The organism is Leisingera coralii, assembly GCF_049056525.1.
GTDB classification, from domain to species: domain Bacteria; phylum Pseudomonadota; class Alphaproteobacteria; order Rhodobacterales; family Rhodobacteraceae; genus Leisingera; species Leisingera coralii.
This window is the reverse complement of record NZ_JBHUPT010000001.1, coordinates 55,581-98,360: the sequence shown is the minus strand read 5'-3', so window position 1 is coordinate 98,360 and position 42,780 is coordinate 55,581. Positions and strand designations below refer to the sequence as shown.

The 42,780-nt window shown below is 64.1% G+C and carries 42 protein-coding genes and 2 tRNA genes (1 of these 44 cut by a window edge); 21 read left to right on the top strand and 23 right to left on the bottom strand.

The genetic code is table 11. The annotated features are described in order from the left end of the window. Positions 1 to 222: 222 nt before the first annotated feature. Both ACFMBG_RS00470 and ACFMBG_RS00465 read left to right on the top strand, forming a co-directional pair. A complete protein-coding gene (locus tag ACFMBG_RS00470) occupies positions 223 to 1,128 on the top strand; it encodes a hypothetical protein (protein ID WP_421052772.1) in 906 nt (301 codons plus the stop codon). Between the two features lie 24 nt (positions 1,129 to 1,152). Further along, positions 1,153 to 2,706, top strand: coding sequence for a phosphate ABC transporter substrate-binding/OmpA family protein (locus tag ACFMBG_RS00465; protein ID WP_421052771.1), 1,554 nt, complete (start codon positions 1,153 to 1,155; stop codon positions 2,704 to 2,706). A gap of 101 nt (positions 2,707 to 2,807) precedes the next feature. On the opposite strand, the gene radC is transcribed toward ACFMBG_RS00465, so the two are convergent. The 3 genes from radC to dnaK form a co-directional block, all read right to left on the bottom strand. Then, positions 2,808 to 3,572: a RadC family protein gene (radC, locus tag ACFMBG_RS00460; RefSeq protein WP_421052770.1), complete on the bottom strand. Its 765-nt coding sequence runs from the start codon at positions 3,570 to 3,572 to the stop codon at positions 2,808 to 2,810. A gap of 243 nt (positions 3,573 to 3,815) precedes the next feature. Further along, positions 3,816 to 4,970 carry a molecular chaperone DnaJ gene (gene dnaJ, locus ACFMBG_RS00455; protein WP_421052769.1) on the bottom strand — a complete coding sequence of 385 codons (1,155 nt, stop codon included), beginning with the start codon at positions 4,968 to 4,970 and terminating at the stop codon, positions 3,816 to 3,818. A gap of 76 nt (positions 4,971 to 5,046) precedes the next feature. After that, positions 5,047 to 6,969, bottom strand: coding sequence for a molecular chaperone DnaK (dnaK, locus tag ACFMBG_RS00450; RefSeq protein ID WP_421052768.1), 1,923 nt, complete (start codon positions 6,967 to 6,969; stop codon positions 5,047 to 5,049). A 214-nt stretch (positions 6,970 to 7,183) separates the two neighbouring features. On the opposite strand from dnaK, the gene ACFMBG_RS00445 reads away from it, so the two are divergent. Next, positions 7,184 to 7,786 carry an alpha-ketoglutarate-dependent dioxygenase AlkB family protein gene (locus tag ACFMBG_RS00445; RefSeq protein WP_421052767.1) on the top strand — a complete coding sequence of 201 codons (603 nt, stop codon included), beginning with the start codon at positions 7,184 to 7,186 and terminating at the stop codon, positions 7,784 to 7,786. A gap of 84 nt (positions 7,787 to 7,870) precedes the next feature. Here ACFMBG_RS00445 and ACFMBG_RS00440 read toward each other — a convergent pair whose 3' ends face one another. Both ACFMBG_RS00440 and ACFMBG_RS00435 read right to left on the bottom strand, forming a co-directional pair. Continuing rightward, complete coding sequence (locus tag ACFMBG_RS00440) at positions 7,871 to 8,512, bottom strand: SH3 domain-containing protein (RefSeq protein WP_421052766.1); 642 nt, start codon at positions 8,510 to 8,512, stop codon at positions 7,871 to 7,873. Further along, positions 8,509 to 9,330: an ABC transporter permease gene (locus ACFMBG_RS00435; protein ID WP_421052765.1), complete on the bottom strand. Its 822-nt coding sequence runs from the start codon at positions 9,328 to 9,330 to the stop codon at positions 8,509 to 8,511. Before ACFMBG_RS00435 ends, ACFMBG_RS00440 begins: the two co-directional genes overlap by 4 nt. A gap of 110 nt (positions 9,331 to 9,440) precedes the next feature. On the opposite strand from ACFMBG_RS00435, the gene cysQ reads away from it, so the two are divergent. The 8 genes from cysQ (at position 9,441) to ACFMBG_RS00395 (ending at position 18,504) form a co-directional block, all read left to right on the top strand. Beyond that, positions 9,441 to 10,238, top strand: coding sequence for a 3'(2'),5'-bisphosphate nucleotidase CysQ (gene cysQ, locus ACFMBG_RS00430; protein WP_421052764.1), 798 nt, complete (start codon positions 9,441 to 9,443; stop codon positions 10,236 to 10,238). Next, on the top strand, positions 10,238 to 11,038 hold the full coding sequence (locus tag ACFMBG_RS00425) for a 3-deoxy-manno-octulosonate cytidylyltransferase (protein WP_421052763.1): 801 nt from the start codon (positions 10,238 to 10,240) through the stop codon (positions 11,036 to 11,038). Before cysQ ends, ACFMBG_RS00425 begins: the two co-directional genes overlap by 1 nt. 179 nt (positions 11,039 to 11,217) lie before the next feature. Next, the gene (gene galU / locus ACFMBG_RS00420) at positions 11,218 to 12,111 is read left to right on the top strand and encodes a UTP--glucose-1-phosphate uridylyltransferase GalU (protein WP_421052762.1); all 894 of its coding nucleotides are present in this window, start codon (positions 11,218 to 11,220) and stop codon (positions 12,109 to 12,111) included. Between the two features lie 47 nt (positions 12,112 to 12,158). Further along, positions 12,159 to 13,142, top strand: a complete 984-nt coding sequence (gene galE, locus ACFMBG_RS00415) for a UDP-glucose 4-epimerase GalE (RefSeq protein ID WP_421052761.1) — start codon at positions 12,159 to 12,161, stop codon at positions 13,140 to 13,142. 2 nt (positions 13,143 to 13,144) lie between these two features. Beyond that, positions 13,145 to 14,185 (top strand): glycosyltransferase family 2 protein, encoded by a 1,041-nt coding sequence (locus ACFMBG_RS00410; RefSeq protein WP_421052760.1) that lies wholly within the window; start codon positions 13,145 to 13,147, stop codon positions 14,183 to 14,185. 192 nt (positions 14,186 to 14,377) lie between these two features. Then, positions 14,378 to 15,364, top strand: coding sequence for a glycosyltransferase family 2 protein (locus ACFMBG_RS00405; protein ID WP_421052774.1), 987 nt, complete (start codon positions 14,378 to 14,380; stop codon positions 15,362 to 15,364). Then, positions 15,361 to 17,061: a DUF5927 domain-containing protein gene (locus ACFMBG_RS00400; protein WP_421052759.1), complete on the top strand. Its 1,701-nt coding sequence runs from the start codon at positions 15,361 to 15,363 to the stop codon at positions 17,059 to 17,061. The genes ACFMBG_RS00405 and ACFMBG_RS00400 overlap by 4 nt, the downstream gene beginning before the upstream one ends. A 6-nt stretch (positions 17,062 to 17,067) precedes the next feature. After that, positions 17,068 to 18,504: a nodulation protein NodH gene (locus tag ACFMBG_RS00395; RefSeq protein WP_421052758.1), complete on the top strand. Its 1,437-nt coding sequence runs from the start codon at positions 17,068 to 17,070 to the stop codon at positions 18,502 to 18,504. 356 nt (positions 18,505 to 18,860) lie between these two features. Here ACFMBG_RS00395 and ACFMBG_RS00390 read toward each other — a convergent pair whose 3' ends face one another. The 8 genes from ACFMBG_RS00390 to ACFMBG_RS00355 all read right to left on the bottom strand — a co-directional run bounded on the left by ACFMBG_RS00390 (position 18,861) and on the right by ACFMBG_RS00355 (position 23,927). Continuing rightward, positions 18,861 to 19,325 (bottom strand): PTS sugar transporter subunit IIA, encoded by a 465-nt coding sequence (locus ACFMBG_RS00390; protein ID WP_421052757.1) that lies wholly within the window; start codon positions 19,323 to 19,325, stop codon positions 18,861 to 18,863. 51 nt (positions 19,326 to 19,376) lie between these two features. Beyond that, positions 19,377 to 19,934, bottom strand: coding sequence for a ribosome hibernation-promoting factor, HPF/YfiA family (gene hpf, locus ACFMBG_RS00385; protein ID WP_421052756.1), 558 nt, complete (start codon positions 19,932 to 19,934; stop codon positions 19,377 to 19,379). 271 nt (positions 19,935 to 20,205) lie between these two features. Then, a complete protein-coding gene (gene lptB, locus ACFMBG_RS00380; protein ID WP_421052755.1) occupies positions 20,206 to 20,964 on the bottom strand; it encodes an LPS export ABC transporter ATP-binding protein in 759 nt (252 codons plus the stop codon). Further along, positions 20,964 to 21,476 (bottom strand): lipopolysaccharide transport periplasmic protein LptA, encoded by a 513-nt coding sequence (gene lptA, locus ACFMBG_RS00375; RefSeq protein ID WP_421052754.1) that lies wholly within the window; start codon positions 21,474 to 21,476, stop codon positions 20,964 to 20,966. The genes lptB and lptA overlap by 1 nt, the downstream gene beginning before the upstream one ends. A gap of 3 nt (positions 21,477 to 21,479) precedes the next feature. Further along, positions 21,480 to 22,079, bottom strand: a complete 600-nt coding sequence (gene lptC, locus ACFMBG_RS00370; RefSeq protein ID WP_421052753.1) for an LPS export ABC transporter periplasmic protein LptC — start codon at positions 22,077 to 22,079, stop codon at positions 21,480 to 21,482. 22 nt (positions 22,080 to 22,101) lie between these two features. After that, the gene (locus ACFMBG_RS00365; protein WP_421052752.1) at positions 22,102 to 23,070 is read right to left on the bottom strand and encodes a KpsF/GutQ family sugar-phosphate isomerase; all 969 of its coding nucleotides are present in this window, start codon (positions 23,068 to 23,070) and stop codon (positions 22,102 to 22,104) included. Then, positions 23,067 to 23,681 (bottom strand): ribonuclease D, encoded by a 615-nt coding sequence (locus ACFMBG_RS00360; protein ID WP_421052751.1) that lies wholly within the window; start codon positions 23,679 to 23,681, stop codon positions 23,067 to 23,069. Before ACFMBG_RS00360 ends, ACFMBG_RS00365 begins: the two co-directional genes overlap by 4 nt. 159 nt (positions 23,682 to 23,840) lie before the next feature. Continuing rightward, positions 23,841 to 23,927 (bottom strand) — tRNA-Leu (locus tag ACFMBG_RS00355). An 83-nt stretch (positions 23,928 to 24,010) separates the two neighbouring features. On the opposite strand from ACFMBG_RS00355, the gene ACFMBG_RS00350 reads away from it, so the two are divergent. Further along, entirely contained in the window at positions 24,011 to 24,193 is a 183-nt protein-coding gene (locus ACFMBG_RS00350) for a hypothetical protein (RefSeq protein WP_421052750.1), read from the top strand. Positions 24,194 to 24,207: 14 nt separating this feature from the next. Beyond that, positions 24,208 to 24,283: transfer RNA gene (locus ACFMBG_RS00345), tRNA-Thr, on the top strand. A 211-nt stretch (positions 24,284 to 24,494) separates the two neighbouring features. On the opposite strand, the gene ACFMBG_RS00340 is transcribed toward ACFMBG_RS00345, so the two are convergent. Further along, the gene (locus tag ACFMBG_RS00340) at positions 24,495 to 25,061 is read right to left on the bottom strand and encodes a PIN domain-containing protein (protein ID WP_421052749.1); all 567 of its coding nucleotides are present in this window, start codon (positions 25,059 to 25,061) and stop codon (positions 24,495 to 24,497) included. A 2-nt stretch (positions 25,062 to 25,063) separates the two neighbouring features. Continuing rightward, positions 25,064 to 25,525, bottom strand: a complete 462-nt coding sequence (locus ACFMBG_RS00335) for a helix-turn-helix domain-containing protein (RefSeq protein WP_421052748.1) — start codon at positions 25,523 to 25,525, stop codon at positions 25,064 to 25,066. Positions 25,526 to 26,148: 623 nt separating this feature from the next. On the opposite strand from ACFMBG_RS00335, the gene ACFMBG_RS00330 reads away from it, so the two are divergent. Together ACFMBG_RS00330 and ACFMBG_RS00325 are read left to right on the top strand one after the other, a co-directional pair. Next, positions 26,149 to 28,338: a dehydrogenase E1 component subunit alpha/beta gene (locus ACFMBG_RS00330; protein WP_421052747.1), complete on the top strand. Its 2,190-nt coding sequence runs from the start codon at positions 26,149 to 26,151 to the stop codon at positions 28,336 to 28,338. Continuing rightward, complete coding sequence (locus ACFMBG_RS00325; protein ID WP_421052746.1) at positions 28,335 to 29,369, top strand: ACP S-malonyltransferase; 1,035 nt, start codon at positions 28,335 to 28,337, stop codon at positions 29,367 to 29,369. The genes ACFMBG_RS00330 and ACFMBG_RS00325 overlap by 4 nt, the downstream gene beginning before the upstream one ends. Positions 29,370 to 29,615: 246 nt before the next feature. Here the strand turns inward: ACFMBG_RS00325 and ACFMBG_RS00320 are convergent, their stop codons facing one another. The 3 genes from ACFMBG_RS00320 to ACFMBG_RS00310 form a co-directional block, all read right to left on the bottom strand. After that, positions 29,616 to 31,190 (bottom strand): DUF427 domain-containing protein, encoded by a 1,575-nt coding sequence (locus tag ACFMBG_RS00320; RefSeq protein WP_421052745.1) that lies wholly within the window; start codon positions 31,188 to 31,190, stop codon positions 29,616 to 29,618. A gap of 129 nt (positions 31,191 to 31,319) precedes the next feature. After that, positions 31,320 to 32,021, bottom strand: a complete 702-nt coding sequence (locus ACFMBG_RS00315; protein WP_421052744.1) for a winged helix-turn-helix domain-containing protein — start codon at positions 32,019 to 32,021, stop codon at positions 31,320 to 31,322. Continuing rightward, positions 31,993 to 32,286 carry a hypothetical protein gene (locus tag ACFMBG_RS00310; protein WP_421052743.1) on the bottom strand — a complete coding sequence of 98 codons (294 nt, stop codon included), beginning with the start codon at positions 32,284 to 32,286 and terminating at the stop codon, positions 31,993 to 31,995. Before ACFMBG_RS00310 ends, ACFMBG_RS00315 begins: the two co-directional genes overlap by 29 nt. A gap of 169 nt (positions 32,287 to 32,455) precedes the next feature. On the opposite strand from ACFMBG_RS00310, the gene ACFMBG_RS00305 reads away from it, so the two are divergent. The 4 genes from ACFMBG_RS00305 (at position 32,456) to ACFMBG_RS00290 (ending at position 36,486) form a co-directional block, all read left to right on the top strand. Further along, complete coding sequence (locus tag ACFMBG_RS00305) at positions 32,456 to 32,974, top strand: hypothetical protein (RefSeq protein ID WP_421052742.1); 519 nt, start codon at positions 32,456 to 32,458, stop codon at positions 32,972 to 32,974. 101 nt (positions 32,975 to 33,075) lie between these two features. Continuing rightward, a complete protein-coding gene (locus ACFMBG_RS00300; RefSeq protein ID WP_421052741.1) occupies positions 33,076 to 33,693 on the top strand; it encodes a ribonuclease HII in 618 nt (205 codons plus the stop codon). 107 nt (positions 33,694 to 33,800) lie between these two features. Continuing rightward, entirely contained in the window at positions 33,801 to 34,904 is a 1,104-nt protein-coding gene (locus ACFMBG_RS00295) for a site-specific DNA-methyltransferase (RefSeq protein WP_027236023.1), read from the top strand. A 190-nt stretch (positions 34,905 to 35,094) separates the two neighbouring features. Then, on the top strand, positions 35,095 to 36,486 hold the full coding sequence (locus ACFMBG_RS00290) for an adenylate/guanylate cyclase domain-containing protein (protein WP_421052740.1): 1,392 nt from the start codon (positions 35,095 to 35,097) through the stop codon (positions 36,484 to 36,486). Positions 36,487 to 36,489: 3 nt separating this feature from the next. Here the strand turns inward: ACFMBG_RS00290 and ACFMBG_RS00285 are convergent, their stop codons facing one another. After that, a complete protein-coding gene (locus ACFMBG_RS00285; RefSeq protein WP_421052739.1) occupies positions 36,490 to 37,623 on the bottom strand; it encodes an alkane 1-monooxygenase in 1,134 nt (377 codons plus the stop codon). An 84-nt stretch (positions 37,624 to 37,707) separates the two neighbouring features. Next, positions 37,708 to 38,772: an A/G-specific adenine glycosylase gene (mutY, locus tag ACFMBG_RS00280; RefSeq protein ID WP_421052738.1), complete on the bottom strand. Its 1,065-nt coding sequence runs from the start codon at positions 38,770 to 38,772 to the stop codon at positions 37,708 to 37,710. An 84-nt stretch (positions 38,773 to 38,856) separates the two neighbouring features. Here mutY and ACFMBG_RS00275 point away from each other — a divergent pair, with 84 nt between their 5' ends. Together ACFMBG_RS00275 and ACFMBG_RS00270 are read left to right on the top strand one after the other, a co-directional pair. After that, positions 38,857 to 39,384, top strand: a complete 528-nt coding sequence (locus tag ACFMBG_RS00275) for a DUF721 domain-containing protein (protein ID WP_421052737.1) — start codon at positions 38,857 to 38,859, stop codon at positions 39,382 to 39,384. Beyond that, on the top strand, positions 39,381 to 40,052 hold the full coding sequence (locus ACFMBG_RS00270) for a DsbA family protein (RefSeq protein ID WP_421052736.1): 672 nt from the start codon (positions 39,381 to 39,383) through the stop codon (positions 40,050 to 40,052). Before ACFMBG_RS00275 ends, ACFMBG_RS00270 begins: the two co-directional genes overlap by 4 nt. Before the next feature lie 91 nt (positions 40,053 to 40,143). On the opposite strand, the gene lpxK is transcribed toward ACFMBG_RS00270, so the two are convergent. The 3 genes from lpxK to ACFMBG_RS00255 all read right to left on the bottom strand — a co-directional run. Further along, a complete protein-coding gene (gene lpxK, locus ACFMBG_RS00265; RefSeq protein WP_421052735.1) occupies positions 40,144 to 41,145 on the bottom strand; it encodes a tetraacyldisaccharide 4'-kinase in 1,002 nt (333 codons plus the stop codon). Next, a complete protein-coding gene (locus ACFMBG_RS00260) occupies positions 41,132 to 42,325 on the bottom strand; it encodes a 3-deoxy-D-manno-octulosonic acid transferase (RefSeq protein ID WP_421052734.1) in 1,194 nt (397 codons plus the stop codon). Before ACFMBG_RS00260 ends, lpxK begins: the two co-directional genes overlap by 14 nt. 113 nt (positions 42,326 to 42,438) lie before the next feature. Continuing rightward, positions 42,439 to 42,780, bottom strand: the end of a protein-coding gene (locus ACFMBG_RS00255; protein WP_421052733.1) for an inositol monophosphatase family protein. Its footprint extends 462 nt past the window's final position; the window shows 342 of its 804 coding nt (coding positions 463-804); its start codon lies off the right edge, out of view; the stop codon is at positions 42,439 to 42,441.

Genomic DNA, 42,780 nt, shown 5'->3' with positions numbered 1-42,780 from the left:
TGTGGCGCTGCGCACCGCGCAGCGCCACACCCAAGGCTGCCAGGGAGTTCCTGGCGCAGCCAGGGCGCCCGCAGGCGCGGGAGCTCCCCCGTCCGCTGTTTCCCCCTGCGCAACAAAGAAGACGGAATTGCCGCATTTGCCGGATTCTCTCCCGTTTGAGGCCACAAACCGGCCGGCATTTTCAGCCAGGTTTTGCTGACCAGGCAGGTTCAGGAGGATCTCATGCTGAGCAAACAGGTGATGCTGACAAGTGCTATGACGCTGGCGTGCGCATTGGGCATCGGGTTCTACATGCAGGCATCGAGCCCCCGCTGGGCGGGTGACGCCACCGCCGCTGCCGACCCTCAGCTGCCGGAGGAACCCGGGCCGGCGGAGCTGAAAATCGAGAACATCACCCTGACCTCCTTCCCGGCTGAAACGGCATCCGTTGCCGCGGAGCCGCAACCGGCAGTTCCGGCGCAACCGGGAGCCTGCCGTATGACAGCCTCGGCCGAGGCTGCCCCCATGGCGATGGTCTCGCTCACTGTGTCCGCGCCGTGCCGTGGCGGCGAACGCCTGACCGTGCATCACAGCGGCATGACCTTCACGGCTTCGCTGGACCCGGCCGGGCGCTACGCGGCGCAGGTTCCGGCCCTGACACGGACCGCGGTTTTTATTGCGGAGACCGCAAGCGGCGGCGGGGCGGTTGCCGTTGCCGAAGTGGCGGGCGCGGAGACCATGGAACGTGTGGTTCTGCAGTGGAGCGGCCACAGCGGCCTTGAAATTCATGCCCGGGAGTTTGGCGCGGAGTATGGCAGCGCCGGGCACGTCTGGCACGGGGCTGCGCCCGGCGAGGCTGCCGGCCAGGTAATCCGTCTCGGCGACGCCAGCCTGGTGGCGCCGCGGATTGTCGAAATCTACAGTGTGCCCGCCAGCCATCCGGACCGCGCCGGCACCGTCGCCCTGACCGCCGAAGCGGAGGTGACGGGCCTCAACTGCGGCCGCGATATCTCTGCCCAGGCGCTGCAGCTGAGCGGCGGACGGCTCAGCAGCCGCGACCTGGTGATGGCGATGCCGGATTGCGATGCCCAAGGCAGCTTTCTGGTGTTGAATAATCTGGTAGAAGACCTGAAAGTCGCCTCCAACTGATTTGCGGTAACTTCAGGTATCCACATGACCTTCTTGCGTGCGGCCGTTTGCGCCGCACTTTTTCTGGCAGCACTTGCGCGCGGGCTGGCGGCAGAGGACGTCACCCTCTCTTCGCCGGATGGCGCGGTTGAGATCACCGGCACGCTGCTGGGCTTCGATGGCGAGTTCTACCGGGTCCAGACCCAGTTCGGCGAGCTGACCGTGGATGGCTCCGGCGTGACCTGCGAGGGGCCGGGCTGCCCCAGCCTGTCGGGCTTTGTGGCGGAGATTACCCTGGCGGGCTCCTCCACCATGTCCGAAGTGCTGCTGCCCGCGCTGATCGAAGGCTTTGCGCTGCGCAACGGCTACCAGACCCGGCGCGAACCGCTGCCGGAGGGGAATTTCAGCCACGTCCTGCTGCGCGGGCAGCAGCCGGCCGCGCGGTTCACATTCACCGCCAGCAATACCGATGCCGGTTTTGCTGCGCTGATTGCGGATGAGGCCGATGTGGCGATGGCGCTGCGGGAGATCCGCCCGCTGGAACGCAAGGCGGCCCACGCGGCGGGGCTGGGGGATCTGACCGGACCGGGCCGCAGCCGGGTTCTGGCGCTGGATGCCTTTGTGCCGGTGGTGGCGCCTAGCAACCCGGTGCAGGAGATTTCCTTGCCGCAATTGGCGGGGGTGTTGTCCGGCCGGATCGCCAACTGGCAGGAGCTTGGCGGCCCTGATGCGCCGATTTCGCTGCATATGCCGGTGTCCGGCTCCGGTTTGGCGCAGGCCGTGGAGGACAAGCTGATGGCGCCGTTCGGCGCCGGGTTTTCGCCGCAGATTAACCGTCACGACCGCAGCAGCACCTTGGTGCGCCGGGTGCTGGTGGATCCTTTTGCAATCGGCATTGCCAGCTATGCGGAGAAGGGCGCGGCGCGGATGCTGACGCTGACGGGGCCGTGCGGGTTCTCGCTGCAGGCGAGCCGCCGGGCGGTGAAGACCGAGGATTATCCGCTGACGGTGCCCTTGTTTCTTTACCTGCCTGCCCGGCGTCTGCCCAAGGTGGCGCGGGATTTCCTGACTTACGTGCGCGGGCCTGCGGCACAGGCGGTGATCCGGCGGGCGGGGTTCGTGGATCAGGCGCCGGAGCTGATCCCGGTCAGCCGCCAGGGCAGCCGCTTTGCCAATGCCATCCTGGCTGCGGAAGGAGAGCCCGGGCTGGAGGAGCTGCAGCGGCTGGTCTCCGCGCTGGGCGGGATGCGGCGGCTGACGGCCTCGTTCCGGTTCGAGCCCGGCTCGGCCCGTCCGGATGCGCAGTCCCGCAGCAATATCGAGCAGTTGGCCAGGGCGCTGGAAGCTGGGGAATTTGATGCCAAGGAGCTTGTTTTTGCGGGGTTTTCCGACGGCGTCGGTCCTGCGGAGGGCAACCGGCAGATCGCGCTGAAACGGGCGGGCGCGGTGCGCGATGCGGTGGTCAAGGCGGCGGAGACCGCGGATATAAGCCGGGTGGAAATCCGCACCGAGGGGTTCGGCGAAGCGCTGCCGATGGCCTGTGACGACAGCGCCTGGGGCCGTCAGATCAACCGCCGGGTCGAGGTCTGGGTGCGGTAGGGACGGCAGCGCCGGGAGCGCTCCCGCGCGGTCGGCACGGCATCGGAGATGCCCCGCAAACCCTTGGGCCGGGCACCGCGCTGGCGCGCGCTGCGGCAGCGCTAGAGGTAACCGTGGGCGCGGAAGCTGAGTTCGGTGGATTTGCCGATGATCAGGTGGTCGTGCAGGGTGATGCCAAGCGCGGTGAGGGCGGCCTGGATCTGGTCGGTCATGCTGATGTCACTGTCCGAGGGCGTGGGGTCGCCGGACGGGTGATTATGCACTAGAATCAAGGCGCTGGCGTTCAACTCGAGGGCACGTTTGGCGACCTCGCGCGGGTAGACGGGGACGTGGTCGACGGTGCCGCGAGCCTGTTCCTCGTCGGCGATCAGCACGTTCTTGCGGTCCAGGAACAGGATGCGGAACTGCTCCGTCTCGCGGTGGGCCATGGTGGTGTGGCAATAATCCAGCAAAGCGTCCCAGCTGGAGATCACCTGCCGCTGCATGACGCGTGCGCGGGCCATGCGGTGTGCTGCGGCCTCCAGCACCTTGAAGTCGGTGATGACGGCATCGCCGATGCCTTTGACGGTGGCCAGGCGTTCCGGAGGAGCCGTCAACACGCGGTTGAAATCCCCAAAGGTTTCAAGCAGTTGCCGCGCCAGCGGTTTCACGTCCCGGCGCGGGATGGAGCGGAACAGGACCAGCTCCAGCAGCTCGTAATCGGGCATCGCCGCGGCGCCGCCCTGCATGAAACGTTCGCGCAGGCGGGCGCGGTGGTCCTTGATGTAGGAGGGCAGGCGGCCGGATCCTGCGGGCACAACCGGGGCCTCCTCGCTGCCGGGAAACAGCGGCAGGGAGACGTCCTCGAATGCGGGATCCTGTGCCATGATGCCATGGTGCCGCCATCATGGTTGAGGAAGTGTTAATGGGTGCCGTCTGACAGCGGCGGAGGGGCTGCAGCAGGGGGGTGACAGGCGTGCACCCTCTGTGCACCCCCTGTGCACCGCTGCGGTGCGGCGTGACGGGCTTCTGACTTGGCAGGCTGGAAACCGGTCCGAGTGGAACGCAGAAAGAAAAAGCGCCCCAGGGGGGCGCTTTTCAATGCGGTTCATTCAGGAAAAGCCCGGGGCTCAGCCTTTCATCCCGTCCCAGAAGCTCTTCACCGAAGAGAAGAAGCTGCGGGATTCGGGGTTGGTGTTTTCCTCGGAGATCTCCTCGAATTCGCGCAGCAGTTCCCGCTGGCGCGAGGTGAGGTTGACCGGGGTTTCCACCGCCAGCTCGATGAACATGTCGCCCGTGGCACCGCCGCGCAGGGCCGGCATGCCCTTGCCGCGCAACCGCATCTGGCGGCCGGACTGGCTGCCCTCGGGGATCTGCACCCGGCCGCGGCCGCCGTCGATGGTCGGCACCTCGATGGAGCCGCCAAGGGCTGCCTTGGCCATGCTGACCGGAACCCGGCAATAGAGGTTGTTGCCGTCGCGTTCGAACAGGGCGTGGGGTCCAACCTCGACAAAGATGTAGAGATCGCCCGGGGGGCCGCCGCGCAGGCCGGCTTCGCCTTCGCCTGCCAGGCGGATGCGGGTGCCGGTCTCGACGCCAGCCGGGATGTTCACCGACAGCGAGCGGTCCTTTTCCACCCGGCCGTGGCCGTGGCAGGATTTGCACGGGTTCTTGATGATCTGGCCGAGGCCCGAACAGGTCGGGCAGGTTCGTTCAACGGTGAAGAAGCCCTGCTGCGCGCGGACCTTGCCCATGCCGGAGCAGGTCGGGCAGTTGGTCGGCTCGACCCCGCCTTCGGCGCCGGTGCCCTCGCAGGAGGAGCAGGACACAGAGGTCGGCACCTTGATGGTCTTGTGCAGGCCGGAAAAGGCCTCTTCCAGCGAGACCCGCAGGTTGTAGCGCAGATCGGCGCCGCGGGTGGCCCGATGCCGTCCGCCGCCGCCGCGCTGGCCGCCCATGAAGTCGCCGAACAGATCGTCGAAGACATCCGAGAAGGCGGAGGAGAAATCGCCGCCGCCAAAGCCCTGGCCGCCGCCGCGCTGGCCGCCGCCCATGCCGTTTTCAAAGGCGGCATGGCCAAAGCGGTCGTAGGCCGCCTTTTTGTCGGCGTCCTTCAGAACGTCATAAGCCTCATTGGCTTCCTTGAACTGCGCCTCGGCGTCCGGATTGTCCTTGTTCCGGTCGGGGTGCAGTTCCTTGGCCTTCTTGCGAAAGCCCTTTTTGATTTCGTCTGCGGAGGCGCCTTTGGCCACTCCGAGAATGTCGTAATAGTCACGTTTTGACATCGGTTACCCCATCTGCCTCAACGAAAATGGGCCGGTCCGGGGTACGGACCGGCCCGCCTTGGCCTGCGTTCAGGCGTTAGCGCTTGTCGTCGTCCAGGTCTTCGAATTCGGCGTCAACGATGTCGTCATCGGCCGGGCCTGCTGCGGCGTCATCCGCTGCTGCGGGCTCTTCCTCGGCTTCTTCGGCCTGCGCCTTGTAGATCGCCTCACCCAGCTTCATGGCGGCTTCGGTCACGTTCTGGATGCCGGACTTGATCTTCTCGGCGGTCGATTTCTCGTTCTCCAGATCGTCCTTGAGCGCGGCCACGGCCAGCTCGATCACCTCGATGGTGGACGGGTCGACCTTGTCGCCATGCTCCTCGACCGACTTCTCGGTGGAGTGGATCAGCGATTCTGCCTGGTTCTTGGCTTCCACCAGCTCGCGGCGTTCCTTGTCCGCCTCGGCGTTGGCTTCGGCGTCCTTGACCATCTTTTCGATGTCGTCGTCCGAGAGGCCGCCGGAGGCCTGGATGGTGATCTGCTGTTCCTTGCCGGTCGCCTTGTCCTTGGCGCCGACCGACACGATGCCGTTGGCGTCGATGTCGAAGGTCACTTCGATCTGCGGCATGCCGCGCGGTGCCGGCGGGATTTCCTCGAGGTTGAACTGGCCGAGCATCTTGTTGTCGGCAGCCATTTCACGCTCACCCTGGAACACGCGGATGGTCACGGCGTTCTGGTTGTCTTCCGCGGTCGAGAACACCTGCGACTTCTTGGTCGGGATGGTGGTGTTGCGGTCGATCAGGCGGGTGAAGACACCGCCCAGGGTTTCGATACCCAGGGACAGCGGAGTCACGTCGAGCAGCACCACGTCCTTGACGTCGCCCTGCAGAACGCCGGCCTGGATGGCAGCGCCCATGGCAACCACTTCATCCGGGTTCACGCCCTTGTGCGGCTCCTTGCCGAAGAACTTGGTCACCTCTTCGATGACTTTCGGCATCCGGGTCATACCGCCGACCAGAACCACCTCGTCCACGTCGGAGGCGGAGAGGCCTGCGTCCTTGAGGGCCGCCTTGCAGGGGTCCATCGAGCGCTTGATCAGGTCGGAGACCAGGCTTTCCAGCTTGGCGCGGGTCAGCTTCATCACCAGGTGCAGCGGCTGGCCCGAGGACGGGTCCATCGAGATGAACGGCTGGTTGATCTCGGTCTGCGAGGTGGAGGACAGTTCGATCTTGGCCTTTTCAGCGGCTTCCTTCAGGCGCTGCAGGGCCATCTTGTCCTTGGACAGATCGACGCCGTTTTCCTTTTTGAACTCATCCGCCAGGTAGTTGACGATGCGCATGTCGAAGTCTTCGCCGCCCAGGAAGGTGTCGCCGTTGGTCGACTTCACTTCGAACAGGCCGTCGTCGATTTCCAGGATGGTCACGTCGAAGGTGCCGCCGCCGAGGTCATAGACGGCGATGGTCTGGGTGTCTTCCTTATCGAGGCCATAGGCCAGCGCGGCCGCGGTCGGCTCGTTGATGATGCGCAGCACTTCGAGGCCCGCGATCTTGCCGGCGTCCTTGGTCGCCTGACGCTGGGCGTCGTTGAAGTAGGCGGGCACGGTGATCACCGCCTGGGTGACTTCCTCGCCCAGGTAGGATTCCGCGGTTTCCTTCATCTTGCCCAGGGTGAAGGCGGAGATTTGCGACGGGGAGTACTTCTCACCCTTTGCTTCGACCCATGCGTCGCCGTTGCCGCCGTCGACAATGGAGAACGGCACCATTTTCTTGTCCTTGGCGACGGCCGCATCGTCGAACCGGCGGCCGATCAGGCGCTTGACGCCGAAGATGGTGTTGTCGGGGTTGGTCACCGCTTGGCGCTTGGCGGGCTGGCCGACCAGGCGCTCATCATCGGTGAAGGCGACAATCGACGGGGTGGTGCGCGCGCCCTCGGCGTTTTCGATCACGCGGGGCTGGGAGCCATCCATGATGGCCACGCAGGAGTTGGTGGTACCCAGGTCAATGCCGATAACTTTGCTCATGTTCGATCCCTTACATTTACTCAAGGCGATTACCCGAGGCCTGAACCCGTTGCGGCATCCCGGCCCCGATTGAAGTTGCGGTTTGGTCTGCACCTTGCCGCGTCCCGGCGTATATAGGGAGCAGAAAACGCCCCTGCAAGCGCTCAGGCACGCGGCCAAGCGTGAATCAATGCGCTTTTTTGCAGCGGTCTTGGTTAAGGATGGATGAACGGCAATGACCCTGCTGCGCGTGCGCGGATTCGATATCCACAAGGGCTGTCTGGAGCCCGCCCGCCAGGCGGCGCTGATCGAGGCTTTGCGGCCGGTGCTGAAGGCGGCGCCGCTGTTTTCGCCCAAGGTGCCGGGCGGCGGGCAGATGTCGGTGCGGATGACCTCGGCCGGGCAGTTCGGCTGGTATTCGGATGCCTCCGGCTACCGTTATGCAGAGGAGCATCCGTCGGGGCGGCCCTGGCCCGCGATCCCGGAGCCGGTGCTGGAGATCTGGCGGCAGCTGACCGGGCTGGAGCGCGAACCGGAATGCTGCCTGTTGAACTATTACGGCGAGGGGGCCCGGATGGGGCTGCATCAGGACAAGGATGAGGCGGATTTCTCCTACCCCGTGGTGTCCATTTCGCTGGGCGATGACGGGCTGTTCCGGATCGGCAACCGGACCCGTGGAGGCAAGACGGAGTCGGTCTGGCTGAGCTCGGGCGATGTGGTGGTGATGGGCGGCGAGGCGCGGCTGATGTATCATGGGGTGGACCGGATCCGGTTCAAATCCTCCCGCCTCTTGCCCAAGGGCGGGCGGATCAATCTGACATTGCGGGTGGTGACGTGAGGCCGGCGGGGCGCAAAAGTTTTACGGAAAACTTTTGCCAAGACTTTTGAGTAAAAGTCTTGGGCCGGACGCCCAGGGAAATCGCTAGGGAAGAAGTGAGCAGCAGCCGCTCAGAACGCTCAATTGGCCGGTGCCGTGCAGCCGCAGCAGGTCGATCGAGATGCCGTAGGTTCTGTCCGACATGCCGTCCGAGCATTGCTGTGCGGTGAGGGTTCCGAAGAGGCTCACCGGCTCGGGGCTGGACAATGTGCTTTCAGCCCAGCTGACAGCGTGAAAGCCGGATTTGCCGCTGTGGTTCGAGCCAGGTTCGTGCGCCAGCAGCGTGAAGGGGATGTCCGGCCCGTCCGGCGTCTTCAGGTTTGGCGCCTGATCCAGGGTGAGGGACCAGAAGGGTTCGGTGCCGAAGCACTCCAAGGCCTGACCCTGACTGCGCCAGTCATCCCGGGGTTCACGGGCGAGATACCGCAGAGCGGCCCATCCTGAACGCTCGCCGCTGTTCACCAGGCCCCATTTGCCGCTGTCATCCGCCTGCACGACCTCAACCCCGGATTGGCCTGGCGCCAGGCTGCCCACGATACTGGCACTGGCCGAGGGGGCGCTGCGGATATTGAGCACGTCATCCGCCGCAACACCGGTGACGCTGTGGAGCGCTGGGAACTCCTGCGCCGCGCCCGGCAGTGCCGCGCAGGCCAGCCAGAAAAGGGCGGCCGCGAGGTGCAGCCTCACCGCCGCGCGCTCCAGCTGATGGAGACATGGCGGCGGGTGTAGAATTCGCCCATCAGACCGATCACGGTCAGCACCAGCGCCACCCAGGCCGCATATTGCCAGCTGCTGAAATGCGGGTTGTAGTTGATGAAGACAAACCCGCGCGACTGGTCGATGCAGTGAAACAGCGGGTTCCAGTCGAACATGGCCAGCATGAAGCTGGGCAGGGTATTGGCCAGGAACATCTTGCCCGACGCAATCATATTGGCGCGCGAATAGACCATCGTCAGGATGCTGACCAGATTGGGCGCCCAAGGTTTCAGCACCAGAAACACCAGCCCCACCGCCGCCCCGGTGACCCAGGCCAGCAGCACCATGCCGAAAGCGGCAATCGGCTCCTCGATATGCAGGGGCGTGAAGGCGACATGGTAGACGAACAGGATGATGAACAGCGACAGGACCTGGATATAAAGCGCGCCGATGGCTGCGGACAGAATAGCCACCATCGTGTTCATCGGCGCGTGCTGCATCATCGGGCTGCTTGGCCCCTCGGCGCCGGCGACGGCGCTGACGGTCTTGGTGTGCACCAGGAACAGGAAGATGCCGGACATCACATAGAGCAGGAAATCACCGCGGATGGCAGAGCCGCGCAGCCCCAGCAGAGCAAACATCACGTAAAACGCGGCCACAAAGAGAACCGCCTGCAGAATGTTCAGGCCAAGGGCGGCAAAAGCGTTGTTATGCTTGGACCGGACGCTGCGCACGACCGAGTGGAACACCACCTCTGTGAGGGCGACAAATCCGGAGATCCAGGATTGCTGCGTGCGCTGCTGAAACATGAGACCTGCATTCTCTGCTCGAATCCGATGCGGCTGCTTGCCGTTCTGCTGTCTGCGCATCATAAGAGGCGAGAGGCAAATTTTCAATTAAACCCGACAGGGAGGTCCGCGTGACTTATGAAGACCTGGTGCCCGTGATCCGCCGCCTGGCCATCGAGGCCGGCGCAAAGATCATGGAGATCTACAATTCCGACGATTTCGGCGTGAAGGTGAAATCCGACGAGAGCCCGGTAACCGAAGCGGATGAAGCGGCGGATGCGCTGATTTCGGCAGGCCTGCGGGCGGCGTTCCCGGACATGATGCTGGTCACCGAGGAGCAGGCGGCCTCGCACAGCGCGCGCGGCGACACCTTCCTGATCGTCGATCCGCTGGACGGCACCAAGGAATTCATCCACCGCCGCGGCGATTTCACCGTCAATATCGCGCTGGTGGAGAAGGGCGTGCCGACCCGCGGCGTGGTTTATGCGCCGGCCAGGGAGCGGATGTTCTTTACCCTGGCGGATGGCAGCGCGGTTGAGGAAACCGGCGCGTTCGATCCCGGAACCATCGGGGAAACCCGCCCGATCCGGGTGGCCGACAGCGACAATTCCGCGCTGATGGTGGTGGCCTCGAAATCGCACCGGGATCAGGCAACCGACGATTACATCGGCAAGTACAGCGTGAAGGACAGCAAGAGCGCAGGCTCCTCGCTGAAATTCTGCCTGGTGGCCACCGGCGAGGCGGATATCTACCCGCGCGTCGGCCGCACCATGGAGTGGGACACCGCCGCCGGTCACGCGGTGCTCGCGGGCGCTGGCGGCAAAGTGGTGCGTTTTGACGATCATTCCCCGCTGATTTATGGCAAAGAGGGCTATGCGAACCCGTTCTTCATCGCCTATGCACCAGCCGTGGAACTGAAGAAAGCCTGATGTCTGTCCTGATTGTCATCCCCGCCCGCTATGCCTCGACCCGTTACCCCGGCAAGCCGCTGGTGCCGCTGACCGGGGCCACCGGCGAAAAGCGCACTCTGGTGGAGCGCTCCTGGCGGGCGGCCTGCTCGGTGCAGGGCGTGGACCGGGTGGTGGTGGCGACGGATGACGATCGCATCAAGGACGCGGCGGAGGCGTTCGGCGCCGAGGTGGTGATGACCTCGCCGGAATGCGCCAACGGCACCGAACGCTGCGCCGAGGCGCATGCGGCGCTGGGCGGCGGCTATGAGATCGTGGTGAACCTGCAGGGCGATGCGCCGCTGACCCCGCATTGGTTCGTCGAGGATCTGGTTGCCGGCCTGCGCGATGCGCCCGAAATGGAGCTGGCGACGCCGGTGCTGCGCTGCAATGGCGAGACGCTGAACAGCCTGCTGGCCGACCGCAAGGCGGGCCGGGTCGGCGGCACCACGGCGGTGTTTGCCGAAGACCGCAGCGCGCTCTATTTCTCCAAGGAGGTGGTGCCCTATTGCGGCAAAACCTACGCGGATGGCGAAAACACGCCGGTCTATCACCATGTCGGCGTATATGCCTACCGGCCGGATGCCCTGGCGGTGTATTCTGGCTGGCGGACCGGTCCGCTGGAGAATCTGGAAGGTTTGGAGCAGCTGCGGTTCCTGGAGAACGGGCGCAAGGTGCTGTGTGTCGAGGTTGAGGCGCGCGGGCGTGAGTTCTGGGAGCTGAACAATCCCGAGGATGTCCCCCGTTTGGAATCCATGATGAAGAAAATGGGGCATGAGTGAGTAGAATATGGTAATGAGTACAAGAACAGACGGACAGCCGCTGCAGTGCGGCAGCTGGAGGCAGCGGGCAGCTGCTTTACAATTTGTTGGAAAGAGCCGGGCATGATGCGCGCAAGCTTCCCCGCGCGTGATGCGGGACTGAGCCGTCAAGTCTGGAATTTGAGCATTGAGAGAACGCCATGCGCAAAAAAGTAACTAAGGCAATTTTCCCGGTTGCAGGCCTGGGGACACGGTTCCTGCCGGCGACGAAGTCCGTCCCGAAAGAGATCATGACTCTGGTCGACCGGCCGCTGGTGCAATACGCCATCGACGAGGCGCGCGCGGCCGGGATCAAGGAGTTCATCTTTGTCACCTCGCGCGGCAAGGGTGCGCTGGAAGATTATTTCGACCATTCGCCGGTTCTGGAACAGGAGCTGCGCAAGAAGGGCAAGGACGACCTGCTGGAAATCCTGAAGAGCACCGACATGGAATCCGGTGCCATCGCCTATCTGCGGCAGCACAAGGCGCTGGGCCTGGGCCATGCGGTCTGGTGCGCCCGCCGGCTGATCGCCAACGAACCCTTTGCGGTGATCCTGCCGGATGACGTGATCGCGGCTGAAAAGCCCTGTCTGCAGCAGATGGTCGAAGCCTACGAGGAAACCGGCGGCAACATGGTTGCGGCGATGGAAGTGCCGCCGGAGAAGACCTCGTCCTACGGTGTGCTCGACGTGAAAGAGGACATGGGCCAGGTGGTTTCCGCCAACGGCATGGTGGAAAAGCCGAAAGCCGGAGAGGCGCCGTCGAACCTGGCGGTGATCGGCCGTTATATCCTGGCGCCGTCGGTGCTGAAGAACCTCAACAAGATGAAGCAGGGTGCGGGCGGCGAGATCCAGCTGACCGACGCGATTGCCGAGGACATCGCCAAGGACGTGCCGGTTTACGGCTACCGCTTCCGCGGCCAGCGGTTCGACTGCGGCTCCAAGGCGGGCTTCCTGCAGGCGACCGTTGCCTTTGCGCTGGCGCGCGATGAGCTGCGGGACGACCTGATGAACTACATCACCGAAATCGCGCAGGTCGGAAAGGCCGCGCAGTAACCACTCTGGCCGCCCCTCCGGGGGCGGCCCAGCATGGGGCAGAGACAGTGACTAATATCCTTGTGACCGGCGGTGCCGGATACATCGGTTCGCATGCCTGCAAGGCACTCAAGGCGGCGGGCTATACTCCAGTAACCTATGACAACCTGGTCACCGGCTGGCAGGATGCGGTCAAGTTCGGCCCCTTCGAGAAGGGCGATCTGAACGACCGCGCCCGGCTGGATGAGGTGTTTGCCAAGTACCAGCCTGCTGCCGTGATGCATTTCGCGGCGCTGAGCCAGGTCGGCGAGGCGATGAGCGAGCCGGGCCGCTACTGGGCCAACAACACCGGCGGCTCGCTGAACCTGGTTGAGGCCGCGGTGGCCGCGGGCTGCCTGGACTTCGTGTTCTCCTCGACCTGCGCCACCTATGGCGAGCATGACAATGTGGTGCTGGATGAAAACACCCCGCAGCTGCCGCTGAATGCTTATGGCGCCTCCAAACGCGCGGTGGAGGATATCCTCAAGGACTTTGGTGCCGCGCGTGGGCTGCGCTCGGTGATCTTCCGCTATTTCAACGTGGCGGGTGCCGATCCCGAGGCCGAGGTGGGCGAGTTCCACCGTCCCGAGACCCATCTGGTGCCGCTGGTTCTGGATGCGGTTGCGGGCAAGCGCGATGCGCTGACCATTTTCGGCACCGACTACGATACCCCGGACGGGACCTGCATCCGCGATTATGTGCATGTCTGCGACCTGGTGGACGCGCATGTGCTGGGGCTGAAGTGGCTGGAAGACGGCAACGGCAGCCAGGTGTTCAACCTGGGCACCGGCTCGGGCTTCTCGGTGCGCGAAGTGATGGACAAGGCCGAGGCGGTGACCGGGCAGAAAGTGCCTTGCAACACCGGCCCGCGCCGGGCGGGTGACTGCACCAAGCTGGTGTCCGGCTCGACCCGGGCAGTGACCGAGTTGGGCTGGGAACCGCGGCGGTCCACCCTGGAGGTGATGATCTCCGATGCCTGGAAATGGCATAAGACGGGCCATTACGAGGCCTGAGCATGACTGGCCCCGCCGCCCCTGATCTGCCGCCGCTGGGCCTGACCGGGGCCTACCGGATGCGGTGGAAGCGGCGGCGGATGCTGTGGCGGGCCTTGCGCGCCCGCCGCCAGATGGCCAAGGCGGCGGACCGCACCGCGCAGATCCCCCAAGAGGGGGTTCTGGTCTTCCTCGTGCTGCGTAACGAGATCACCCGGCTTCCTTACTTCCTGGACTACTACCGGCGCTTGGGTGCGGTGCATTTTCTGGCCGTGGACAATGGCAGCGATGACGGCAGTGCTGAGCTGCTGGCGGCGCAGCCGGATGCCTCGCTGTGGCGCGCTGAAGGCAGTTACCGGGACACGCGATTTGGTCTCGACTGGCTGGGCTGGCTGCTGATCCGGTACGGCCACGGGCGATGGTGCCTGACCGTGGATGCGGATGAGCTGCTGGTCTATTCCGGCATGGAGGATCACGGGCTGGGGGCCCTGACGCAGCGGCTGGAGCAGGATGGCCGCGACGGCTTTGGCGCGCTGATGCTGGATCTGTATCCCAAAGGGCCGCTGGGGGCGCAGAGCTATGCGCCGGGGCAAAATCCGTGCGAGCTGCTGCAATGGTTCGATGCCGGGCCTTACCGGGCGGTGCGGCAGCAGCCGATGGGCAACCTGTGGGTGCAGGGCGGTGTGCGGGAGCGGGTGTTTTTCCCGCAGGAGCCGGAGCGGTCGCCGACGCTGAACAAGATTCCGCTGGTCCGCTGGAACCGGCGCTTTGCCTATATAAACTCAACCCATTCGCTGCTGCCGCGGCGGCTGAATGCGCTGTATGACGGACCGGGCGGTGCGGCGCCGTCAGGGGTGCTGCTGCACACGAAGTTTCTGCCGGAGATTGTTTCCAAATCCAGAACGGAGAAACAGCGCCGGCAGCATTTCCACACGCCGCAGCAATTCGACAGCTACTATGACAGGATCGCAGGGGCGCCGGATCTGTGGCATTCCGGGTCCGAACGGTACAAGGAACCCGAGCAGCTGGCGCGGCTGGGCCTGATGACACCGCTTGCCTGGTGAGGCGGCCGGCGGCCGCAGACTGTTGCAGCCGGGCCGTAGGGCCGCGTAACCGTTTCTAAATCCGTTGTTAATAGACTGTGCCCGTGACATATTGTGCGGAAACTTGCGGCAGGCCCACGGCGGTCTGGCCAGGCGGGCGCGCTCCCTGGAAAATGGTTTGGAGTGAACGTGGGGCTTTGGGATTCTTACCGGATGCGGTTGCGGCGCAAGCGGCGGCTTGTCCGCGCGGTGCGCAAATCCGGTGAGCTGAGGCCTGTTCAGGACAACACCCGCGCCATCCGCCCCGGCGATATCCTGCTGGTCTGCACCATGCGCAACGAGCAGATCCGGCTGCCTTATTTCCTGCAGTATTACCGCGGCCTCGGCATCAATCATTTCCTGTTCGTGGACAATGGCTCCACCGATGGCACCGCGGAGTATCTGCGCGGGATGGAGGACGTCTCGCTGTGGCACACCACGGCGAGCTACAAGCGCGCAGGCTTTGGCATCGACTGGATGAACTATCTGAAGCGCAAATACGCGCATGACCACTGGGTGCTGGTGGTCGACCCGGATGAGTTCTTTATCTACCCGTTCTGCGACACGCGGCCGATCCGGGCGCTGACCGACTGGCTGGACAATTCGGCGATCCGCAGCTTCTCAGCGATGCTGCTGGATGTCTATCCCAAGGGCCGGATTGACGAGGTGCCCTATCAGGCGAGGCAGAACCCGCTGGAGATTGCCCATTGGTTCGACAGCGGCAACTACACCATCAGCCGCAACCCGGAATACGGCAACCTGTGGATCCAGGGCGGGCCGCGGGCGCGGGTGTTCTTTGCCGATCAGCCGAGGAAGGCGCCGGCGCTGAACAAGATCCCGCTGGTGAAATGGCACCGCCGCTATGCCTATGCCAGCTCCACCCATGCGCTGCTGCCGCGCGGGCTGAACCAGGTCTATGAGACGGACGGCGGCGAAAAGGCCAGCGGCGCGCTGCTGCATACCAAGTTCCTCGATACCTTCAGCGCCAAGGCGCAGGAGGAGCTGGTGCGCGGCCAGCATTATGCCGGCTCGGTGGAGTACAAGGCCTATGCCGGCAAGCTGTCGGAGCAGCCGGAGCTGTGGTGCAAGTGGAGCGAGAAATACATCAACTGGCGCCAGCTTGAGATCCTGGGGCTGATGTCCAAGGGGAACTGGGCATGAGCACGGTTGGGGTTGTCATGCTGGTCCACACCGCGCTGGAGCGGGCGGAGCAGGTGGCCCGGCACTGGACCGCCAGCGGCTGCCCGGTGGTGCTGCATGTGGACAGCCAGGTGGACCGCCAGGTGTTCCGCCGTTTCAGGGAGGCGCTGGACGGCAATCCGCTGATCCGCTTTTCCACCCGCCACCGCTGCGAGTGGGGCACCTGGGGCATCGTTGCCGCCTCGCAAGCCGCGTCCGAGGTGATGCTGGCGGAGTTTCCCGGCGTCCGCCATGTCTACCTCGCCTCGGGCTCCTGCCTGCCGCTGCGCCCGGTGCAGGAGCTGATCGATTACCTGGCGGCCCGTCCGCGCACCGATTTCATCGAAAGCGCCACCACCGCGGATGTGCCCTGGATTGTGGGCGGCTTGAGCCAGGAGCGGTTCACCCTGCGGTTCCCGTTCTCCTGGAAGAAGCACCGCTACCTGTTCGACCGCTACGTCGAGCTGCAGCGCAAGCTGCGCATCAGGCGCCGGATCCCGGCCGGGCTGGTGCCGCATATGGGCAGCCAGTGGTGGTGCCTGACCCGGCAGACCCTGTCGGCGATCCTGGAGGACCCGGAACGCCCGGTCTATGACGCCTATTTCCGCAAGGTCTGGATCCCGGACGAAAGCTATTTCCAGACCCTGGTGCGGCAGTATTCCAGCAATATCGAGAGCCGCTCGCTGACGCTCAGCAAGTTCGATTTCCAGGGCAAGCCGCATATCTTCTATGACGATCATCTGCAGCTGCTGCGCCGGTCCGACTGCTTTGTCGCGCGCAAGATCTGGCCGCATGCGGAACGGCTCTATCAGGCGTTTCTGACCGACACCGCCGGGGCGATGAAACGGACAGAGCCGAACCCCGGCAAGATCGACCGGATCTTTGCCAAGGCGGTGGAGCGGCGCACCCGCGGCCGGCCCGGCCTGTACATGCAGAGCCGGTTTCCCGGGCACGGGTCGGAAAACGGGATCACCTCCAGCCCCTATTCGGTGTTCCAAGGCTTTACAGAGCTGTTCGAGGACTTTGAGACCTGGCTGGCCCGGACAACCGGGGCCCGGGTGCACGGGCATATCTTTGCGCCGGAAGGGGCGGAATTCTCCCAGGGGCAGAGCCTGGTCAATGGCTGTCTCAACGGCAGTCCCAAGGTGCGCGACTACAATCCGGAAAGCTTCCTCACCAGCCTGATCTGGAACACCCGCGGCGAGCGCCAGTGCTTTCAGTTCGGGCCGCGCGACAATCAGGCGGTGAACTGGCTGGTGGCGCGGGATGCAAATGCGCAGGTCTCGGTGATCAGCGGCGCCTGGGCGGTGCCGCTGTTCAAGTCCAACCGCGACTTCGCGGCGCTCCGGCAGGAGGCGGCGCGGCTGCAGCAGATCGAGGCGGAGCAGCTGAAGATCCTGCGCTCGCAATGGACCAAGGCGCGGGTGCGGATCTGGAGCATGGCGGAATTTGCCGAGGCGCCGATGGAACCGTTGCAGACCATCATCGACGAAATCGGCCCGGTGGCGGCCCGGCACCTGAGCGAGGCTCCGAAGATGACGGATCTTGATGGCTTTGGCCAGTTCCTGCAGAATTTGAAGAACCAGGGCATGCACCCTTACCTGATGGGGGATTTCCCGGTCGGGCAGACCCCGGTCAGCCTCTCCAAACCGCAGCGCAAACCCTATCTGGTGCGATAACTTCCGATGTCCTCTCCCTCCTTCGATTACTTTGTTGTCTTTGCCGAAATGCGGACCGGGTCCAATTTTCTGGAGACCAATCTGAATGCCTTTGACGGGCTCACCTGCCATGGCGAGGCCTTCAACCCGCATTTCATCGGCTACCCGAATACGGATCAGATCCTGGGGGTGACACAGGCCATGCGCGAGGCCGGTCCGGCGCGGCTGATCCAGGAGATCAAGGCGCAGCCGGGGGTGCTGGGGGGCTTCCGCTATTTTCATGACCATGATCCGCGGGTGCTGGATCTGATGCTGGAGGATCCGCGCTGCGCCAAGATCGTGCTGACCCGCAATCCGCTGGACAGCTACGTGTCGTGGAAGATTGCCCAGGAGACGGGGCAGTGGAAGCTGACCAATGTGCACCGCCGCAAGGAGGCCAAGGCACGGTTTGATGCGGCGGAATTTGCCGCCCATGTGGAAACGCTGCAGGATTTCCAGGTGACGCTGCTGAACCGGCTGCAGATGCTGGGCCAAACGGCGTTCTATGTGGCTTATGAGGATCTGCAGAGCGTTGCGGTGATGAACGGGCTGGCCCGCTGGCTGGGAGCGGCGCAGCAGCTGGAGGCGCTGGATGAGAGCCTGAAGCGGCAGAATCCGGCGCCGGTGGTGGCCAAGGTGGCCAATCCCGGCGAGATGCAGGACGCGCTGTCGGGCCTGGACCGGTTCAACCTGACCCGCACGCCGAACTTCGAGCCGCGCCGCGGGCCGGCGGTACCCGGTTATGTGGCAGGCGTGGTGACGCCGCTTCTGTACCTGCCGCTGAAGGGCGGGCCGGAGGCGGAGGTCATGCACTGGATGGCGGGGCTGGACCGGGTTGCGCCGGACGGGCTGATCCGGGGCATGAACCAGAAACAGCTGCGGCAATGGAAGCGCGGCAACAAGGGGTTCCGCAGTTTCACCGTGCTGCGGCATCCGGCGGCGCGGGCGCATGCGGTGTTCTGCCGCCGGATCCTGAATGCCGGCGAGGGCAGCTTCCGGCAGATCCGCAACACGCTGCGGCGGCAGTTCGGGCTGGCGGTGCCGGAGGCGGGCCCGGACGAGGGGTATACCCGGGCGCAGCACCGGGAGGCGTTTGCAGCCTTCCTGGAGTTCGTGCGGGCCAGCCTGGCGGGCCAGACCTCGATCCGGCTGGACGCGGAGTGGGCCAGCCAGAGCCAGGCGCTGGAGGGCTTTGCCGGCGTCGGGGTGCCGGACCTGCTGATCCGCGAGACGGAGATGGCAGAGGATCTGCCGGCCCTGGCGCGGAAACTGGGGCGGATGGAGCCTGCGCCGGTGCCGGCTGCGGCGCCGGAGCGGCCATATGCGCTGGACGATATCTACGACGCAGAGCTGGAGGCGCTGATCGCTTCGGTTTATCAGCGCGACTATCTGGCGTTTGGCTTCGGGCCCTGGCGCGAAGACTGATCCGGCATCCTTGAGGCAGGCGGGGCCCTCCCGCGCCCGCAGGATGATTGGCTGCGCCAAACACCCTTGGCGGCCTTGGGCCCGGCGCCGCACAGAGTGCGGCGCGGCGGCTGGCGCTGGGCTGGGTGCTGACACTCAGACCGGGCCAAAGGGCGCTGCCGCATGGGGCGGGGCCGCAGGCCCTGGCCCATGCCCGGCCCAACGGGAAGAGTGCCGCCGGACGGCGGCCGATGACGGGCGGGAGCGCTTGCGGAAACGGCGCAGTGTCAGCCGGTGACCGCACCTATGGATCTGCGGCTGCATGCTGCCCGGCTGGCCAGCAGAACGATCGTGCGTGTTGAGGTGCGGTGCGGGGGTCAGGCGGCCTGGACCGACTGACCCTCGGTCAGGATGGTGTACAGCGTCGCCGGGTCGTGGTTGGCGCGCAGCTTGGTGCAGAAGCTTTGCTCCCGCAGGGTGCGCGACACCAGCGCCAGGGCCTTCAGATGTTCGACACCGGCATCCTCCGGCGCAAACAGGGCAAAGGCGATATCCACCGGCTGGCGGTCGACGGCGCCGAAATCCAGCGGTTTCTCAAGGATCAGGAAAACGCCGCAAACCTCGCTGATGCTGTCGAGCCGGGCGTGGGGCAGGGCGACGCCATGGCCGACCCCGGTGGGGCCGAGGCTCTCGCGGTCCAGCAAGGCCTCAACGGTGGACTGGGCGTCCAGCCCATAGGCAGACTGAGCAATATCTGCGACTTCCTGGAACAACCGCTTCTTGCTCGAGACCGCTCCGATAACCCGGACGGCCTCTGGCTTGAGGATGCTGGAAATCTGCATGTGTCTGCTCCGTTCCGGCGCCCCGTTGGGGCGCCGATGCCTTAGATGTGTTTACGGATCGATCCAGCCGATGTTGCCGTCGTCGCGGCGGTAGACCACATTCAATCCGTCCTTGCCTTCGTTGCGGAAGACCAGAACCGGGGCGCCTGCAAGCTCCATCTGCATCACCGCTTCCCCGACCGACAGCGACGGAATGCGGGTTTCCATTTCGGCGACGATGATCGGTTGCAGCGAGTCCGGTTCGGTATCCGCTTCCTCAGAGGCGAGGATATACGAGTTGGCGCCCAAATGTTCAACCGGCTCGCTGCGGTCCTTGTGGTGATCCTTCAGACGGCGTTTGTAGCGGCGCAGCTGCTTTTCCATTTTTTCGCAGCAGGCCTCGAATGCGGCATAGATCTCCGTTGCATGCGCCTTGGCCTGAGCGCTCAGCCCGGTCGACAGATGGACGGTGGCTTCACACACATATTCATGCGCCGAACGGGAAAAGACCACAGCCGCGTCGGTCGGGCGTTCGGCATATTTCTGCACGGCCGAACCCAGCTCGTTCTGCACGTGGGTTTGCAGAGCTTCACCGATGTCGATCTGTTTTCCGCTGATTTTATAACGCATGTGATCTCCTTCACAATTTATTGCGGCCGGGCCCGCCGCCAAGACAATAGCTTGGCGTTGTCACGTCAGGTCCGGAACCGGGGGGCAGGCCAGCCGTCCGGGTGCATCCATCCGGGCCCTGTCCCCAAGGCTGTTAAGCGGATTGCATCGGACTGCGCGTATGCCATGGGTCAATTCGACGGCAAGACAGCGGGAGAGTCAATGGATATCGCAGAAAAAGAACTCAGTCTTTCCGGCAGATTGTCCAGTTGCCCGCCGCCTGCGCAACGGCTCAGGAGATGCGGAAATTGTCGCCCAGATAGACCCGGCGGACGTTCTCGTTTTCCACCACTTCCTCGGGGCTGCCGGACATCAGAACCTGGCCGTCGTGGAGGATATAGGCGCGGTCGACGATCTCCAGCGTTTCGCGCACGTTGTGGTCGGTGATCAGCACGCCGATGCCGCGCTTCTTGAGATCGGCCACCAGATGGCGGATGTCGCCGACCGAGATCGGGTCAACGCCGGCAAAGGGTTCGTCGAGCAGCAGGTACTTGGGATCGGCGGCCAGGCAGCGGGCGATTTCGACCCGGCGGCGCTCACCGCCGGACAGCGCCAGCGCGGGCGCGCGGCGCAGGTGCTCGATCGAGAAGTCCGACAGCAGCTCTTCCAGCCGCTCGCGGCGCTTGTGCTCGTGCTTTTGCGAGATATCCAGCACGGCGGAGATGTTGTCCTCCACCGACAGGCCGCGGAAGATCGACATTTCCTGCGGCAGATAGCCGATGCCGAGCCGCGCGCGGCGGTACATCGGCAGGCCGGTCACGTTCTGGCCGTCGATGCTGACGGTGCCCGCTTCGGGAAATACCAGGCCGGCAATGGCGTAAAAGCTGGTGGTCTTGCCGGAGCCGTTGGGGCCCAGCAGCGCCACCACCTCGCCGCGGTTCAGCGACATCGAGACATCCCGGATCACCACCCGCTTGCGGTAGGATTTGCGCAGTCTCTCGATACGCAGCCCGGAGGAGCCTTCGGTCACGGTCAGGTTGGGTTTCGCCATCAGTTGCGCCCGCCGTTGGGGTTCAGAATGGTCTTCACCCGGCCGTCCATCTGGGCGGTGCCCGAGGTCAGGTTCACCTCCAGCCGGTTCGAGGCCAGGGTGCCGCTTTCCTGGCTGAGCAGCACATTACCGGTCATCACGATGGTGCCCTTGTCGATGGTGTACTCGGCGTGCTCTGACTCGGCGGCGTCGGGGCCGCTGACCAGCACCACATTGCCGGTCGCCTCAAGCTTTTCGATGCCGGCCTTGGCATCGCTGTCGTCCGCGGTCTTGTAAATCACCAGCACCTTGTCGGCGGACAGCCGCATGATGCCCTGCACAATGAGGACATTACCGGTGAATTCGGCGGATCCGTCGGCCTGGTTGACCGCCAGATTGTCGGCGGTGACTTCGACGGGCTGGCTGGGGTCGGCCTTGACGGCGCCAAAGGCGACGGAGGCCGTTTGCGCTGCCGCGAGGCCGGGAAATACCGCCAGCGGCAGGCAGAAAATCAATGCGCGCAAATAGGACACAGGTTATCTTTCCGGTTGCTGGGGATCGTATATCAGCTTCACCCCGTTTTTGAACAGCATATGGACAGGGCCGCCTTCGGTTTTAACGCCAATGCGCATGTTCCCTGCGGTCAGTTCGCCGATTGCGCCGGTGGCGCGGACCGGGCCTGGGCTGTCGGCCTCCAGCCCGCTGAGTGCGGTGTTCAGCTCCTCGGTCTCGACCACAAGCCCGTCGGCGGAGGTGATTGTCACGTTGCCGGTGAACCGCGCCATGTCCTGGCCCGGGTGAATGGCGCCGGTCTCGGACGCCAGGGTGATCCGGCCGCCCCCGGCAAGCCGGATGTCGGCGGACAGATCGCTGGCAACCGCCGGGGTGCCGTCGCCGCCGGGACGCGCCAGCGCGGCGGTGACCATGATCTCATCCCCGCCCGCAGTGGTGCCGGAGAAGAAGGGCGCGGTGACCTGCTGGCCTTTCATCCGGTCCTCGATCTCCTTTTGCGCAAAGGGGATCACCGCCTCGGTGTTCACCCCCCGCGAGATCAGGAACAGGGTGGACATCAGAACCAGGGCCGCCAGCGGCAGCAGCACCTTGAGATAGGCAACGGCTCTGGAATGGCTGTCCATTGTCAGCTCCCCCTGGCCCAAGTCAGCCCAGGCCTGCGCGCAGGCAGTCGTGGATGTGCAGGAGGCCCTCGGCCTTCTGCCCGTTGTCCGGATCGACCACAAACAGGCAGGTGATCTTGCGCTGGTTCATCACCGCGACCGCCTCCTGCGCCATGGCGCCGGGGGCGATGGTGGCGGGGCCGGTGGTCATCACCTCCGCCGCGGTCTTGTTCAGCAGCCCGTCCATGTGGCGGCGCAGGTCGCCGTCGGTGATGATGCCGGCCAGAGAACCGTCGGCGGCTGCCACGCCCGCGACGCCAAAGCCCTTCTGGCTGATTTCGATCAGCGCGTCGGCCATCGGGGTGTCCTCGCCCACCAGCGGCAGGGCATCGCCCGCATGCATCAGGTCGCGCACTTTGCTGAGCTGCGCGCCCAGCTTGCCGCCCGGGTGGAAATCACGGAAGTTCTCCGGGCGGAAGTCGCGGTGCTTCATCAGCGCAATCGCCAGCGCATCGCCCATCGCCAGGGTGAGCGTGGTGGAGATCGACGGCACCATGCCAAAACCGCAGGCCTCGCCCAGCGAGGGGATCTGCAGGTGCACATCCGACTGCTTCATCAGGGTGCTGTCCATCTTGCTGGACAGCCCGATCAGCGGAATCGCAAAGCGGCGGGTGAAGGCCAGCAGGTTGGCCAGCTCCGGCGCCTCGCCCGAGTTGGAGATTGCCAGCACCACGTCGCCTTCGGACAGCATGCCCAGGTCGCCGTGGCTGGCCTCGGCCGGGTGCACGAAATAGGCCGGCGTGCCGGTGGAGGCCAGTGTGGCGGCGATCTTGTGGCCGATATGGCCGGACTTGCCGATGCCGCTGACGATGATGCGGCCCTTAGCCTGCAAAATCAGCTGCACCGCTTCGGCAAAGCGCTCGTCCAGGCTCTCGGCCAGGGTGTTCAGCGCCTGCGCCTCATCGGTGATCACCTGCCGCGCGGTGACGAGGAATTTTTCTGCGTCGGTCATGAGTGGGCAAAGATGTCCGTTTCGGGCCAGCCGGCCAGGTCCAGCTTGGCGCGCATGGGGAGGAAGTCGAAGCAGGCCTGGGCCATCTCAGTGCGGCCCTCGCGGGCCAGCCGCTTGTCCAGCGCCTCGCGCAGCTTGTGCAGGTGCAAGACGTCCGAGGCGGCATAGTCGAGCTGCGCCTCGGTCAGCTCTTCGGCGCCCCAGTCGCTCATCTGCTGCTGTTTGGAGATGTCGATGCCCAAGAGCTCCTGGGTCAGGTTCTTGAGACCATGGCGGTCGGTGTAGGTGCGCACCAGGCGGCTGGCGATCTTGGTGCAGTAAACCGGTGCCGCCAGGGCGCCGAAGGCGTGGTACATGGCGGCAATGTCGAACCGGCCGAAATGAAACAGCTTCAGCACACTCGGGTCTTCCAGCATCCGGCACAGGTTGGGGGCCGCGGTCTGGCCCTTTTCCACCTGCACGATGTGCGCATCGCCGTCGCCGCCCGACATCTGGATCACGCAGAGCCGGTCGCGGTGCGGGTTCAGCCCCATGGTCTCGCAGTCGATGGCGACAACGGGACCGAGGTCCAGCCCGTCGGGCAGGTCGTTTTTGTACAGGTGGTTGGCCACTGGAATTCCCTTTTGATGATCACCGCGCCGGCAAGTGCTGGGGAGGAGATAGGCGCTTTAGCCCTTAAACTCAACTGCGCCGGGGCAAGCTGGTTTACGCGGGCAGAGACACAGGCGCGCCCGTCAGCCGGTGCGGTTCGGATTATACATGCCGGGGAATGGTGCCCAGGAGAGGACTCGAACCTCCACGTCCATACGGACACTAGCACCTGAAGCTAGCGCGTCTACCAATTCCGCCACCTGGGCAGGTGTCGTGGAACCGGCGTATAAGGTGGTTTTCAAGGGGCGTCAAACGGAAATAACGTGCTGAGTGCTAGGTTTCCGGGGATTTGCAGCTGAACCTGCAAATGGCTTCCTTCCCGCAGGTATGGCTGCGCGGAATGTCCGCCGGTTTGCACCGCGCCCCGCCGTTTCAAGGGCACGCACTGATGCAGAGTAATGCATTGGGAGATCGTGCGATGCTGCTGCAGGAGATTAAAGCGACTCTGGACAACGGAGGCCTGCGCGGTTAAAGGACGCGTCGCGTGCCTCAATAGCTCAGCTGGTAGAGCAGGTCCTTCGTAAGGACAAGGTCGGGGGTTCGAGTCCCTCTTGAGGCACCACTTTATCAATGAAAATTGAGTGAAATTAGAGACTTAAGTTTGTCACTGTCCTTCCAGCCCCATTAAGGGGCCCAATTGCGCTTGCTGATACCTGCGCGTTCCGAAATGGCTCAAATCATTCAGCGAGAAGGTGCCGGGCACCAACTAAGCAGCAGTGTTCGGATAACACCCGGCCTGCCATCAGGCAGCTTGAGTGCTAGGTGTTCTAGTTTCAGAGGAACGGTTCGTATTCGTCCAAGATGCTCGCTGTTTCGGTCAGGCCAACTTGCTCGCATTTCAAGATTAAGGCGCTGGCTGAGATTTTGGGATCCGCAAAACGCTCACGCATTCTTCTAAGGTGCGAGACGGCTTCTATCTCCGACAGCTCTATCGTGTGGGCAAAAAGATGGTCCGGAGTGACCACCTCAATTTCATGAGTATCCAAAACATCACTAGGAAAGTCTTTGAGATTGTCGGTTACAATCTGTGCTGCACGAGCTTTTATCGCCGCGGCAAGGACGTGCCGGTCATCATCATCGGGCAAAGTCAGTCTCGCCTGGGCTTCGAGTGAAATCTCAACTTCAGCTTCGGGGAAGGCTGCTTCGATCCTAGCCCTTTGCAGCTTCACCTTTTCCGCTCCAATCCGCTTACCTAGGTTGCGCTCAAATTCCTCCAGGATCTGTTTCGACCACCGAGGCCGGAAAAAGCCGCCCTCGGCAAGGGTTAAGGCTATGTTACGATGCAAGGCACCAAAAAGAACGTTTGCATCCAGTATGACTGTGAATCTGTTCGCAACCACAGTTAGATTTGCCCTAAATTGGCGTCTTCTCGCGCTAACGCTTCCAGCGCAGCTGAACGTTCACTATCCCGCTGATCCTTGTAGGCAAAAAGATCCTCCGCTTTGATGCGCCTATGCCTCCCAACCTTGGTGTATGAAATGGCATCCTTCTCTAAGAGCTTGATCAAGAAGGGGCGCGATACATTGAGGAAATCTGCTGCTTGCTGGGTCGTCAGTTCTGCTTTGTATGGAATGACGTGGAACCCCCTACCGCTCGAGATCAGCCGAAGAATGGATAGGAAGGTTTCAGCGATGCTTGGGGTCAGAACAACATCAGAAGTCTTACCCTTTCTGTCCGCAAACTTGATGCGCGGCTCTTGCCCGCCATCTTCCATTGCCGAGGCTAAAATTTCGCGGAGTTGGTCAGCGTTTTTTATGTCAATTTCTGTTGGCAGCCGGTTATCGAATGCTTGTTGGGCCGTCATTATTAGTCCTCCTAGCCTGCCTCATATATGGGCCTATTCGAAATATTCGCAATGGTGTTATACGGGGCCTAAGGTTAAGCCATTGTTAGAAGAATCAATTTTCTTGGGCCTGTGTCCTTCTGGACTCACAAAGACCGACGGGTAGAGCCGCAGAGCGCAACTGTCCGACTTTGGGCTGGGCGCCCTGGCCGCCCTTCATGCGGCGCAAGCCAGGTCATTTCTTTGTCCAGCCAGATCAGGAGCGAACCGCGCTTCCTGAGCGCATCGTTGTAGCTGGACCAATTCGTCGTGCGGTAGCGGGCAGGTGAGCGGTGCGCTGGGCCGCCGTGCCGGCGCAGTTGCGGCAGAGTGACCGCGATGGCCGCCCTTTTCCTGTGCTGCCGGGCTGGTGACCTGTCCTGATCAAGGCTGCCCCGCGCGATAGCTTCCGTGCGGGGCAAAGGGTGCAGGTCACTACTAGCCTGGTTCTGCCGGTTTGCCAGCTGTCCCACGCTGATGTGAAGGTTCGGACTGATTCAGCTGCTTGCCATTCCATTTCGGAATGGCAGCAGTACGCAATCTCATTGGCGTTGGACGAAGGTTTCGCGGATAACTGCACACAGCAATTGTTCCAAGGAGGCCGCATGGACCGCGCCCAGATCGTGCATCAGAATTTCCTGGACCGGGTTCAGGCCGGGAGCCTGCCTGCAGGTGCCGCGCCTGCAGGGCCGCTTGGTGCGGCGGAGGCCGTTGGCACCTTTCGCGCGCAGGTCCTGAGCCGGGCGCTGGATCTGACCAGCCGGGCGATGCAAAAGGCGGGGGAGGGGTTTTACACCATCGGCTCCTCCGGGCATGAGGGCATGGCGGCGGTGGCGCGGGCGTTGCGTCCGGCCGATATGGCGTTTCTCCACTACCGTGACGCGGCGTTTCAGATTGCCCGCGCGGACCAGGTGCCGGGGCAGCGGATTGCCTGGGACATGCTGCTGTCCTTTGCCTGCTCCAGCGAGGATCCGACCTCGGGCGGGCGGCACAAGGTGCTGGGCTCCAAGGCGCTGATGATCCCGCCGCAGACCTCGACCATTGCCTCGCATCTGCCCAAGGCGGTGGGGGCGGCCTATTCCATCGGCGCGGCCAAGCGGCACCAGCCGGAGCATCAGGTGCTGCCGGAGGATGCCATCGTCATGTGCTCCTTCGGCGATGCATCCGCCAATCACTCGACCGCGCAGGGGGCGATCAACACGGCAGGCTGGACCTCGGTGCAGTCGACGCCGCTGCCGCTGCTGTTTGTCTGCGAGGACAACGGTATCGGCATTTCGACCAAGACGCCGAAGGGCTGGATCGAGGCCTCGATGGCGGGGCGGCCCGGCATCCGGTACTTCAAGGCCGACGGGCTGGATATCTACAACGCCTATGCGGTGGCGCAGGAGGCGGCGGAATATGTGCGGACCCGCAAGAAACCTGCTTTTCTGCATTTGCGCACCGTGCGGCTGTACGGCCATGCCGGGGCGGATGTGCCCACCACCTATATGGCGAAGGCAGAGGTGGAGGCGGATGAGGCCAATGATCCGCTGTTGCATTCGGTGCGGCTGCTGAAGGAGGCAGGCGCGTTGCAGTCGGCGGAAGCGCTGAAGATCTATACGGACACTTGCGCGCGGGTGGAGCGGATCCGGGCTGAGGCGGTGACGCGGCCGCATTTGAAAACCGCAGAGGATGTCGTGGCCAGCCTGATCCCGCCGAAGCGGCAGTGTGCGCCGACCAATGGCCCCAGTGCCGAGGTGCGCGCGGAGGCCTTTGGCAGCGACATGCGCGCGATGGAGGAGCCGCAGCCGATGTCGCGGCTCATAAACTGGGCGCTGACCGACCTGATGCTGGAGCACGGCGAAATCGCCATGATGGGCGAGGATGTGGGCCGCAAGGGCGGGGTTTATGGCGTCAGCCAGAAGCTGCAGCAGCGGTTCGGGCCGGACCGGGTGATTGATACTTTGCTGGATGAGCAATCGATCCTGGGGCTGGCGATTGGCATGGGGCACAACGGCTTTCTGCCCATCCCGGAGATTCAGTTCCTCGCATACCTGCACAACGCGGAGGACCAGCTGCGCGGCGAAGCGGCGACCTTGCCGTTTTTTTCCAACGGGCAGTTCTCCAACCCGATGGTGCTGCGGATTGCCGGTCTGGGCTACCAGAAGGGCTTTGGCGGCCATTTCCACAACGACAACTCGCTGGCGGTGCTGCGCGATATTCCGGGGCTGGTGATTGCCTGCCCGTCGGACGGGGCCGAGGCGGCGATGATGATGCGCGAGGCGGTGCGGCTGGCGCGCGAGGAGCAGCGGGTGGTGGTCTTTGTCGAGCCCATTGCGCTCTATCCGATGCGGGATCTGCACGAGGCCAAGGATGGCGGCTGGATGCGGACCTACCCTTCGCCAGACCGGCGCATTGGGTTGGGCGAGGTTGGAGTGCATGGTGAGGGTGCGGATCTGGCCATCGTGACCTATGGCAACGGGCGGTACCTTTCCACCCAGGCGCAGGCAGAGCTGGCGGCGCAGGGCGTGAAGGCCCGGATTGTGGACCTGCGCTGGCTGGCGCCCTTGCCGGAGGCGGCGCTGCTGGAAGCCGTCAAGGGGTGCAAGAACGTGCTGATAGTCGATGAATGCCGCATCACCGGCAGCCAGTCGGAGGCGCTGATGGCGCTGTTTGCGGAGCAAAGCGAAATCCCTACGGCGCGGATCGCCGCCAGCGATTGCTTCATTGCAACCGGGCCTGCCTATGGCGCTACGCTGCCGTCGAAGGACAGCATCATTGAGGCTGCATTGAAGCTGGCAGGAGGCAAAAAATGACCCGCACCGCTGTTCTGATCTGCCCGGGCCGGGGCACCTACAACAAGGCGGAGTTGGGGTATCTTCACCGCCATCATGCGGACAAGGCGGCGCTGTTTGCGGGCTTTGACGCACAGCGCCAGGATGCCGGGCAGGAAGAGGTCACGGCGCTGGATGGCGCCACCCGGTTTTCGGTGTCGAAATACTCCCGCGGAGATATTGCCTCGCCGCTGATCTATGCGTCCGCACTGGCGGATGCGCAGTCGCTGGCGGAGGATATCGAGGTGGTTGCGGTGACCGGCAACTCGATGGGCTGGTATATCGCGCTGGCGGCGGCCGGGGCGCTGAGTGCGGCGGACGGGTTCGAGGTGGTGAACACCATGGGCACGCTGATGCAAGAGCAGCTGATCGGCGGCCAGCTGGTCTATCCCTTTGCCGGGCCGGATTGGCAAAATGATCCCGCGCGCAAGGCGGAGCTGCTGGCGCTGGCGGCAGAAATCAATGCGCGCGAGGGGCATGATCTGGGGCTTTCAATTGATCTGGGCGGGCTGCTGGTGCTGGCCGGCAATGAGGCCGGACTGGCGGCATTTGAGGCGGCAGTGCCTGTGATAGAGGAGCGGTTTCCGATGCGGCTGGCCAACCATGCAGCGTTTCATACCGCGCTGCAGGCGCCGGTGGCGGCAGAAGGGCGCAAGCGGCTGAGGGCGGAGATGTTCACCCAGCCGGCGGTGCCGCTGATCGACGGGCGCGGGCAGATCTGGTGGCCGGGTGCGACGGACACACGGGCCCTGTGGAACTACACGCTGGGGCATCAGGTGGTGGAGGCCTATGATTTCACCCGTGCGGTGCAGAATGCGGCCTTGGAGTTTGCGCCGGATCTGTTCATCGTAACCGGCCCCGGCACAACGCTGGGAGGCGCGGTGGCGCAGTCGCTGGTGCAAGGCGGCTGGCAGGGAATGACTGGCAAGGAGGCCTTCAAGGCGCGCCAGGCGAAGGACCCGCTGCTGGTCTCCATGGGGGATGAGGCGCAGCGCGGGGTTGTGACCGGTTGAGTGCGGCGCAAGGGGGAGAGCTCCCGCGCCTGTTGCCTGCATCGAAGATGCCGGCAAAGCAGCCTTGGGCGTGGCCCTGCCCTGCGGGCAGGGCGCAAGGGGTTCTGCCGAGAAGGCCTTCAGGGGCAGGCTTGCCCTGAAGGCCCGTTTCCAGTGTTGCTGCTCATCCCCGCCTCAAGGGTGAACCGCGCCAAAGCGCGGCGGCTGCGCCGCCCTTGACCCGCGGCAGAACAGGCGGAAGCGGGGTTATTCGGCGGCGGCTTGCGGTTCGGTTCTGGCCGGGATGGCATAGCAGGTCACCGGCTGGGAAACATTGTGCAGGCTGACTGCGCCGAGAGGTATCCCCTGCGCCGGATCTTTCAGAATGTCACAGCTGACGACGACCGGATAGTCGACCCTCTTGCCGTAATCGCCCAGCCGGGCCGCGATATTGGCGGCCTGGCCGATCACCGTGAAGTCCAGCCGCTCCCGCGAGCCGACGTTGCCATAGGTCACCCGGCCATAGGCGATGCCGATGGCGGCTTCGCAGCGGTGGCCGTCTTCCTCGCCCGCGATTTCCTCCAGCCGGGCGACGATGGCGCGGGCGCTGTCCAGCGCCTGGGTGCGCGCCTTTTCAGGGTCGCTGCCGGCCGGGAACACCGCCAGCACCGCGTCGCCGATGAACTTGAGCACCTCGCCGCCGTGATCATGCACGATGGTCGAGGCGGTCTCGAAGAACTGGTTCAGAAGCGCGATATAGTCCTGGCGGCCTAGCTGCTCCTCCAGCCGGGTTGAGCCGCGCAGGTCGCAGAACATGATGGCAGCGTCGATCTCGTCGCCGTCGCCGCGGCGAATCTCGCCGCCAAGCACCCGGGCACCGGTGCGCTTGCCGACGTAGGTTTCCAAGAGCGACTGGGCGTTTTCGCGCTGCATGAAGATCTCATAGTAGCGGGCAATCACGTCGGAGCATTCGAAGATCAGCCCCAGGTTGGCGGTGGAGAAGCCGTTCGGGTGGTCGCTGGTCAGGGTCAGCACATTGATGCGCCCGTCGGAGAACCGCAGCGGCATGGCGACATAATCGGTGGCCCCCTCCTTGCGCAGGTCTTCGAGGATCGGAAAGGCGTCGTCCGAGCAGCAGCTGCCGAGCCGGTGGCGCACCCCGCCCAGGCCGTTGGACACATGCCGCAGCGGGCTGTTCTGGTAGGCCGGGTGGTCGTGAATTTCGTAAGACGGCGCGTAGGTGGTGACCTCGCCGGTCTTCCTTTGCCAGATATAGTTCTTGCCTGCGATCATCGGGTGCAGCGACCAGGCCATGACCGCGAGGCGGGAGAGGTGAATGCCCTGTTCCACGAATTTCTCTGCCAGGGCGGCGGTGAGCTCTTCCGGGGTTGGCACCAAGGCGGCATCGCGCAGCAGCCAGTCGATCACTGGGCCGGAGATATTGCCGTAGTCCGGCATCTCCACCTTGTTCCGGCCCAGGTCGAATTCAGCCTCTGCGCCGGGCATGAAACCGATATGGCCGGAAATCGCCGCGGCCTCGGGCATCGCGTCCTCATAGGCCCAGACACCGTTTTGCACGCGGTCGCCGGGCAGCAGGATGTCGCGGTAGCTGGCGGTGCCTTTGAACGGGCAAAACGTCTGCAGGTCGGTATGGGGGGAGAGCGGCGCGGTGACGTCTTCTGCCGGGAAGTAGATCGCCGGGGGAAGGCGGGTTTCATACATCACCTTGGCGTGGGTGCTTTGCGCCAGGATGATGCCGTTGCGCCGGGCAGTTACCAAGCCGTGCAGCGGCTCGACGACAATACCGTAGCCCCGGTTGCGGGTCTGCACCTGTACATCCATCCCTGAGGTCCTTGTCCTTGTGGCGGCATCCAGGACCGGCCGGCATAGGCCGGTTCTGCTCTATCTGGTGTTTGCGGACCGGAATTCCAGAGCGGAACACATGATATTGAGCGAACCGGAGCCAGCAGGTCAGACCATGCGGATCACGTCCTTGCTGATGGCCAGCACGTAGCCGCGCTTGGCGATGTTCTTGACCAGCAGCTCACTGACCATCTGGTTGCCCAGCGTGTCCCGCAGCCGCTTGATCCGGGTGGCGCCGGCGGCCTCTTCGCAATCGGCCGAAGTGCGGCCTGAGATGACCGCCTCGATCTCGGCGCCCGACAGCACGTCGTCGTCCAGCCGGGCCTCGGCCAGGACCGCCAGGGTTTCCATCGCCGCGGGCGTCAGCTTGAACCCCATGTTGTTGAGGTAGACGGTGTTTTCATCGCGGCTGATCAGCAGCTCATTAACCTGAATGCCAGACCGTTCGATCTGCGCCATGCGGCGGTTCAGCATCACCAGCATTCCCAGCACGGCCAGCGCCGCGACCATCATCGCGGTGGCAAAGACCAGCAAAACAAAGATCACCATCCGGTAGCTGGTCAGCGTGTCCGCAAAGGCAGTGCCGGACTGGGCCAGGATTTCCAGCAGTTTGATTTCGGCCTGGGCGGTCAGGTCGTTTTCGACAAACAGCCGCTCAACGCGCGCGTTGAAGGCATTGGCATCCGGCAGGGTCAGCAGCAGCACCGTGCCGGCAACCGCCAGCAGCGCGACGATGGCGGCGATGCCAAAAGCGATCACCTTGCTGCCGGCCGCGCGGGCCTCAGAAACGGAGATAGTAGGATCCGGCATTGGCCCTCCTTTGCTGCAGGCCTTCGGGGCCGAAGACGGACAGGACATTCAGGAGCTTCCATCCATCGGACGCGATACGCGCCTGGATTTCGCTCCTGGCGGCCTTCTTCTGACAGGGGCCGGAGAGCTGGATCACGCCATAATGCAGGCGCAAGGGGTTGTCCTGCTTGGCCTTGTAGTCGGCATAGCATTCGGCGGCATGCGCCGGGGGGGAGAGCGCCAGAAGGGCGGCCGCAAGGGCGGCTATCAGGAGGTGCTGTTTCATGAGGGCATCCTGCGGTTCTGTGGTGTGAAATTCAATAACCGCAGGGGGTTGAGCAGGCTGTTATCCGATAACAAGGGGCCGATATTGCCTGTCCGGCAGGGGCGGGAGCAGGCTGGGGTCATCAAGGCGCATTGGCTGCGCGACAATCTATTTTGAGAAAGGTCCTGATATGACCCGGACACCCCGCCCGCAACCGCACCGCAAATTCATTGCTTTGATCGTAGCTGTAGCCATCGCCATCACCGGCTTTTCGGCGGCCCCCGCCCGCGCCGATGAAGACGTCGCAAAAATCCTCGGCGGCCTGGCGCTGCTGGGAATCCTTGGCGCTGCCATCAAGCATTCGAGAGATAAGGATGACCATGCGGTGACGCATAACTACACGCCGCCGCCCCACAACCATTCCCATGGCGGCCACAAGTACCGGGGCTACAACCGGCACGATGGCTATGTGAAACCGCTGCCGCCCCGGGTGCGCCGCTATGACCTGCCGTCCCATTGCCTGAAGTATTTCCCGCGCTACAGCCGCAACCACCCGCTGGTCGGCAAAGGCTGCCTGGAGCGCAGCTATGGCTACACAAAGGCCCTGCCGCAGTCCTGCCGGGTGACGTTCTGGAACGGCAAGCGCTATCGCACCGCCTACAAACCGGGCTGCCTCAACAGCCACGGTTACCGGCTGGTGCGGCGCTGAGCTGGCGTGCAGATTCGAGCAGCAGCAAACTGGGGGGCTTCGGCCCCCCTTTTTTTGCGGCTGCCCTTGCATAACCGGCAGGCATTGGCTTTGACGGGAGGATGACACAGCCCGATTACAGCCTTGAAGCCGCCGCCCTTGCGCAAGGGCACCTGAGGATTGCCGGAGTGGATGAGGTGGGCCGCGGGCCGCTGGCCGGGCCGGTGACGGCCGCGGCTGTTGTCCTGGATGCGGCCGCAATCCCCGAAGGCCTGAACGACTCCAAGAAACTGAGCCTGAAAAAGCGCGAGGCGCTGGAAGGCAAGATCCTGTCCTCCGCGCAGGCGGCCATTGCCCACGCAACGGTGGAAGAGATTGATTCCCTGAATATTTTGCGCGCCTCCCACCTGGCGATGGAGCGTGCGGTCGCGGCGCTGGACCCGGCGCCGGATTACCTGCTGATCGACGGCAACCTGATCCCCAAGGGGCTGACCTTGCCCTGCGAAGCGGTCGTCAAAGGCGATGCCAAATCCCTGTCGATTGCTGCGGCGTCGATCATCGCCAAACTGGCACGCGACCGGATCATGGTGGATTTGGCGCAACAGTTCCCGGGATATGGCTGGGAGAAAAATGCAGGCTATCCCTCGAAACAGCACCGCGAGGCGCTAGTTCAGCTGGGTGTGACCCCACATCATCGGCGCTCGTTTAAGCCGGTACACAATATCTTGTATCAAGAGTGAACCGTAGCGCGTTGTTATAATAAACAAATTGACCTCGAATCCGCGATGACTCATCCTGTGGACAACCTAATGAGCGCAAAAATGCGCCGCGGTTATGAGGCAGAGCAATGAATAAAACCATGACAAAGGGCGCGGCAGCGCTCCCTTTAAACACGATTATTGGCGGGGACTGCGTCGAAGCAATGAACAGTCTGCCGGCCAATTCGGTCGATCTGATCTTTGCGGATCCGCCGTATAACCTGCAGCTGAAAGGCCAGCTGCACCGTCCCGACAACTCCAAAGTCGATGCCGTGGACGATCACTGGGACCAGTTCTCCAGCTTCCAGGCCTATGACCAGTTCACCCGCGAGTGGCTGAAGGCGGCGCGCCGGGTGCTGAAACCGAACGGCTCGATCTGGGTGATCGGCTCGTACCACAATATCTTCCGTGTCGGCGCCGTGCTGCAGGACGAAGGCTATTGGGTGCTGAACGACGTGATCTGGCGCAAGTCGAACCCGATGCCGAACTTCCGCGGCAAGCGGTTCACCAACGCGCATGAGACGATGATCTGGGCATCGAAGTCGGAAGGCGCGAAATACACCTTCAACTATGAGGCGCTGAAGGCGCTGAACGAAGGCATCCAGATGCGCAGCGACTGGGTGCTGCCGATCTGCACCGGCCATGAGCGGATCAAGGACGAGAACGGCGACAAGGCGCATCCGACCCAGAAGCCGGAATCGCTGCTGCACCGGATCCTGGTTGGCGCGACCAACCCGGGCGACGTGGTGCTGGACCCGTTCTTTGGCACCGGCACCACCGGCGCGGTGGCCAAGATGCTGGGGCGCGAATTCATCGGCATCGAGCGTGAGGAAGCCTACCGCAAGGTGGCAGAGAAGCGGATCAAGGCGGTGCGCAAGTTCGACCGCGAGGCGCTGGAGGTTTCCGCCAGCAAACGCGCGGCGCCGCGGGTGCCGTTCGGCCAGCTGGTGGAGCGCGGCATGCTGCGCCCGGGCGAAGAGCTTTACTCGATGAACCGCCGCCACAAGGCCAAGGTGCGTGCTGACGGCACGCTGATCGGCGACAACATCAAGGGCTCGATCCATCAGGTGGGCGCGCATCTGGAAAACGCGCCGTCCTGCAACGGCTGGACCTACTGGTGCTTCAAGCGCGACGGCAAGACGGTGCCGATCGACGTGCTGCGCCAGCAGATCCGGGCCGAGATGCAGAACTGACGGTCACGGTTTCAGAACACAACAGTCTATTGCAGGTGCCTGTGCTTTTGCGCAGGCGCACACCTTGCCCCGCCTGTCCAAGGCGGGGTTTTTTGCGCCGGTGCGGTCCAATGCGCTATTCCCTGTGCATTGCGGGGCATTTATCTGAAGTGCCGGCGCTGCAGCAGCCAGCGGGCAGGAGGGAAAGCCGATGACCGATACCGCGTTTGCGTCTGGAACCAGCGCCGCCAAGGCGGCGGAAACCGGCAGCTTGCAGCAGGTCTCGCCTGCGGAAAGCCGATTCGCGGAAGCGGCGCTGGATGAGCACAAGCGGCGCGGGCTGCAGCTTGCGGTGCGGGCGCGCTGGATCGCGCTGCCCATCATCGCGGTCTTCATCGTTTTCCTGAACCCGGTCTGGAGCGTGCTCTATTACCACGGCATTCTTGCGCTGTTGTGCCTCAATGGCTGGTTTATCAGCCGGGCGGGCAAGGTCGGCAGGTCGCGTCTGGAGCTGTTCCTGATCTTCCTCGACCTCCTCATCATGACCTACGGGATGGTCGCTCCCAATCCGTTTGACAGCCGCGGCCTGCCGGTGGCCATGCAGTACCGGTTCGACAACTTTCAGTATTTCTTTGTCATCCTTGCGGCTGGCACCATGGCGTATTCCTGGCGCACGGTGATTGCTATCGGCACATGGACGGCAGCGATGTGGCTGAGCGCGCTGGCCCTTGCCTGGTGGTTCTCCAGCCCGGTTCCGGGCGTTTCGGAAGCGGTGAACGCGGCCCTTGGCTTCAGTCCGAAGCTGGCACAGTTTTTCGACCCCAACAGTTTCGTGGTCCAGTTGCGGGTGCAGGAGGCGGTGGTCTTTGTGCTGGTGGCGGTGACGCTGGGGTTCTCGGTGCGCCGGTTCAACGGGCTGCTGAGGAGCAATGCCAGCCTGACCCGGGAGCGGGCCAACCTGTCGCGCTACTTCTCGCCCAATGTGGTCGAGCAGCTGTCGCAGAACGACGAGCCGCTGAAACAGGTCCGCAGCCAGAACGTGGCGGTGCTGTTCATCGATATCGTCGGCTTTACCCGGCTGTCGGCGGGGCTGGACCCGCGGGCGGTGATTGACTTGCTGCGGGAATTTCACGGCCGGATGGAGCGCGAGGTGTTCCGCCATCACGGCACGCTGGACAAATACCTGGGCGACGGGCTGATGGCGACTTTCGGCACGCCGGTAGCGGGTCAGCAGGATGCCGGCAATGCGCTGGCCTGTGCCCATGCCATGCGGGCGTCGCTGGAGCAATGGAACCGGGAGCGCGCGAAACAGGGCAAGCCCGAGATCCGGGCCGGGATCGGTATACACTACGGCGAGGCGCTGCTGGGCGACATCGGTGCCAACCGCCTGGAATACGCAGTGATCGGCATGACGGTGAATGTTGCCGCACGGCTGGAGAGCCTGACCCGCAAGCTGCAGGCCAGGATCGTGATCAGCGAAACGATGGCGGAGCAGGTCAAGGCGGAACAGGCGGGGCTGGACCTGCTGGAGGGCTGCACCCGGCACCCCGGGCAAGAGGTGCGCGGGCTGGATGAGCCGATGACCGTGCTGGCCTGGGACTGAGCCTTACCTTGGCTGCGGGTTCTGCGCCTTGTTATAGGCGTGCCAGTCGGTGATTTCGGGATAGTACCGCTGCCGCCAGCGGCGGACCCGCGGGTTCATCACCCGCCGCCACAGGGGCGGGATCATCGCGGCGATGGTCATCACCGGGTAGCCATAAGGCAGCTGCGGCGCGTCGGCCTCGGTGTAGTTCTGCAGCAGCGGAAAGCGGCGGTTCGGCTTGTAATGGTGATCGGAGTGGCGCTGCAGATTGATCAGCAGCCAGTTCGACGCCTTGTGCGCCGCATTCCAGGAGTGCCGCGGCTGGACGGGCTCATACTTGCCGTCGCCCAGGTGTTTGCGGGTCAGCCCGTAATGCTCGACATAGTTGACCACCTCGAGCTGCCAGATGGCGGTGCCGGCCTGCACCAGGAACAACAGCACGCCGCTTACGCCGCCCAGCAGCAGCGCCAGCAGCACCATGGCCGCCTGCAGTGCCCAATAGCGGAAGAACGGATTGGAGCGGTCGGTCCAGGGGCGGTTCTTTTTCGCCAGCTTCTCCTTTTCGGCGCGGAAGGCAGAGTGCCAGCATTGCCGCAGCACCCGCGGATAGAAGCGGTGGAAGCCTTCGTTGTAGCGCGCGGTGACCGGATCCCGCGGGGTGCCGACATAGCGGTGATGCACCAGCAGGTGCTCGGACCGGAAATGGGAGTAGAGCACCATTGCCAGAAGGATATCCCCCAGCCAGCGCTCAACCCGGCTGGACTGGTGCATCAGCTCGTGACTGTAGGTGATGCCGACGGCGCCGGTCACCACGCCAACGCCAAAGAACGCGGCGAATTTCTCGAAACCGTTCAGGTGCTCGGCGTCGCTCACGTACCAGATCAGCCCGAACAGCGTTATGAATTGCAGCGGCACCCAGGCCGCGGTCAGCGCCTTGTACCATTTCAAGTCGCTGTCCGGCGTTTCGGGGTCGGCGTCTTCCAGATTGAGCCCGAACATTCCGTCCAGCACCGCAAACAGATGCCAGGTCACCAGCGGCGGCAGCAGCAGCGCCCAGCCGCCCTGCAGAGCGGCAATCCAGACCAGCGGCAGCAGCAGAAAGGACATCCAGAACGGCAGGGCGCTTTGCCAGCGGGCAAGGGTTTCGGGGGCAATCATGCCAGTGTCTCCCAATCAGTCAGCGCGCGTCTTGGCCGACCCTAGGCGCAAAGATCTGAAAACCCAAGAGGGGCGCAGCGTGACCTAGCTCCCCTTGTGCAGATCGAAGGCTTTGCGCATCACCGTGGGCAGGCTGGAGGGGCGGAACCCGTGCCGCGGGATGAGTTCTTGCGCGGGGCCAGGGTTGAACCCTTCGGGCAGTTCCGCCGTCATCACCTGCAGGATCAGGTGGAAATGGGTGAAGGTGTGGCGCACCTCGCCGCCCAGATCCTGCCAGTCCGCTGCAAAAGGGGGATTGGGGGCAGGTGCCTCATTCCACTCCGATCCGGGCCAGCCCAGCATGCCGCCCAGCAGCCCCTTGTCCGGGCGCCGTTCCAGCAGCCAGGTGCCCTCCGCGGACTTGGCCAGGTAAACGATGCCGTACCTGGTGGGTTTTGGCTTTTTGGGTGCTTTCTTGGGCAGCTCGGCGGCGGTGCCCGCGACCCGCGCCGCGCAGGGTGTGCGCCAGGGGCAGATGCCGCAGACCGGGCTGCGGGGGGTGCATATGGTGGCCCCCAGATCCATCACCGCCTGAGCATAATCGCCGGGCCGCTGGGCCGGAGTCAGCTCCGCTGCGCGCTCCTTGAGGACGGGTTTCACGTCAGGCAGGGGATCGTGGATGTCATGCAGCCGGGCCATAACCCGTTCGACATTGCCGTCCAGCACGGTCTCGGGCCGGTCAAAGGCGATCGAGGCGATGGCGGCGGCGGTATAGGGGCCGATACCGGGCAGCTTGAGCAACCCCTCATAACGGTCCGGGAAAATACCCTCTAGCTCACTGGCCACCGCTCGGGCGCATTTCAGCAGGTTGCGGGCGCGGGCGTAATAGCCGAGGCCCGCCCATTCGCTCATCACGTCGGCGTCCTCTGCCGCGGCCAGATCCAGCACCGTCGGCCAGCGGCTGGTGAAGCGCAGGAAATACTCCCGCACCGCGGCCACGGTGGTCTGCTGCAGCATCACCTCGCTGAGCCAGACCTTGTAAGGGTCGGGGCGAATGCCGGCCGCGCGCTCTGCCGGGCTGACGCGCCAGGGCATTTCGCGGGCATGCACATCGTACCAGGCCAGCAGCTCTCCGCTCATCACCCCTGCATTGCTGTTCAAGTCACGCATTCGTTATTCCTTGGCTTGCGGTTGGGCTGGCGCCTGTACCCGGGCTCTTTACAATAGGGTACGCAGTCGAGCAAAAGCTAGATCATGGCATTCAGGCGCAGCACCACACGCGGGTTCGCACGAACCTCCAAGCTCCTCAACGAGCAGATCCGCAAGGCGGGGGAAAGCCGGGGATTCGCGGTGTCCCGGCTGCTGACCCATTGGGAAGAGATCGCAGGCCCGGACATTGCCGCCATGGCGCGGCCTGTGAACGTTGGTTACGGCCGCGGTTCCTTTGGCGCCACGCTGACAGTGCTGACGACCGGGGCCAATGCGCCGATGCTGGAGATGCAGAAGGAGCGCCTGCGCGAGAGGGTGAATGCGGTCTACGGCTTCAACGCCATCTCCAAGGTGCGGATCACGCAAACGGCACCGACGGGATTTTCCGACGGCCGCGTGGAATTCAAATATGCCCCCAAGGTGCAAGCGCCGCTGCAGCCGGACCCGCAGGATGCTGCGGAGGCCAGCAAGGCAGCCGAAGGGGTGCAAAACGACGATCTGCGCGCCGCCCTGGAACGCCTGGGGCGCAATGTGCTGACAAAACAGAAAACGCAAGGAAAGGGGTTCAAATGACCCGTCTCATGTCAGGTGTGTTTGCCGCTGTTGCGGTGGTTGCGGGCGGTTATGCCCTGTCCGGTTTCAACAGCCAGAGCAATCTGCCGGAAAACCCGATGGTCGGCGCCGCCTTTGCGCAAGAGGCCGAAGTGGACACCTCGACCGTCACCGAGATGACCCTTGGGGCGGAGGATGCGCCGGTCACGCTGATCGAATACGCGTCTTATACCTGCCCGCATTGCGCCAATTTCCACAACACGGTCTTCAAGCAGCTGAAGGAAGACTATATCGACACCGGCAAGGTGAAGTTCATCTACCGGGAGGTCTATTTCGACCGCTACGGGCTGTGGGCGTCGATGATTGCGCGTTGCAACGGGCCGGAGAAGTTCTTTGGCATTTCCGACCTGATCTACAAGGGCCAGTCGGAGTGGGCGCGGGCCGGCGGAGCATCGGAGATCGTTGATGAGCTGCGCAAGATCGGCCGCCTTGCGGGGCTGGAGAACGAGCAGCTGGAAGCCTGCCTGCAGGATGGCGCCAAGGCGCAAACCCTGGTGACCTGGTACCAGGAGAACGCCACCGAACACGGGATCGAATCGACCCCGTCCTTCATCCTGAACGGCGAGAAGATCTCGAACCAGTCGTATGAAGAGTTCAAGAAGCTGCTCGACGCTGAGCTGGAAGGCTGAGAACAAGCTTCACCGCAAAGATTGAAAGCCCGGGCCATGTGCCCGGGCTTTTGCCTTTCTAGGGGGCTGATGTGCGCCCCGGGGCGGGCAGTCAGGGCGCGGGCGCAACTTTCTTCAGCATGTCTTTCAAAGTGTCCTCCCCGGCGACCTGCAGTCTAACCGGCAGGGTGATAACCTTGCGGCGGAAGCTGTCGGGCAGGCGGACGGCATCCTTTTCGGTGGTGACCAGCTGGGCGCCTCGCAGCTTGGCCTCATTCTCCAGCCGGTTCAGCAGCGCCGGGGTCAGCGGCTGATGATCATCCAGCGCTTCAGCCCGGGCGATATCAGCCCCGAGGCTGCGCAGGGTGTTGAAAAACTTCTGCGGATGGCCGATGCCGGCGAAGGCCAGCACGCGGGTGCCGTTCCAGGGCATTCCGGTTTGCAAAGGCTCCAGCGCGCCGGTGAAATGCGGCAGGCCCTGCAGCTGGCTGCCCCAAGCGGCGGCAAATGCCTTCTGTGCAGCTTCTGCGCCAATTGAGAGCACAACGTCGGCGCGTTTCAATCCGGTTGCCACCGGCTCACGCAAGGGACCGGCCGGCAGGCAGCGGCCGTTGCCGAACCCATGCTGTGCATCCACCACGATCAGCGACAGGTCCTTGGCCACGGACGGGTTTTGAAAGCCGTCATCCAGAATGATGACCGTGGCCCCCGCTGCGGCGGCGGCACGGGCGCCTGCAGCGCGGTCCTTGGCAACCCAGACTTCGCCAAAGGCGGCCAGCAGCAGCGGCTCATCGCCCGTCTGCGCGGCCTCATGCTTGCCGGGAAACACCTGCACCGGCCCTTCCAGCGTGCCGCCGTAGCCGCGGGTCACCACATGCGGCTCATGCCCCTGGCTGCGCAGGGTGTCCAGCAGCCAGATCACCGTGGGCGTCTTGCCGGTGCCGCCGGCGTTCAGATTGCCGACGCAGATCACCGGCACGCCGGGTGCGGCGGGGCTGCCCTTGGCGACCCGTGAAGCCGTGGCGCGGGCATAGGCCCAGCCGAGCGGCGCAAGCAAGACCGCCCGCAGATCGAATTCGCCCGGCGGCTTGTGCCAGAAATCAGGTGCCCGCATGGGAATCCTCGCGCCGGTCCAGCAGATCCTGGACCTTTTCCAGAAGTGTGTCGGTTGTGGCCGCGCTTTCGGTCACGCTTTGCCAGCCGGCCAGGGCCATTTCAGCCGCCTTGTCCGGAGCCGACATCGCGACCACAGCGTCGGTCATTTCCGCCTGCGTGCGTGCGACCTGGGCAGCACCGGCCTTAGCCAGGCGCTCGTACAGGTCGCGGTGTGCATGGATGCCAGGCCCGTGCAGCAGGGCCGACCCCAAGGCGGCGGCATCCAAGGGGGATTGGCCCTGGGCCGCGGGATCCAGGCTGCTGGCAATAAACGCAACCGGGGACAGCCGGTACCAGAGGCCCAGATCCTCGCCGCCGGTCAGCAGCACTTGGGTGAAATCCTCCGGCTCGCCCCCGGTTTCCCAATCGGCAAAGGACAGCCCGCTGTCCTGGAGCAGGCCGCGGGCGGCGTCCAGGTCCGCATAGTCATCCAGCGCAATCACCAGCAAAAGCCGGTGCAGCAGCCGCAGCGCGCCCCGATGGGCCTCCAGGATGCCGGGCAGCTCGCTGAGTTTGATATGGGCCGCCAGCCACACCGGGCGGCTGCCCAGGGTCTGCTGCATGGCAGCCAGTTCATCGTCATTGCAGCCCGGGGGAATTGCCGAAACCCGCAGCTTGCCGGCCATCTCCACCCGTTCTGCCGGGAAGCCCGCGCGGATCAGCCGCGCCTGAACCGCCTTGGACGGGGTCATGATGCAGGTAAGCCCATCCAGCAGCCGCCTCCGGTGGTCCGGCAGCCAGCGGCTGGCCCGGTTCGGGACTTCATCTTCCAGCAGGTCGGCCAGCAGCACCCCGGTGCCCCGCTCGCGCAGCTGCCGCAGCATCACCCGCCGGGCGGGAGTGCCGGTCCAGATACAGGCATCCGGCTGCCAGTGATTGAGAAAGTCCCGCGCTTCCGCCAGGGTGTCTTCCGCCAGCGGACCGACGGGAATATCGCAGCCGACAGTGCCGGTCAGCCGCAGGTCCGGTTCCCAGCTGGCGAGCACCGACAGGTCCGGGCGCAGGTTCTTGAGGCGGCGGCCGATGTCGCACAGAGCCAGGTAGCGCTCAGGCGTTGTTGCATGCACCCACAGCAGCTCGCCCTTGGGACGGGGCTGCAGCACGGATTGGCGGCTGGGAGCTGTGGTTCGCCGTTGCATCTGGTTCGATCTGAAATTTCCGGCCCAAGGTATCGGCAACATGCGGGTTTGTCTGTGAAAAACTTGTATCTTCTGCAGCCGCGGCTGCTATCGCCGCATAAGGCCGGGCAAGATCAATGTCCAGCGATGCCGGGGCTGTCCGGGTCCAGCGCGCTCAGCAGCGTCCGGTGCAGGGCGCTGCCGCCGGCAACCACCCCGTTCAGGCGCGGGTGCGGATTGTTGAAGCGCAAGGGGTTTCCGGCCCTGTCGGTGATGGTGCCGCCGGCCTCCCGCAGCAGCAGGTCGCCTGCGGCAATGTCCCATTCCCAGCTGGGCCGGAGCGTCAGCATGGCACCGAACCTGCCATCCGCGACTTTGGCCAGGCGGTAGGCCAGCGACGGGCGGTAGCTGCGGATGAACGCGGGCGGGGTACCGCCCAGCCAGTGATGCGCTTGCAGGTTGGGCTTGGCGGCCAG

Excerpts from the sequence above, each read along its gene's own strand:
- hpf (WP_421052756.1), bottom strand. The coding sequence starts at position 19,934 with ATGCGTTATAAAATCAGCGGAAAACAGATCGACATCGGTGAAGCTCTG.
- ACFMBG_RS00275 (WP_421052737.1), top strand. The coding sequence starts at position 38,857 with ATGGCATTCAGGCGCAGCACCACACGCGGGTTCGCACGAACCTCCAAG.
- ACFMBG_RS00390 (WP_421052757.1), bottom strand. The coding sequence starts at position 19,325 with ATGCAGATTTCCAGCATCCTCAAGCCAGAGGCCGTCCGGGTTATCGGA.
- ACFMBG_RS00435 (WP_421052765.1), bottom strand. The coding sequence starts at position 9,330 with ATGTTTCAGCAGCGCACGCAGCAATCCTGGATCTCCGGATTTGTCGCC.
- ACFMBG_RS00305 (WP_421052742.1), top strand. The coding sequence starts at position 32,456 with ATGACCCGGACACCCCGCCCGCAACCGCACCGCAAATTCATTGCTTTG.
- ACFMBG_RS00410 (WP_421052760.1), top strand. The coding sequence starts at position 13,145 with ATGACTGGCCCCGCCGCCCCTGATCTGCCGCCGCTGGGCCTGACCGGG.
- ACFMBG_RS00320 (WP_421052745.1), bottom strand. The coding sequence starts at position 31,190 with ATGGATGTACAGGTGCAGACCCGCAACCGGGGCTACGGTATTGTCGTC.
- ACFMBG_RS00465 (WP_421052771.1), top strand. The coding sequence starts at position 1,153 with ATGACCTTCTTGCGTGCGGCCGTTTGCGCCGCACTTTTTCTGGCAGCA.
- galU (WP_421052762.1), top strand. The coding sequence starts at position 11,218 with ATGCGCAAAAAAGTAACTAAGGCAATTTTCCCGGTTGCAGGCCTGGGG.
- ACFMBG_RS00400 (WP_421052759.1), top strand. The coding sequence starts at position 15,361 with ATGAGCACGGTTGGGGTTGTCATGCTGGTCCACACCGCGCTGGAGCGG.
- ACFMBG_RS00395 (WP_421052758.1), top strand. The coding sequence starts at position 17,068 with ATGTCCTCTCCCTCCTTCGATTACTTTGTTGTCTTTGCCGAAATGCGG.
- ACFMBG_RS00445 (WP_421052767.1), top strand. The coding sequence starts at position 7,184 with ATGACCCTGCTGCGCGTGCGCGGATTCGATATCCACAAGGGCTGTCTG.
- ACFMBG_RS00270 (WP_421052736.1), top strand. The coding sequence starts at position 39,381 with ATGACCCGTCTCATGTCAGGTGTGTTTGCCGCTGTTGCGGTGGTTGCG.
- ACFMBG_RS00295 (WP_027236023.1), top strand. The coding sequence starts at position 33,801 with ATGAATAAAACCATGACAAAGGGCGCGGCAGCGCTCCCTTTAAACACG.
- lptC (WP_421052753.1), bottom strand. The coding sequence starts at position 22,079 with ATGGACAGCCATTCCAGAGCCGTTGCCTATCTCAAGGTGCTGCTGCCG.
- lptB (WP_421052755.1), bottom strand. The coding sequence starts at position 20,964 with ATGGCGAAACCCAACCTGACCGTGACCGAAGGCTCCTCCGGGCTGCGT.
- ACFMBG_RS00260 (WP_421052734.1), bottom strand. The coding sequence starts at position 42,325 with ATGCAACGGCGAACCACAGCTCCCAGCCGCCAATCCGTGCTGCAGCCC.
- ACFMBG_RS00425 (WP_421052763.1), top strand. The coding sequence starts at position 10,238 with ATGTCTGTCCTGATTGTCATCCCCGCCCGCTATGCCTCGACCCGTTAC.
- ACFMBG_RS00310 (WP_421052743.1), bottom strand. The coding sequence starts at position 32,286 with ATGAAACAGCACCTCCTGATAGCCGCCCTTGCGGCCGCCCTTCTGGCG.
- radC (WP_421052770.1), bottom strand. The coding sequence starts at position 3,572 with ATGGCACAGGATCCCGCATTCGAGGACGTCTCCCTGCCGCTGTTTCCC.
- mutY (WP_421052738.1), bottom strand. The coding sequence starts at position 38,772 with ATGCGTGACTTGAACAGCAATGCAGGGGTGATGAGCGGAGAGCTGCTG.
- ACFMBG_RS00300 (WP_421052741.1), top strand. The coding sequence starts at position 33,076 with ATGACACAGCCCGATTACAGCCTTGAAGCCGCCGCCCTTGCGCAAGGG.
- ACFMBG_RS00315 (WP_421052744.1), bottom strand. The coding sequence starts at position 32,021 with ATGCCGGATCCTACTATCTCCGTTTCTGAGGCCCGCGCGGCCGGCAGC.
- ACFMBG_RS00335 (WP_421052748.1), bottom strand. The coding sequence starts at position 25,525 with ATGACGGCCCAACAAGCATTCGATAACCGGCTGCCAACAGAAATTGAC.
- lpxK (WP_421052735.1), bottom strand. The coding sequence starts at position 41,145 with ATGCGGGCACCTGATTTCTGGCACAAGCCGCCGGGCGAATTCGATCTG.
- ACFMBG_RS00290 (WP_421052740.1), top strand. The coding sequence starts at position 35,095 with ATGACCGATACCGCGTTTGCGTCTGGAACCAGCGCCGCCAAGGCGGCG.
- ACFMBG_RS00470 (WP_421052772.1), top strand. The coding sequence starts at position 223 with ATGCTGAGCAAACAGGTGATGCTGACAAGTGCTATGACGCTGGCGTGC.
- ACFMBG_RS00285 (WP_421052739.1), bottom strand. The coding sequence starts at position 37,623 with ATGATTGCCCCCGAAACCCTTGCCCGCTGGCAAAGCGCCCTGCCGTTC.
- dnaJ (WP_421052769.1), bottom strand. The coding sequence starts at position 4,970 with ATGTCAAAACGTGACTATTACGACATTCTCGGAGTGGCCAAAGGCGCC.
- ACFMBG_RS00325 (WP_421052746.1), top strand. The coding sequence starts at position 28,335 with ATGACCCGCACCGCTGTTCTGATCTGCCCGGGCCGGGGCACCTACAAC.
- dnaK (WP_421052768.1), bottom strand. The coding sequence starts at position 6,969 with ATGAGCAAAGTTATCGGCATTGACCTGGGTACCACCAACTCCTGCGTG.
- ACFMBG_RS00330 (WP_421052747.1), top strand. The coding sequence starts at position 26,149 with ATGGACCGCGCCCAGATCGTGCATCAGAATTTCCTGGACCGGGTTCAG.
- ACFMBG_RS00365 (WP_421052752.1), bottom strand. The coding sequence starts at position 23,070 with ATGACCGACGCAGAAAAATTCCTCGTCACCGCGCGGCAGGTGATCACC.
- ACFMBG_RS00405 (WP_421052774.1), top strand. The coding sequence starts at position 14,378 with ATGCGGTTGCGGCGCAAGCGGCGGCTTGTCCGCGCGGTGCGCAAATCC.